General features: G+C 43.3%; 57 protein-coding genes and 2 tRNA genes (1 of these 59 running past the window's edge). 26 read left to right on the top strand and 33 right to left on the bottom strand.

Going from position 1 to position 57,508, the window contains the following annotated elements:
- The 4 genes from FGL37_RS21630 to FGL37_RS21615 form a co-directional block, all read left to right on the top strand.
- Nucleotides 1-1,014 carry the 3' portion of an aminotransferase class I/II-fold pyridoxal phosphate-dependent enzyme gene (locus FGL37_RS21630; protein ID WP_028070297.1) on the top strand. Its footprint begins 261 nt before the window's first position, so only the last 1,014 of its 1,275 coding nucleotides appear in the window; its start codon lies off the left edge, out of view; it ends in the stop codon at nt 1,012-1,014.
- Between the two features lie 85 nt (nt 1,015-1,099).
- Complete coding sequence (locus FGL37_RS21625; RefSeq protein WP_037533520.1) at nt 1,100-1,741, top strand: TetR/AcrR family transcriptional regulator; 642 nt, start codon at nt 1,100-1,102, stop codon at nt 1,739-1,741.
- A 381-nt stretch (nt 1,742-2,122) separates the two neighbouring features.
- Entirely contained in the window at nt 2,123-3,313 is a 1,191-nt protein-coding gene (locus tag FGL37_RS21620; protein ID WP_028070298.1) for a metallophosphoesterase, read from the top strand.
- A gap of 351 nt (nt 3,314-3,664) precedes the next feature.
- Nucleotides 3,665-4,246 (top strand): hypothetical protein, encoded by a 582-nt coding sequence (locus FGL37_RS21615; RefSeq protein ID WP_028070299.1) that lies wholly within the window; start codon nt 3,665-3,667, stop codon nt 4,244-4,246.
- 56 nt (nt 4,247-4,302) lie between these two features.
- Here the strand turns inward: FGL37_RS21615 and FGL37_RS21610 are convergent, their stop codons facing one another.
- Together FGL37_RS21610 and FGL37_RS21605 are read right to left on the bottom strand one after the other, a co-directional pair.
- A complete protein-coding gene (locus tag FGL37_RS21610; protein ID WP_028070300.1) occupies nt 4,303-4,884 on the bottom strand; it encodes a hypothetical protein in 582 nt (193 codons plus the stop codon).
- 230 nt (nt 4,885-5,114) lie between these two features.
- Entirely contained in the window at nt 5,115-5,540 is a 426-nt protein-coding gene (locus FGL37_RS21605; protein WP_028070301.1) for a MarR family winged helix-turn-helix transcriptional regulator, read from the bottom strand.
- 71 nt (nt 5,541-5,611) lie between these two features.
- Here FGL37_RS21605 and FGL37_RS21600 point away from each other — a divergent pair, with 71 nt between their 5' ends.
- The 4 genes from FGL37_RS21600 to FGL37_RS21585 all read left to right on the top strand — a co-directional run bounded on the left by FGL37_RS21600 (nt 5,612) and on the right by FGL37_RS21585 (nt 11,561).
- On the top strand, nt 5,612-7,867 hold the full coding sequence (locus FGL37_RS21600) for an ATP-binding cassette domain-containing protein (RefSeq protein ID WP_028070302.1): 2,256 nt from the start codon (nt 5,612-5,614) through the stop codon (nt 7,865-7,867).
- Between the two features lie 139 nt (nt 7,868-8,006).
- On the top strand, nt 8,007-10,424 hold the full coding sequence (locus FGL37_RS21595; RefSeq protein ID WP_028070303.1) for a heavy metal translocating P-type ATPase: 2,418 nt from the start codon (nt 8,007-8,009) through the stop codon (nt 10,422-10,424).
- Between the two features lie 44 nt (nt 10,425-10,468).
- Nucleotides 10,469-10,690, top strand: coding sequence for a heavy-metal-associated domain-containing protein (locus FGL37_RS21590; protein ID WP_028070304.1), 222 nt, complete (start codon nt 10,469-10,471; stop codon nt 10,688-10,690).
- A gap of 307 nt (nt 10,691-10,997) precedes the next feature.
- Nucleotides 10,998-11,561: a TlpA family protein disulfide reductase gene (locus FGL37_RS21585; RefSeq protein ID WP_028070305.1), complete on the top strand. Its 564-nt coding sequence runs from the start codon at nt 10,998-11,000 to the stop codon at nt 11,559-11,561.
- Between the two features lie 70 nt (nt 11,562-11,631).
- Here FGL37_RS21585 and FGL37_RS21580 read toward each other — a convergent pair whose 3' ends face one another.
- Nucleotides 11,632-12,330 carry an alpha/beta fold hydrolase gene (locus FGL37_RS21580; RefSeq protein ID WP_232048758.1) on the bottom strand — a complete coding sequence of 233 codons (699 nt, stop codon included), beginning with the start codon at nt 12,328-12,330 and terminating at the stop codon, nt 11,632-11,634.
- Nucleotides 12,331-12,582: 252 nt separating this feature from the next.
- Here FGL37_RS21580 and FGL37_RS21575 point away from each other — a divergent pair, with 252 nt between their 5' ends.
- Nucleotides 12,583-13,170 (top strand): outer membrane beta-barrel protein, encoded by a 588-nt coding sequence (locus tag FGL37_RS21575; RefSeq protein WP_160169496.1) that lies wholly within the window; start codon nt 12,583-12,585, stop codon nt 13,168-13,170.
- A gap of 113 nt (nt 13,171-13,283) precedes the next feature.
- On the opposite strand, the gene FGL37_RS21570 is transcribed toward FGL37_RS21575, so the two are convergent.
- The 4 genes from FGL37_RS21570 to FGL37_RS21555 form a co-directional block, all read right to left on the bottom strand.
- On the bottom strand, nt 13,284-14,315 hold the full coding sequence (locus FGL37_RS21570) for a Gfo/Idh/MocA family protein (RefSeq protein WP_028070308.1): 1,032 nt from the start codon (nt 14,313-14,315) through the stop codon (nt 13,284-13,286).
- A gap of 324 nt (nt 14,316-14,639) precedes the next feature.
- Nucleotides 14,640-14,713: transfer RNA gene (locus tag FGL37_RS21565), tRNA-His, on the bottom strand.
- 248 nt (nt 14,714-14,961) lie between these two features.
- Entirely contained in the window at nt 14,962-16,851 is a 1,890-nt protein-coding gene (gene htpG, locus FGL37_RS21560) for a molecular chaperone HtpG (RefSeq protein WP_028070309.1), read from the bottom strand.
- Between the two features lie 177 nt (nt 16,852-17,028).
- The gene (locus tag FGL37_RS21555) at nt 17,029-17,592 is read right to left on the bottom strand and encodes a YqgE/AlgH family protein (protein ID WP_028070310.1); all 564 of its coding nucleotides are present in this window, start codon (nt 17,590-17,592) and stop codon (nt 17,029-17,031) included.
- 150 nt (nt 17,593-17,742) lie between these two features.
- On the opposite strand from FGL37_RS21555, the gene pdxH reads away from it, so the two are divergent.
- The 5 genes from pdxH to ruvB all read left to right on the top strand — a co-directional run bounded on the left by pdxH (nt 17,743) and on the right by ruvB (nt 22,208).
- The gene (pdxH, locus tag FGL37_RS21550; protein WP_028070311.1) at nt 17,743-18,396 is read left to right on the top strand and encodes a pyridoxamine 5'-phosphate oxidase; all 654 of its coding nucleotides are present in this window, start codon (nt 17,743-17,745) and stop codon (nt 18,394-18,396) included.
- Between the two features lies 1 nt (nt 18,397).
- Nucleotides 18,398-18,889 (top strand): NADH-quinone oxidoreductase subunit C, encoded by a 492-nt coding sequence (locus FGL37_RS21545; RefSeq protein WP_028070312.1) that lies wholly within the window; start codon nt 18,398-18,400, stop codon nt 18,887-18,889.
- A gap of 5 nt (nt 18,890-18,894) precedes the next feature.
- On the top strand, nt 18,895-20,091 hold the full coding sequence (locus tag FGL37_RS21540) for an NADH-quinone oxidoreductase subunit D (protein ID WP_028070313.1): 1,197 nt from the start codon (nt 18,895-18,897) through the stop codon (nt 20,089-20,091).
- 343 nt (nt 20,092-20,434) lie between these two features.
- Nucleotides 20,435-21,172 carry a polyprenol monophosphomannose synthase gene (locus FGL37_RS21535; RefSeq protein WP_028070314.1) on the top strand — a complete coding sequence of 246 codons (738 nt, stop codon included), beginning with the start codon at nt 20,435-20,437 and terminating at the stop codon, nt 21,170-21,172.
- A 13-nt stretch (nt 21,173-21,185) separates the two neighbouring features.
- A complete protein-coding gene (gene ruvB / locus FGL37_RS21530; protein WP_028070315.1) occupies nt 21,186-22,208 on the top strand; it encodes a Holliday junction branch migration DNA helicase RuvB in 1,023 nt (340 codons plus the stop codon).
- A gap of 16 nt (nt 22,209-22,224) precedes the next feature.
- Here ruvB and FGL37_RS21525 read toward each other — a convergent pair whose 3' ends face one another.
- The 3 genes from FGL37_RS21525 to FGL37_RS21515 all read right to left on the bottom strand — a co-directional run bounded on the left by FGL37_RS21525 (nt 22,225) and on the right by FGL37_RS21515 (nt 26,780).
- Entirely contained in the window at nt 22,225-22,770 is a 546-nt protein-coding gene (locus tag FGL37_RS21525; RefSeq protein ID WP_051606973.1) for a HEAT-like fold family protein, read from the bottom strand.
- A gap of 7 nt (nt 22,771-22,777) precedes the next feature.
- Nucleotides 22,778-25,270 (bottom strand): S9 family peptidase, encoded by a 2,493-nt coding sequence (locus FGL37_RS21520; RefSeq protein ID WP_028070316.1) that lies wholly within the window; start codon nt 25,268-25,270, stop codon nt 22,778-22,780.
- An 85-nt stretch (nt 25,271-25,355) separates the two neighbouring features.
- Nucleotides 25,356-26,780, bottom strand: a complete 1,425-nt coding sequence (locus FGL37_RS21515) for an ATP-dependent DNA helicase (protein WP_028070317.1) — start codon at nt 26,778-26,780, stop codon at nt 25,356-25,358.
- 85 nt (nt 26,781-26,865) lie between these two features.
- Here FGL37_RS21515 and FGL37_RS21510 point away from each other — a divergent pair, with 85 nt between their 5' ends.
- From FGL37_RS21510 to coaD, 3 genes are read left to right on the top strand one after another with little or no spacing between them, the layout of a single operon-like run.
- Entirely contained in the window at nt 26,866-27,660 is a 795-nt protein-coding gene (locus FGL37_RS21510) for a DUF3822 family protein (protein WP_028070318.1), read from the top strand.
- On the top strand, nt 27,651-28,190 hold the full coding sequence (gene rsmD, locus FGL37_RS21505; protein ID WP_028070319.1) for a 16S rRNA (guanine(966)-N(2))-methyltransferase RsmD: 540 nt from the start codon (nt 27,651-27,653) through the stop codon (nt 28,188-28,190). The genes FGL37_RS21510 and rsmD overlap by 10 nt, the downstream gene beginning before the upstream one ends.
- Before the next feature lies 1 nt (nt 28,191).
- On the top strand, nt 28,192-28,677 hold the full coding sequence (coaD, locus tag FGL37_RS21500; RefSeq protein ID WP_028070320.1) for a pantetheine-phosphate adenylyltransferase: 486 nt from the start codon (nt 28,192-28,194) through the stop codon (nt 28,675-28,677).
- Nucleotides 28,678-28,889: 212 nt separating this feature from the next.
- Here the strand turns inward: coaD and FGL37_RS21495 are convergent, their stop codons facing one another.
- A complete protein-coding gene (locus FGL37_RS21495) occupies nt 28,890-29,846 on the bottom strand; it encodes an aldo/keto reductase (RefSeq protein ID WP_028070321.1) in 957 nt (318 codons plus the stop codon).
- A gap of 181 nt (nt 29,847-30,027) precedes the next feature.
- Here FGL37_RS21495 and FGL37_RS21490 point away from each other — a divergent pair.
- Nucleotides 30,028-30,107, top strand: a tRNA-Leu gene (locus tag FGL37_RS21490).
- Nucleotides 30,108-30,217: 110 nt separating this feature from the next.
- Here FGL37_RS21490 and FGL37_RS21485 read toward each other — a convergent pair.
- From FGL37_RS21485 to FGL37_RS21440, 10 genes are all read right to left on the bottom strand, one after another.
- The gene (locus FGL37_RS21485) at nt 30,218-30,637 is read right to left on the bottom strand and encodes a c-type cytochrome (protein ID WP_028070322.1); all 420 of its coding nucleotides are present in this window, start codon (nt 30,635-30,637) and stop codon (nt 30,218-30,220) included.
- A gap of 97 nt (nt 30,638-30,734) precedes the next feature.
- Entirely contained in the window at nt 30,735-31,118 is a 384-nt protein-coding gene (locus FGL37_RS21480) for a hypothetical protein (RefSeq protein WP_138097020.1), read from the bottom strand.
- A 43-nt stretch (nt 31,119-31,161) separates the two neighbouring features.
- The gene (locus tag FGL37_RS21475; protein ID WP_028070324.1) at nt 31,162-31,818 is read right to left on the bottom strand and encodes a DUF1345 domain-containing protein; all 657 of its coding nucleotides are present in this window, start codon (nt 31,816-31,818) and stop codon (nt 31,162-31,164) included.
- A 10-nt stretch (nt 31,819-31,828) separates the two neighbouring features.
- Nucleotides 31,829-32,629 (bottom strand): hypothetical protein, encoded by an 801-nt coding sequence (locus FGL37_RS21470; protein ID WP_028070325.1) that lies wholly within the window; start codon nt 32,627-32,629, stop codon nt 31,829-31,831.
- Between the two features lie 127 nt (nt 32,630-32,756).
- Complete coding sequence (locus FGL37_RS21465) at nt 32,757-33,746, bottom strand: LLM class flavin-dependent oxidoreductase (RefSeq protein ID WP_028070326.1); 990 nt, start codon at nt 33,744-33,746, stop codon at nt 32,757-32,759.
- A 46-nt stretch (nt 33,747-33,792) separates the two neighbouring features.
- Nucleotides 33,793-34,980 (bottom strand): class I SAM-dependent methyltransferase, encoded by a 1,188-nt coding sequence (locus tag FGL37_RS21460; protein WP_028070327.1) that lies wholly within the window; start codon nt 34,978-34,980, stop codon nt 33,793-33,795.
- On the bottom strand, nt 34,981-36,240 hold the full coding sequence (locus tag FGL37_RS21455; protein WP_028070328.1) for an aspartate kinase: 1,260 nt from the start codon (nt 36,238-36,240) through the stop codon (nt 34,981-34,983).
- Nucleotides 36,241-36,263: 23 nt separating this feature from the next.
- Complete coding sequence (locus FGL37_RS21450) at nt 36,264-37,055, bottom strand: PdaC/RsiV family protein (protein WP_028070329.1); 792 nt, start codon at nt 37,053-37,055, stop codon at nt 36,264-36,266.
- Between the two features lie 21 nt (nt 37,056-37,076).
- Nucleotides 37,077-37,529 carry a GNAT family N-acetyltransferase gene (locus FGL37_RS21445; protein ID WP_028070330.1) on the bottom strand — a complete coding sequence of 151 codons (453 nt, stop codon included), beginning with the start codon at nt 37,527-37,529 and terminating at the stop codon, nt 37,077-37,079.
- A complete protein-coding gene (locus FGL37_RS21440; RefSeq protein ID WP_028070331.1) occupies nt 37,522-38,214 on the bottom strand; it encodes a YggS family pyridoxal phosphate-dependent enzyme in 693 nt (230 codons plus the stop codon). The genes FGL37_RS21445 and FGL37_RS21440 overlap by 8 nt, the downstream gene beginning before the upstream one ends.
- A 72-nt stretch (nt 38,215-38,286) precedes the next feature.
- Between FGL37_RS21440 and FGL37_RS21435 the strand changes: the two genes are divergently transcribed.
- From FGL37_RS21435 to FGL37_RS21425, 3 genes are all read left to right on the top strand, one after another.
- On the top strand, nt 38,287-39,063 hold the full coding sequence (locus tag FGL37_RS21435) for a DUF4296 domain-containing protein (protein ID WP_051606975.1): 777 nt from the start codon (nt 38,287-38,289) through the stop codon (nt 39,061-39,063).
- Between the two features lie 24 nt (nt 39,064-39,087).
- Nucleotides 39,088-41,463 (top strand): endonuclease MutS2, encoded by a 2,376-nt coding sequence (locus FGL37_RS21430; RefSeq protein ID WP_028070332.1) that lies wholly within the window; start codon nt 39,088-39,090, stop codon nt 41,461-41,463.
- An 80-nt stretch (nt 41,464-41,543) separates the two neighbouring features.
- Nucleotides 41,544-42,200, top strand: a complete 657-nt coding sequence (locus FGL37_RS21425; RefSeq protein WP_051606977.1) for an MgtC/SapB family protein — start codon at nt 41,544-41,546, stop codon at nt 42,198-42,200.
- Nucleotides 42,201-42,213: 13 nt separating this feature from the next.
- Here FGL37_RS21425 and FGL37_RS21420 read toward each other — a convergent pair whose 3' ends face one another.
- The 9 genes from FGL37_RS21420 to FGL37_RS21380 form a co-directional block, all read right to left on the bottom strand.
- Nucleotides 42,214-42,552, bottom strand: a complete 339-nt coding sequence (locus tag FGL37_RS21420; RefSeq protein ID WP_028070333.1) for a hypothetical protein — start codon at nt 42,550-42,552, stop codon at nt 42,214-42,216.
- Between the two features lie 10 nt (nt 42,553-42,562).
- Nucleotides 42,563-42,808 (bottom strand): hypothetical protein, encoded by a 246-nt coding sequence (locus FGL37_RS21415; RefSeq protein WP_028070334.1) that lies wholly within the window; start codon nt 42,806-42,808, stop codon nt 42,563-42,565.
- A 100-nt stretch (nt 42,809-42,908) separates the two neighbouring features.
- Nucleotides 42,909-44,240 (bottom strand): NADP-specific glutamate dehydrogenase, encoded by a 1,332-nt coding sequence (gene gdhA, locus FGL37_RS21410; protein ID WP_028070335.1) that lies wholly within the window; start codon nt 44,238-44,240, stop codon nt 42,909-42,911.
- A gap of 539 nt (nt 44,241-44,779) precedes the next feature.
- On the bottom strand, nt 44,780-46,024 hold the full coding sequence (locus FGL37_RS21405) for a sulfate adenylyltransferase subunit 1 (RefSeq protein WP_028070336.1): 1,245 nt from the start codon (nt 46,022-46,024) through the stop codon (nt 44,780-44,782).
- Nucleotides 46,025-46,039: 15 nt separating this feature from the next.
- A complete protein-coding gene (cysD, locus tag FGL37_RS21400; RefSeq protein ID WP_028070337.1) occupies nt 46,040-46,930 on the bottom strand; it encodes a sulfate adenylyltransferase subunit CysD in 891 nt (296 codons plus the stop codon).
- A 43-nt stretch (nt 46,931-46,973) separates the two neighbouring features.
- Nucleotides 46,974-47,681 carry a phosphoadenylyl-sulfate reductase gene (locus FGL37_RS21395; RefSeq protein ID WP_028070338.1) on the bottom strand — a complete coding sequence of 236 codons (708 nt, stop codon included), beginning with the start codon at nt 47,679-47,681 and terminating at the stop codon, nt 46,974-46,976.
- Nucleotides 47,671-48,249 (bottom strand): precorrin-2 dehydrogenase/sirohydrochlorin ferrochelatase family protein, encoded by a 579-nt coding sequence (locus tag FGL37_RS21390; protein ID WP_028070339.1) that lies wholly within the window; start codon nt 48,247-48,249, stop codon nt 47,671-47,673. The genes FGL37_RS21395 and FGL37_RS21390 overlap by 11 nt, the downstream gene beginning before the upstream one ends.
- 2 nt (nt 48,250-48,251) lie before the next feature.
- Entirely contained in the window at nt 48,252-49,010 is a 759-nt protein-coding gene (cobA, locus tag FGL37_RS21385; protein ID WP_028070340.1) for a uroporphyrinogen-III C-methyltransferase, read from the bottom strand.
- Between the two features lie 13 nt (nt 49,011-49,023).
- Nucleotides 49,024-51,129, bottom strand: a complete 2,106-nt coding sequence (locus tag FGL37_RS21380) for a ferredoxin-like domain-containing protein (RefSeq protein WP_028070341.1) — start codon at nt 51,127-51,129, stop codon at nt 49,024-49,026.
- 199 nt (nt 51,130-51,328) lie between these two features.
- Here FGL37_RS21380 and FGL37_RS21375 point away from each other — a divergent pair, with 199 nt between their 5' ends.
- The 5 genes from FGL37_RS21375 to FGL37_RS21355 are packed head-to-tail and all read left to right on the top strand — an operon-like array spanning nt 51,329 to nt 55,335.
- On the top strand, nt 51,329-52,246 hold the full coding sequence (locus tag FGL37_RS21375; protein WP_138097018.1) for a PstS family phosphate ABC transporter substrate-binding protein: 918 nt from the start codon (nt 51,329-51,331) through the stop codon (nt 52,244-52,246).
- Nucleotide 52,247: 1 nt separating this feature from the next.
- Complete coding sequence (gene pstC, locus FGL37_RS21370; protein ID WP_028070343.1) at nt 52,248-53,144, top strand: phosphate ABC transporter permease subunit PstC; 897 nt, start codon at nt 52,248-52,250, stop codon at nt 53,142-53,144.
- Nucleotides 53,137-53,985 (top strand): PstA family ABC transporter permease, encoded by an 849-nt coding sequence (locus FGL37_RS21365; RefSeq protein ID WP_028070344.1) that lies wholly within the window; start codon nt 53,137-53,139, stop codon nt 53,983-53,985. The genes pstC and FGL37_RS21365 overlap by 8 nt, the downstream gene beginning before the upstream one ends.
- Entirely contained in the window at nt 53,946-54,755 is an 810-nt protein-coding gene (locus FGL37_RS21360; protein WP_037533529.1) for a phosphate ABC transporter ATP-binding protein, read from the top strand. The genes FGL37_RS21365 and FGL37_RS21360 overlap by 40 nt, the downstream gene beginning before the upstream one ends.
- Before the next feature lie 55 nt (nt 54,756-54,810).
- A complete protein-coding gene (locus FGL37_RS21355) occupies nt 54,811-55,335 on the top strand; it encodes a hypothetical protein (RefSeq protein WP_028070346.1) in 525 nt (174 codons plus the stop codon).
- A gap of 80 nt (nt 55,336-55,415) precedes the next feature.
- Here FGL37_RS21355 and bshB1 read toward each other — a convergent pair whose 3' ends face one another.
- The 3 genes from bshB1 to FGL37_RS21340 all read right to left on the bottom strand — a co-directional run bounded on the left by bshB1 (nt 55,416) and on the right by FGL37_RS21340 (nt 57,493).
- A complete protein-coding gene (gene bshB1 / locus FGL37_RS21350) occupies nt 55,416-56,147 on the bottom strand; it encodes a bacillithiol biosynthesis deacetylase BshB1 (RefSeq protein ID WP_028070347.1) in 732 nt (243 codons plus the stop codon).
- Nucleotides 56,148-56,306: 159 nt separating this feature from the next.
- On the bottom strand, nt 56,307-56,798 hold the full coding sequence (locus tag FGL37_RS21345) for a glutathione peroxidase (protein ID WP_028070348.1): 492 nt from the start codon (nt 56,796-56,798) through the stop codon (nt 56,307-56,309).
- 62 nt (nt 56,799-56,860) lie between these two features.
- Nucleotides 56,861-57,493, bottom strand: coding sequence for a DUF4294 domain-containing protein (locus FGL37_RS21340; protein ID WP_028070349.1), 633 nt, complete (start codon nt 57,491-57,493; stop codon nt 56,861-56,863).
- Nucleotides 57,494-57,508 lie beyond the last annotated feature (15 nt).

Raw genomic sequence — 57,508 nt, 5'->3', positions numbered from 1 at the left:
GTAAAGGCTGCAGCTATAGCGGGGATTGAGCAGTATGGCACCGGAGCGGGGGCATCACCATTAATTGGAGGACATCATGCGTATCACGTTGCACTGGAACAAAAGCTCTGCAAGTTTTTCAATCGCCCCGAAGGTTCAAGTCTCGTTTTTACGACCGGTTATACAGCGAATAGCTCTAGTCTCCTAAGTTTATTGAAGCAGGAGGACTGCGCTATTGTGGACATGGAAGTACATGCTAGTGTATATGAGGGGCTTCTGAACACGAATGTTAAGCGGTTTCCCCATAATAGTATGATCCATTTGGAGCGTGCTCTAGCAGAGGCTAGTAATAAATTTAGAACGCGGCTAGTGATTATCGATGGTGTATACTCCCAAAATGGCGATATCGCACGTATGGATGAAATACATGAATTGACCCGCAAGTATGGCGCCTATCTAATGGTCGATGATGCTCATGGAATAGGTGTCGTGGGTGAAAACGGGCGTGGGGCCATTGAACTCTATAATCTGCTGGATAAAGTGGATATCATTGCGGGCACCCTGAGCAAGGCCTTTGGTCATATCGGCGGCTTTATCATTTCTACACCTGAAATCATTAATTATCTACGTTATCAGTCTCGACAGCAAGTGTTTTCCTCGACTTCTACGCCAGCCAGTTTTGGTCTCCTGAAAGCGATAGATCTGATTGATGAGGAACCTCATTGGCGAAAACAGCTTGCTGACAATGTGGCGTATTTTAAATCAGGGCTTTTGTCGTTGGGAGCAGATATCGGAACCTCAGATTCGCCGATAATACCTATTAAAATAGGAGATCCAATCCGCACTGCACAAGTGTCGCGGATGCTGCTGCAGAGCGGGGTATATGCAAATTGTATTGTCTATCCGGGAGTTGCAAAAAAAGATGCCCGTATACGGACAAGCCTGATGGCTACACATACAAGGGAACATTTGGATAAAGTTTTGAATGTGCTTGAGGATATAAGTAAGAAAGTGAGCTTGAAGAAGTCTCGCTAAACATATGATATAATCTTTATTATTTTATTATATTGGTCTGATTCCTTCGTCTTAGGAATCAGATCAGTCTATAAGCAATAAACACATGCGTAAAACTTATAAAGGAGAGAAGAACGACAAAGAACGCACCATGAACAAATTGATTTTGTCTGTCGGTGAAGTTCTGAAAGAAAAAGGATATACGGGTCTGACCATTGCCAATATTTCCAAGGTTGCCGGTGTTGACAGGAAGCTCATTTCACTTTATTTTGGGTCGGTTGATAACCTTGTCGAAACCTATATCCGAAGCAAAGATTATTGGGTGGCGGCGACTTTGGGTGCTGTGGAGTATTTTGGTTCGGCACCTACAGTTGGATCTAAAGGATTTCTCGAATCTTTGTTGTTGAATCAAATGGACAGCTTTTTAGAAAATCAGGAAATGCAAAAGGCCGTACTATGGCAGATCAGTGAAAAATCGGAAATTATGTCTCAGATCACAAGGGAACGTGAAAAGATGAGCGCATTATTTTTTGCTTTTGCTGACCGGGAATTAGAAGGTCGGGACGTTGACCTAAGGGCGATAAGCAGTATTTTGACAGCCGGAATTTACTATTTAGTGCTGCATTCGATTAATACAGACAGCACGTTCTGTGAAATTGAGCTCAATGCAGAGGGGCTCGACAGAATCCGTAAAGCAGTGAAAACCATTTTGTCATGGGCGTATGCAGAAAAATCGACGCAGGAATAAGTATACTTAGCTATGTCAGGGAGGGAGTAGTTTAGAGATTGGAGTGAATCCTGAAGGGCGATCGCTTATTGATGGAGCTTGGCCGGTGCGGGTTACAGGTCTCGATGCGCAACAGGTTGACATCGCCATGCTAGTTACTCCAGAAGGTTATAGCCGGATTGAACTTTCTGAATTTTTGCTTAATATTCATCATTTTACATCCGCATTGTCTGGTATTTTATGCCTATGATATGTGCCAAATTGTCAATTTCTTTTGCAGGCACTGGATATTAGCCACTGCATTGTCATATCAGAATCACTATATTGCCTGCGGTATCTTTTTAAGAAACCACTAATGTCTTTTGGCATCTCATTGGCCCGTGTTATCATAACGATTGTAGCATGGTAAAGAAATTATTTTTGATTCTGTTGGTGTTTATGCTTGGAGATATTTATTTTTTTCAGGCAGTGAGTACGGTTTTTCGTTCCCAAGTGATACATTCAATTTATTGGTGGGTGGATTTATTACTGGTTGGAGGCGTTTTTATAGTCATTTTTCTACGGCGTTCCGGCCATGATGTACAACATATGGCAGGTGTACTCATCAGTTCTTTTTTAACAGTATTTATCCCCAAGCTACTAGCGCTGCCGGTCCTACTGGCAGAGGATGCCGTGCGGGTTCTAAGAGGCTTTCCAATAAGAAATACCTATATCAGCGAGATGGCATTATTGTGGGCCATGCTGATATTAATACTTATTGTATTTGGTCTAACTAAAGGACGTCATTTCTATCGTGTTCGGCAGCAAATTTTATATTTCCCAGATCTACCGGAGGATTTTGATGGATTTAGAATAACTCAGCTTTCCGATATCCATTCTGGCAGTTTATCCAATGTGAAAGCCGTAAAGCGAGGAATTGATCTAGTAAATGCACAGCGAAGTGATCTCGTTTTGTTTACTGGCGACCTGGTAAACAACAAAGCGTCGGAAATGGAACCTTGGATATCGGATTTTGGGGTACTGCAAGCGCCGTTTGGCAAATTCTCTGTACTGGGTAACCATGATTATGGAGATTACGTCAGATGGGAGAATGCTGATAGTAAGGCCTTGAATCTCCTTCGATTAAAAGACATCCATCATGAGATGGGCTTTCGTTTGCTTACGAATGAGTCCATTACCATCCAGAAAGGCTCAGATAGTATTTCACTAATCGGAGTTGAAAATTGGGGTAAGGGAGGCTTCCATCAATACGGAGATCTCGACAAGGCGACCGCCAGACTCCCGAAAGATTCCTTTAAGATCTTGATGTCGCACGATCCTTCGCATTGGGAGCAGGTGACCTTAAATCACCACACTCATGTACATCTTACATTTGCTGGTCACACACACGGCATGCAATTCGGAATAGAATTATTTGGATTCAAATGGAGCCCTATCCAATATTTCTATGAACAGTGGGCCGGCTTATATCATAAGGACGGTAAATATCTCTATGTTAATCGAGGGTTCGGCTATCATGGATTAAAGGGAAGAATCGGCATATGGCCGGAAATCACAGTCATCACGCTTAAGAGGTCGGATCAACAACTGTAGACAGCATTCTTTTTCTCACTGCATAGTACATGTGCAAAAAGCAGGAGCTTAAATGATATCAAAAATCAGAATTATCCTGAACAAGTTGTCATCAACACAATAGCACATACCACTAGTAGTATAATTACGGTTGTTGTATATGGTGTCCTTCTCATAATGTTGTATTTTATTTCTTAATAGTTTACATGTATTTAAAGTACAAAAGTCATGCCTTGTGGCAAAAAATTTAGAGAGGTGTATAAAATTGTAGCGTGAAATCTACAGCCCAATGCTTGTCTGATAATACCTGCATAGCTATCATTTTGGTGCACTTTTTGTGTATAGCCTCGAGTAAATAGTAATTATATCAATATGAAATTTCCTTATTTAGGTGTAGGTCTATCAGTGGTTTTGGCCGTAGCAATGAGCAATGATATCGCCTTTGCAGGTCAGTTTTCAAATGTTTCTTATCAGCACGGGCAGGTAGCTTCTGATTCATTAAAGGTTGAAAATTTAGCGACAGCGCTTAAGAAGCTGAAACCTATAGTCCCCGAGGCTTTCAAAGCTAAGTTAAAAAAAGAAATCAATGGGTTTAAGCTAACCGAAGCTGAAGCGTTTGAAGATGCGGAGACAGGTTCATTTGCCAATGCGAATTATGTAAAGGGATCGCAAAATATTTATCTGATGATTACAGACGGCGCCGGACCAGGTTCAGAACAGGTAAAGGGCAACCTATTGAATTATCTGGCGCTTAAGGAGTTTGAGGAACCTGAAAACAAGTCCAAGATTAAGAACTATAAAGGCTGGCCCGTGTTATTTGACTGGAGCATGTTTGAAAACGATGGGCTCACAACTATTCAATATGTGGAGGGCGATCGTTACGCCGTAATATCATCGGCAAACAATGTTCCCATAGAAGAACTAGAGCAATTCTTGAACGGTTTTAGCTTATAAAGATCGAAAATGGAGGGCTGCCACAACGTTGTTGGCTAGCTTTCCATTTGTTGCTGCTAGGCTATAATAGAAAAATTTCCGATTAGATCAAAAGATGTGATATGGTAATCATCTCCAAAAAATAAGCCATTGATGTAATGTTGAATTGGATAGAAGAGGTCAATAGGAACATCATTATAGAACGTCTTAAAGTCATTCGGTACAGAATATAGGTGGCTATATTGTCCTTTTCCCAGGCTGATTCCCCCGATTCTTCGTAAGTAACCCGTAATCTTGTGGCGCACGGAATCCCCATATTTATCAGCTGTTTCCAGGAAATAATCTTCCACATAAAAGTTCCGGATATCCTGTAGCTTAATAGCGGTACCGCGTTGGGGCTTAATACGCCGGGAGTAGGATACATCAGCCAATATACAGATGACCTTTTTAACATTGGAAACATCAATAAAATAACCGGCATCAACTTTCAAATGTCTACTATCTTTATAGACACCAAGAATCATTTCGTTTATCTCCCGGTCGGAGTAATCCATGATATTCGAGGATCTCCCAAACTTTTCATATTCAAGGCCGCTATCGCTGGAATTTTTTCGTATCCTATTTAGCTCATACCGTTGAAAAGTTTTGATTTTTTCCATATATTATCTTCTTCTTGCCTTTGGAGGATTAAAGATAAACCTAAAACTTTGTTTTCAATCGCCCTCTTGCCAGATAAATGTAATTTGAATCGAATCTAATTTAACGGAGAAGCTAATTGCTTGTTTTGAAGCTTATTGGCAGTTACAGAGGATAGTAGTCCTAAGATAGGTGAGACATGTTGTCGTTCTGCAAAAGGGCAGATCGTCTATTATTCCCAATAGCTATCTTATTATTTGCTCTTCAATCCCGTCGTTATCTTGACAAGGAGAAGGTTGAACATTTTTAACTCGTCTTTGGTTAAGAAACCCGACACTTTTTTTGTGACGCCTTCTCTAAAATCTTCAGAATTGTTAATAATAAATTTGCCTGTTTCACTGACAATTAAATGAAAAGACCTGCGGTCGGTATCTGATTGTTGCTGTTTAATTAAACCTTTTTCTACAAGAAATTTAAGTTGTTTGGAAATCGCCGCCTGACTGACATTAAAGGCAGTAGCAAGCTGCTTTCCTGTCGCCGGCTGATTTCTATAAATGTACTCAATGATATTATAGTGCGTAGCTGTAACACCGTTGATGTTCCCTTTGTTCATATTAGCCAATATGTAACACTGGAGGTCAGTGAATGCCCGATAGAAATCTTTTTCAATTTTATTCATAAAACCATTAAACACTTAACTTTGTTAAGTATTATATTTAACTATGTTAATCATTTGTAAAGTTAGCTAAAATGGATTATATAACAATAGTCAATGCCCGGCAAAATAATCTGAAGAATATTTCTTTAAAAATTCCGAAGAAGAAGATTACTGTTTTTACAGGTGTATCCGGTTCTGGGAAGTCTTCTCTAGTATTCGAAACTATTGGCGCCGAAGCGCAGCGACAGTTTAACGAGACACAGCCCAGTTTTATCCGGACTCGCCTGCAACATGTGGGGATTGCTGATGTGGATAAGATAGACAACTTAAATGTTCCAGTTATCATTAACCAAAAAAGGTTGGGCGGCGGTGCGCGGTCTACGGTAGGTACAGCGACCGATATCTATAGTTCCCTGCGGCTTCTTTTCGCCCGGATAGGCAAACCCTTTGTTGGTTATTCGAATGTGTTTTCTTTTAACAATCCATTGGGTATGTGTTCATTATGTGAAGGGCTCGGTTTTGTCCAGACTGTTAATATCGACACCCTTCTGGACAAAGGACGGTCTTTAAACGAAGGTGCCATTACATTTCCAACGTTCCAACCCGGCGGCTGGCGTCTCACGCGTTATACGCTTTCGGGCTATTTTGACAATGATAAGAAGTTAAGAGATTATAGTGATGCCGAGTGGGAGCTGCTTTTAAATGCGCAAGAACACAAACCGAAGCATCCCCACAAAGAGTGGGGCAAGACGGTCAAATACGAAGGGCTAATTCCCCGGATCGAAAAAGCCTTTCTAAAGAAAGATTCCAAAGAGAATATTGTTCGTAAGGATGCTCTTAAAAACATCGTCATCAAAAAAGCCTGCCCTGCCTGCGCTGGGAAGCGCTTGAATGAGGAAGTGCTTTCGTGCAAGATAAATGGAAAAAATATTGCAGACTGTGCTGCTCTGTCAATCGATGAACTGCTGAAGTTCGTTCAGGAAATTGATGCTATTTCATATCATACACTGCTCGAAGAATTAAAAAGGAAACTGCAGCATATTGTCGATATTGGTCTACAGTACCTGAGCTTGGACCGGCGGACAGATACGCTCTCAGGAGGTGAATCGCAACGGATTAAGATGGTTAGAAACCTGGGAAGCAGTCTTACGGAGATGCTTTATATTTTTGATGAACCAAGTATCGGTCTACATCCCCGGGATATACAGAATATCGTGTCTATCATCAGGCAGATTCGAGATAAAGGTAATACTGTGCTCATTGTTGAGCATGATCCCGATTTAATTAAGATCGCAGACTGGATCATTGATATGGGCCCTGGGTCTGGAAAACATGGTGGAAGTATCATTTATCAAGGAAAATTCTCAGAACTTAAGGGGGCAGAAGGGAAAACAGCGACCTATTTTAGTAAACGTGCTGTGATCAATTCTTTACCGAGAAAAGGTGATGGCTACCTGACTATTTCGCATGCAAGGTTACATAATCTTAAAGATATCCGCGTACATATTCCCCAAAAAGTAATGACCGTGGTCACAGGTGTCGCCGGCTCGGGAAAAAGCACTTTGATCAACAAGTTGCTGCCGGTATTCTATCCACAGACCAAGGTTATCGATCAGTCATCTATCGTTGCTGGGCCGCGGTCAAATTTGTTGACTTACCTCAATTTATCCGATCTCTTGCGAAAGCTTTTTGCACGAACAAATAAGGTATCCGAAAAATTGTTTAGCCGCAATAGCGAGGGTGCCTGCCCACAGTGCAAAGGGGCAGGAATTGAGAGGATTGATCTGGCTTTTATGGACGATATTGAGCAACCCTGTGAAGTCTGTGGTGGTTCAGGATTCTCGCCGAGCGTACTTGGCTATGTTTACAACAGCAAAAATATAGTCGACGTAATGAATATGACCGTCAGTGAAGCGCAGGATTTTTTTCCGACAGAGCCCTTCGCTTCTGCCTTTGGCCGACTATGTAACCTTGGTCTCGAATACCTTAGCTTAGGTCAGCGACTGGACAGTTTCTCGGGTGGAGAAAGGCAGCGCCTTAAGTTGGTCCGTGAAATCGACCGACATGACGGGATCATCGTCCTCGACGAACCGAGTGCGGGATTACACCCAGCTGATGTACAAAGACTTATGGTGTATATCGATATGTTGGTGAGCAACAAAAATACACTCATTGTAGTCGAGCACAACCTGGATATTATCGCCAATGCTGATTGGATTATAGATCTGGGGCCCGGTGCGGGTCAATATGGCGGAAAGCTCTTATATCAAGGCACCGTGATAGACCTGCTAAAATCCGGTTTCTCCATTACCGGTCAGTATTTACGGCAGCATTTGGATCAGGGCTGATGCCTTTAGTCGTGAACAATGCATCCGCATGCCATTCCTGTTGTATACTCCCATAATCTTACAAATCAATTCCTTAATTGTGTAAGGATGGAATGCTCATTTTTGGCCAACTTTGTATAGTAAATAAAATACTACGGATATGGCTACAAATATTTATAAAGACACTGTCTATATACCATTAGAGGATGTAGAAAGCGAACATTGCGCATTAATTGTCGAAAAGGGACTTGCTCATGTGCAGGGTGTGGAAAGCCAGAAAGTTGAGCTCAACAACCGGCGTGCAGCAATTACTGTCAACGACAGCGAAGCTGTGGCTAAGGCTGTAAGAGCGGTGAAGGATCTTGGTTATGGTGTTCCCACCGTGACGAAAACTTTTCCCGTACTCGGGATGACCTGCGCCTCCTGCGCAAGCAGTGCTGAAAGTATGGTTAAGTACGAACCCGGCGTGCTGAATGCTGCGGTCAATTTTGCCACAGGTAACCTAACGGTAGAATATTTGCCGACTATCACAGACAGTATCAAGATTCAGAAAGCCGTGCAAGGAGGAGGTTATGACCTTCTGCTCGAAGACGAGTCAACTCAGCAGGAAACGCTGGAGTCGATCCATGCTGCTAAATTCAAAACACTCAAAACCAAAACGATCTGGGCAGTTATTCTGGCTCTTCCAGTTGTCATTATCGGTATGTTTTTTATGGATATGCCATATGCTAATCTGATCATGTGGCTGTTTTCGACGCCAGTTATCCTGTTACTGGGCAAGGATTTCTTTATCAATGCCTGGAAGCAGGCCAGACACCGATCCGCGAATATGGACACCCTAGTTGCTTTGAGCACAGGTATTGCGTACGTGTTCAGTGTTTTTAATATGCTTTTTGCAGATTTCTGGCACCAGAGAGGTTTGCATGCCCATGTTTATTTTGAAGCTGCAGCTGTCGTTATTGCCTTTATATTGCTTGGTAAATTGCTGGAAGAAAAAGCAAAGGGCAATACGTCTTCCGCTATAAAAAAGCTGATGGGGCTTCAACCCAAAACGGTCGTTATCATAGACGCTGATGGTACTGAACGACAGGTGCCCATTGAAACGGTGAATGCTGGCGACATTATACAAGTCAAGCCGGGCGAAAAAATTGCAGTTGACGGCATGGTGATAGCGGGCAGTTCTTATGTGGACGAAAGCATGCTGAGCGGCGAACCTGTTCCTGTATTGAAAGTGGAAAACGAAAAGGTGTTTGCAGGTACGATCAATCAAAAAGGTAGTTTTCGATTCAAGGCTGTGAAAGTTGGGAAGGAAACCATGTTGGCGCAGATCATCAAGATGGTGCAGGATGCACAGGGCAGTAAGGCTCCAGTACAAAAATTGGTGGATAAAATAGCGGGTATTTTCGTTCCGGTCGTGATCGGTATCGCATTATTTACCTTTGCACTGTGGTTGATATTAGGTGGGCAGAACGGCGTTGTGCAAGGACTTCTCGCCGCTGTTACGGTGTTGGTGATCGCGTGCCCTTGTGCACTTGGGCTGGCGACGCCAACGGCTATTATGGTCGGAGTAGGCAAAGGGGCGGAAAATGGTATTTTGATCAAAGATGCCGAAAGCCTGGAACTTGCCAAACGCGTCAATGCTGTTGTACTGGATAAGACAGGCACAATCACTGAAGGTAGGCCGCAAGTTACAGGCATTCAATGGCTAGACAATAGTGATGCCGCCAAAAATATTTTACTGAGCATAGAAAAGCAATCTGAGCATCCATTAGCAGAGGCCGTAGTCAACCATTTTAGTGCCGCCGATACTGTTGCTGTCAATCAGTTTGAAAGTATTACAGGGCAAGGAGCCAAGGCCTCTTTTGACGGAGAATATTATTATGTCGGTAACGGAAAGCTCCTTGCTGAATACAAAATTCATATTGCAAAGCAATTGGCTCAACAGGCAGAGTTGTGGGGTGCAGAATCAAAAACAGTCATCTGGTTTGCTAACAGTCGGGAGGCGCTGGCAGTCATTGCCATCTCTGACACGATAAAGAAGAGTTCTGTTCGGGCGATTCAGGAAATGCAGTCCATGGGTATAGAACTATACATGCTGACGGGGGACAATGAAACAACAGCCCGAGCAATTGCAGAACAAACCGGTATGAAACATTATAAAGCGGAGGTGATGCCACAGCATAAAGCTGCGTTTGTCCGCGAACTTCAGCAACAAGGAAAGGTAGTCGCCATGGTGGGAGATGGTATTAATGACAGTACAGCCTTGGCTACTGCCGACGTAAGCATTGCGATGGGAAAGGGAAGCGATATTGCTATGGATGTGGCCAAGATGACCATTATTTCTTCGGATCTAACCAAAATTCCACAAGCCATCCGTTTGTCGAAACAAACAGTGGCTACGATCAAGCAAAATTTGTTCTGGGCCTTTATCTACAACGTGATCGGTATTCCTGTAGCAGCCGGTATTCTTTATCCAATCAACGGATTTTTATTGAATCCGATGATTGCCGGAGCAGCGATGGCTTTAAGTAGTGTAAGTGTCGTAAGCAACAGTTTACGTTTGAAATGGAAAAAGTAGTAATTTATAAAAGATAATACATTAATAACATTAAAATTCAAAACATGGAAAACAAAAATATTCAATTTAGAACAAACCTCAATTGCAGTGGATGTGTATCGAAAGTAAGTGCCGATCTTGATCAAGCAGACGGCATTTGCGAATGGAACGTAGATACAGCAAGCAACGAGAAAATACTTACGGTGAAATCCAATGGTATAACAGAAAATGAGGTCATTGCCATTATCAAAAAGAAAGGCTTTAATGCAGAAGTGGTCTCTAAGTAGTCCACAATAGTAGAAAGTGGCGGGCAGACACGAGCTTATGCAATAGTTCAGTATCTGCCTGTATTTTTTGTACAGATTCGTACGGGTGTTTTATCAATGACAACTTGCAGGCAAACGTAAATAACCTTATTTTAGCAGAATAGGGGCTGTGACATCCCGAGATATTTGGTCATGTACTAACTTTGCTGATGAGTATAGGGGGCAGCTAAACATTGCTCTCATGTTTATCGAAAGAACATTGGGAAGTATCAAGTCGATAAATTAGCAGGGCAGCCGTCACAGTCTGTAAACATTATCATTGTTCACTATGCAAATAAAATTTAACCAGTTAGCAACACAGTTAGGTGCGCTGATCATTGCAGCCAGTAGCTTGGCTGCTTGTGAAAATCGGCAAAAAGCCGGCGAGACGAAAGTGCCGGAGCAGCAAGAGATTGCCACAGAGACAACGGTGGCAGAAACGGGCAAAGTTGCGTTCAGAGACCAGAAAGGACAGGTTGTGACATTGGACTCGCTGAAAGGTAAAGTGGTATTTATCAATTTCTGGGCAACTTGGTGTCCACCATGCATTCACGAAATGCCTTCTATTAACAGTCTGTGGAGTACTTTTAAAGGGAATCAACACATCGAATTTTTAATGGTAGACGTGGACAACGATATAGAAAAATCCGCTGCATTTTTTAAAGAAAATAGTTACGATCTGCCATTGTACACACCATCCGGCGATATTCCGCCAGAGTTTTTGGGCGCGTCCATTCCTACGACTGTGATATTGGATAAAAATGGGCAGATCGTTGAACGGCTCGAAGGTAGCAGAGATTATGCTGCACCGGAGATTACAAAGGCTTTAGAAGAGCTGATTAATGCGAATTGACCCTCAGAGATATCCTGCATCTCAGTCCAGATCTTTAGGATGGTGTTTCTATGGGAGGCAATCACCATGTTTAGGACAGTGCCGCCACCGCTTCCTTTATCAATGCTGTAATTTCGTCTGCATGTGAAACTAGGGACGCATGGCTGGCATCTAGATGGATAGTTTTTTTTGCCTGTATCCGCTCTGCCATTTCCTTTTGTGTCGCAGGAGGTATCATGCGGTCATTGTCAGAAACCTGATACCAGCTGGGCTTTGATTTCCAGGCTGGCTTGCCTGCTTTTGCCGCAAAGATGCTACCGTGAGTTGGTTTTTGTGCCAGAGCCATGACCAAGGCTTCGTCCTCATCTAGATCATGAGCAAAGCTTTCCCAGAATTTCTCGTAACTGATCCATTGAAATCCCTTTCTGTCCGGAATGATGTTAAAGAGGCCGGAAGGCTGTTTCCTGCGTGCCAGTAGATCCATCAGGCTTTCACCTTCGTCAGGTGCAAAAGCTGCGATATAGACTAATGCAGCAACTTTTTCATGATTTCCTGCAGCTGATATAACCGCTCCACCATAGGAATGTCCTACCAAAATGACAGGACCTTCCTGCATATTAATCAGGTCGCTTGTTTTTTGAATATCATCAACAATGGAAGTCAATGGATTTTGTACGCTTCGAACCTTGTATCCTTCATGATGTAACTTTTGGATGACATAACGCCAATGAGAACCATCTCCCCAAGCTCCGTGTACTAAAATAATTGTTGTAGCCTCATTACCCATCATATTAAAGTTTATTGACCAATTATATCGTTAAGTTACCATAAAAAATGTAAGTGCTGCAAATAATTTTCAGTAATATGCCAAAAAGTTAAATGGATTCGTCTATGAAATGTCAATGTTCGTATAAAAGTAATAAATCATCGGTTTAATTGCTGTATCTTTAGTCAGATCGTTACTTTTTAATAATAGATGCTATGTGATCAGTCTTTCCAGTTTGTGATACAGAGACTGATAAGAGAAAATACAGTACTTTTTATGCCAGTGAATAAAAAAATAAAAACAATTTTAGCTTGTGGCGTTGCGTCAGCAACGTTATTTCCAAACAATACAATGGCTCAAGTGGGCTTAGGTGTGAGGGCAGGGGGGAATCTGTCCAGTACCAATGGAACAGGATTTTATTCCAGTAAACGAATTGGCTATCAGCTAGGCGGTCATGTAAATTATCATTTTAACAAGAATCTGGCATTACAGGCCGAGCCTGCCTATAATTTGGTTCGGATCCGCAACAATGAGACGACCGCCCAACGCGAGCATGGTATTGGTGCTGGTACAAGAAAGCTTGAGTATATAAACGTGCCACTGTATCTAAAAATAAGTTTTACGAGTACGGTTGCGATCATGGGAGGACTCGATTTTAACTTTCTACTCAATGACGACCGTTACCAATTGAATAATGGAGCGAATGCGTTTCGTAGCAAACCCAGAACAGGGTATAGCCTGGGCGCAGAAATAGGGGGTGTGTACTTTCGGTATCGAAAGTTTAACCGGACAAATAACATTGTTGATAATTGGACCGCAGATATTGAGCAATACCAGCTTGGGTACAAGTTTGATCTATTTTAGTTCAGACTGCGTTAAGCCGCATGTATACTGCTGCCATCCATGATTTTGAACTAAAAATGATGTAACAGTTATGACAAGAGAGTGCCATCCCTTGGAGTTGGGATGGCTTTAATCTATAAGCTGTCTTCGGCTTGGAGCATTTCTATCTGCCACCGGATATGCTCTGCTTTAATTGGAAAAGGCACGTCAGCATAAAGGTTATCATAAATCGCTTCAAACAGGAGATTATAATCTCCTTTAGGCGATTGGGGATAAGAGATCTTTCTCTCGTTGTTACTGTCTACCACAACAAGCTTTCCTTCACTACCTTTCGGTTCTCTACCATATAACGCTGTGTCAGGGAGCATACCGTCCATCAGCTGTTGTTCTTGTACATCAGCCATCGTTTTAATGAAACTTCCTTTGGTGCCATGGAGTACAAACGCTGGTAAGGGTTCGGCAACAGCGAGGCTTCCCGTGAGAAAAACATTGAGATTATTTGGATAACGTAGATGGTAATGAAAATAATCGGCCACCTGCGAGCCAGGTCTATTGACAGTAGTGGTTTTACTGAACTTCAGCGGGCGGCCGAATAGAGAAATTGCTTGGTCTATAAGATGTGGACCTAGGTCATAGGTAAGACCACTTGAAAGATACTGATTATTTTCCTTGAAATATTTTTGTCCCAGTTCGATTTTATAACGGTCAAACCGAAAATGTACTTCAGTCAATTTACCGAGGTCACCGCGCTCCACGACATTTTTGACTTCCAGAAAATGACTGTCAAAGCGTCTGTTCTGATAAAAGAAAACCCGCTTCCCGGTATCTTTACTAACTGCCATAAGTTTTTCGAACTGTAACAGGTCTTCTACTGCGGGCTTTTCAAGCAGGACATGCTTGCCTGCGTGAAGGGCTGCGGTGGCATACTCAAAATGTGTATGGTTTGGCGTGTTTACAATTACGAGTTCAATAGAGTCATCAGCCAGTAGCTCCATAACAGTATCATAGCTTTTTATTGCCGGATAAAGCTGATGAGCTGCTTTTGTAGATCGCTCAACTACAGCAACAAGATTAAAATGCGGATTAATGTGGATAAAGGGCGCGTGGAAGACTCTCCCCGACATGCCAAAGCTTAAGATTCCTGTGTTGATTGTTTTATTGCTCATTGTCATGATAAGTTTAAAATAGCATCAAACATCATAGTACGCTATGCTGAACCATGCTTCTGTCAGCTAAATCATAATGTTGATTCCTGTAAATATAAGATATCTGATTAAAATACCAAGACCATATATAACTGTTTGGTCAATATGTCAATATAGATATTGGGTGATTTCTTTTTCACATCATGTCGTGTACCGCAGCTATTGTTGTAAGTGCTAAAAATTGAGTCAGTGGACGCTGATGGAAGGAAGGCACTCATTGGCTGAACATGAGGCACATCCAGCTCTGAAAAAACAAAAGGCAAACCAATTTTGGTCTGCCTTTTGGGTAAGTAATCGGGCTCGAACCGACGACCCCTAGAACCACAATCTAGTGCTCTAACCAACTGAGCTATACCTACCGTGATTTTGATGATACAAAAGTACGATTAAACCTGTTTCTATCCAAATTTTTGAATCAAAAAAGAGTCTTTACCCGCCAACTAAGTGAAGATTAGTTTATTAAAATTTAATAAAAAACCGCAGTTGAAACACTTGGTTCCAACTAAAAGTGGGGGCAAAACCACGAGGTAACTCGGGGTATGGTGCAAACGAAAAAGGTGAATATCCACACAGATATCCACCTTTTTCGTTTGCACCATACTGGGTGTTAAATCATTTCGACACTTCGTTTAACGAAGGAAGTTAAATCCGCTCCGGAAAGAAGTCCTCTAGATAATAGAGCCAGATCGAATGCTTGTTTTGCCAGTTTAGATCCCTCTTCCTCAGAAGCAGAAAGAATCCGCTTAATCAACGGGTGGTTTCCATTGACTGTAACTTTGTAATTGTCAGGTAGCGTACCGTAAAAGTTCATGCCACCACCAGTTTTTGCCATATCTTTCATACGGCGCATAAATTCATCGATCGTGACGGATACAGGTAAGTCCGTTTCATGGAGTGCGCCGACTTCCACCTTCATATCCTGACGCGAAATGGCTTTCTCGAAAACTTCAAGTGCCTTTTTTGATTCATCTTCGGACAGTGACAGCTCTACCTTGTCATCCTTTTGGATAAGTTTATCGATGACGTCGGCGTCAACACGTTTCAATTGCACTTTTTCACCACCTTTCTGCTCCAAATAGGAAGCAAAGTGGGTGTCAAGCGGTCCGTCAAGTACCAGTACATCGTAGCCCTTGTTCAGAGCAGTCTGGATAAAACCATCTTGCTGTGCAGGATCGTGGGTGTACAGGTAAACGATATTACCATCTTTATCTGATTGAATATCTTTTACTTTTTCGTAGTATTCTTTGATGGTATAACTTTGGCCGGCCGTGCTTTTGAGTAAGCAGAAGTCATTTGCTTTTTCAGCAAATTTCTCGTCGCTCAACATGCCATATTTAATAAATAAGCCTATATCTGTCCATTTTTCCTCAAAGCCTGGACGATCAGATTTGAAAATTTCATTTAATTTGTCCGCGACTTTCTTTGTGATATAGCTGTTGATTTTCTTCACGTTGCTGTCCGCTTGCAGAAACGAGCGGGATACGTTCAACGGAATATCCGGGGAGTCGATGACGCCGTGAAGTAACATCAGGAATTCAGGCACGATATCTTTTACCTCATCCGTAATGAATACCTGCCTTGAATACAATTTGATCTTGTTCCGCTGAATTTCAAGCTCGTTTTTTACTTTAGGGAAGTAAAGGATCCCTGTCAGATTAAAAGGATAATCAACATTCAGGTGAATCCAGAATAATGGCTCATCCATCGAATAAGGATACAATTCACGGTAGAAGGCTAAGTAATCCTCATCTTTCAGTTCAGAAGGTGATTTTGTCCAAGCTGGATTGGTGTTGTTGATGATGTTGTCAACTTCAACAGATTTGTATTTGGGTTTACCTTCTTCATCTTCTCCATCGGGCTCAGAAGTTGTTTTTGTACCGAATCTGATGGGGATAGGGAGGAATTTGGCGTACTTGTCCAAAATATCCTGCAGACGGGACTGATTTAAAAATTCGGTTGACTCGTCGTTGATATGCAAAATGACATCTGTACCGCGGGTGGTGCGTGTTCCTGTTGATATCTCATATGAGGTACTTCCATCACAGGTCCAATGCGCAGGTTCGGCGCCATCCTGATAAGAAAGTGATTGGATTTCTACGGTATCCGCTACCATAAATGCTGAATAGAATCCTAAACCAAAGCGGCCGATAATTTCATTGGCATCGTTGGCTTCTTTGAATTTTTCCATAAATTCAGTAGCTCCGGAAAATGCGATCTGATTGATATACTTTTTGATCTCTTCAGCCGTCATACCTATACCGTTATCCGATATGGTAATCGTTTTGGCTGCTTCATCAAATTTGACATCAACGATCAGCTCTCCAGTTTCACCACTGTATTGGCCAAGAGACGCTAGACGTTTTATTTTCTGTGATGCATCGACAGCGTTGGATACCAGCTCACGCAAGAAAATTTCATTATCAGAGTACAAGAATTTTTTGATGACGGGAAATATGTTCTCCGTATGGATTGAAATACTACCTTTTTCTGGATTCATAATTTGTATATCGAATTTTTAATTTTTAATATTTTGGTAGTACCTGCACAATCGTTGTTCCAAACGGCTTGGATAGGACAGGATGGCAGAACAGGTGTTCATTTTGTCATAGTTATGTAAGCGAGCTGACTTCGCTGCAATTATTAACTGTCATTAGCTCGCCCATTGATTCTGCCCTTAGTTCAACTCAGGGCTTTTCGGAAAATTAGCAACATGGGCATATTTGGGGCCCAACCCAATAACGGCGTCTTTCCAAAGGAGTTCACCATCTCCCTCAAAGATAATCTCCTGACGATATTTGTTTTGCACAGCCCAGCTATTTTCCTGAAGTTCACGAGCCAGCTGGCCAGAAGCCCAGCCCGAGTAGCCTATAAAAAATTTGAGTTCACTATGCTGAATGCTATGAGACCGCAGGGCATCGATCAGTTTATCCTCATCGCCACCAAAATAAATTCCGGGCGCGACTTCTTCGCCGCTGAGTAAAAGGTCAAAACGACTGTGTACAAAAAATAAGCTCTCTTGGGCTACAGGGCCCCCGAGATAGATCGGGAAATCGCAGTCGGGTACCGTTGTCAGCAGTTGACCGATACGTACATTGGTTTTAGTATTTAAGACAAAGCCCAGACATCCTTCGTCGTTGTAGTCGCAGAGTAAAATGACTGACCGTAGGAAACGCGGATCAAGCATAAATGGTTCGGAGATCAGTAAGCTGCCTTTTTGTGGATCTAATTCGTTAAACATATGGTCAAGATTTAGTTTTTTATATAAATTACTTCTACTACTTATGATATGCGAGATCTATGCCAAAAAAAAGCTTTTCGTCAATTTCTACTAGGTTTATAGAGAAAAAGCAATGATTTTAGTAAGTTTGTAGGAAAAAAAGAGATTTCTATGTCCATTCAACATAAAGATATTGCTGCGATCCGACAGGATTATGTATTGGGTAATCTTTCGGAGTCTGATGTGGACCACGACCCAGTCCGACAGTTTAAAAGATGGTTTGATGAGGCGGTTCACAGTGAAGTAATCGAACCAAACGCCATGGTATTATCCACAGTGTCTGCTCATCATATGCCCTCATCGCGTGTTGTTCTAATGAAAGACATTGTCGATGAAGGTCTGGTTTTTTTTACCAATTACGAGAGCCGAAAAGGCGAAGAGATGCGGGCCAACCCACATGCGTCCCTACTATTCTTTTGGCCTGAACTGCAACGACAGGTACGAATAGAAGGTGTGATTGACTTTGTTAACGAGTCTGACTCAGAGGAGTACTTTCAGTCTCGCCCCAAGGGTAGTCGTCTTGGTGCAATTGCGTCGCCGCAAAGCCAGGAAATTCCCAACCGGCATTATTTGGAAGTGAAGGTCGAGGAGCTTGCGCGACAGTATGAGGATAGCGATTTTGTTCCCAGGCCTATACACTGGGGTGGCTACCTACTGAAGCCGATCTATTTTGAGTTTTGGCAAGGGCGCGCAAGCCGCTTGCACGATCGCATTGTTTATAAAAAAATAGCAGATTCTTGGAAAATCACACGCTTAGCACCCTAACATGACTTTTGACGAAATAAAATCCAAGCTTGTTGCAGCGTTCGGGCCTGCAGTAGTGCTTCGGGAAGAGACCTCAGGCTTGCAACCCGCTTTGTTCATTAGTTGTGAACATCTGGTTGATATCTGTCACTTCTTGCGGGACACGGAAGGCCTATATTTTGATTTTTTGAGTAACCTTTCCGCTGTAGATTATATAGACCATTTCACTGTTGTATATCATCTCAACTCGCTACCCTATCGGCATACGCTCGTGCTGAAAGTCGAATTGCTTGCTGCAAATCGTTCGTTAGACGAGCTACCGGAAATCCCCTCGGTAACGTCAGTATGGCGTACAGCAGACTGGCATGAACGGGAAGCCTTTGATCTCATGGGCATCTATTTCGATGGACATCCTGATCTGAGGAGAATACTTATGCCAGATGATTGGGAAGGGCATCCCTTACGTAAAGATTATAAGGATGCTGAAAAATATCATGGAATTAACATTAATTAAAGCGAATGGCTAATCCAAAATATAGAACGGCATTGGACCGTTACGAAAAGCATCTGACCGATATTTCAAGCCAGGAAATGGTCTTAAACATGGGGCCTCAACATCCATCTACGCATGGCGTATTGCGGTTGCAGTTGATTACTGATGGCGAGGTGGTGAAGGAGGTCGTGCCCCATCTCGGATACCTGCATCGCTGTTTTGATAAACATGCAGAGTCTTTAAACTACGGAAAGACGATTCCTTTTACCGATCGGCTGGACTATCTGGCTTCGATGAATAATAGCCATGCTTTTGTGATGGGTGTAGAACGCATGCTGGGACTGGACAGCAAAATTCCGAAGCGAATTGAGTATATACGGGTACTGGTCTGCGAACTTAATCGAATCGCATCACACCTTATTGCAATAGGGACTTACGGCATCGATATAGGAGCCACGACACCTTTTCTTTGGTGTTTTAGGGATAGGGAACATATTATGAATATGCTGGAGTGGGCGTCAGGCTCGCGGATGCTATACAATTATATCTGGGTAGGTGGCCTGTTTTATGACCTGCCTGTGGGCTTTGAAAACAGGTGTATGGAGTTTGTCCGTTACTTTAAGCCTAAATTGGTGGAGCTGGACGAAATACTCACTTCAAATCAGATTTTTATATCCCGAACGGCAAATATTGGCGTTCTCCCACCAGAGGTAGCCATTAATTACGGGGTGTCAGGTCCTATGCTACGCGCGTCAGGTATCAAATGGGATTTGAGACGTATCGATGCTTACTCTGTCTATCCGGAGATAGAATTTGACATTCCGATCGGTAAGGGGGAGATGGGGACTATAGGAGACTGTTGGGATCGGTATAAAGTCCGTGTGGATGAAGTCAAAGAATCGGTCCGAATTGTGGAGCAATGCTTAGAACGTCTGCAAAAAGAATATGCGCGCACTCCCGATTTTGATCCTCGGGCGCTGGTTCCTAAAAAAGTCAATCTGAAGGCACAGGACTATTACATACGTGCGGAAAACCCCAAGGGTGAACTTGGCTTCTATTTCGTGACAAAAGAGAAATCGGATATCCCTTTGCGGGTAAAATCCCGGGGACCGAGTTTCAATAACCTGTCTGTCATTTCTGAACTCGGCAAAGGGGTTTTAATTGCGGATTTGATTGCTATCTTAGGATCGATTGATATCGTGTTGGGGGAGGTGGACCGTTAATTTTTGCGGATGTGTGCATGGTTTACAAACGTTTTAGCAAAATTAGATATTAATTGTATTGAAAATGTTGCATTAAAACGCAGAAAAACTTGCATATGTAAGCAATATTCACCATATTTGCAGTCTCATAATTTAAGTTTATAATTGGTTAATGAAAGCTCGTTACTCCCATAGTAGCGGGCTTTTCTTTTCTGCAGCAGTCATTTCGCATTCATTCATTGTATTGGCTACTTTTGGTACTGGGCGATGACGGGGGATCAGCCGTGAAGTCATAATTTTCGTGTTAAGTACTGCGCTGAATTAGGTGTAAATTGTTACCTTTACTGGTCTTAAATAAAATAAAGTGACTGACAGTTTAGTTATCATTCCAACATATAATGAAAAGGAGAACATTGAGAAAATCATCCGTAAAGTTTTTTCCTTGTCACAAGCATTTGATATATTGATCGTTGACGACGGTTCGCCTGACGGGACAGCAGATATCGTTAAACGGTTACAGCGCGACGAATTTTCTGCCCGTTTGTTTATGGAGGAGCGGCGCGGTAAACTGGGGCTGGGTACGGCTTACATCCATGGTTTTAAATGGGGGCTTGCACGTGAGCACTATGCGTATATTTTTGAAATGGATGCTGACTTTAGCCATAATCCCGAGGATCTTCTGCGTTTGCGGCAGGCATGTGTCGATGGTGCCGATATGAGCATAGGTTCCCGATATATCAAAGGGGTAAATGTTGTTAATTGGCCGATGAGCCGGGTATTGATGTCTTACTTTGCCTCCGTGTATGTACGGCTTATTACTGGCATCAACATTCAGGATGCGACAGCAGGCTTCGTATGTTTTAGGAGAGAGGTGCTTGAGACGATACCCTTAGATAAAATTAAATTCGTCGGATATGCTTTTCAGATTGAAATGAAATTTACAGCCATTCAATATGGTTTCCATGTCGTGGAGGTGCCGATCATATTTACCGATCGGACGGAAGGTACCTCCAAAATGAGTACAAGTATTTTTAAGGAAGCTTTTTTCGGTGTGATCCAGCTAAAGTTGGGTAGCATAGGAAAGCGATACAAGAGAAATTAACAGGTTTAGGGCAATGAACGAAAATTTAGATCCAAATCCGGAGCGTTTGAGCAATACTGACCGGGACATTGAGCGGGCACTCAGGCCGCAGGCTTTCGAAGACTTTACTGGGCAGGCGAAAATATTGGAAAATCTGAGCATTTTTGTGAAAGCCGCCAGACTCAGGGGCGAAGCATTGGACCATGTCCTTCTGCATGGGCCGCCGGGGCTTGGTAAAACAACGTTGTCTCATATCATCGCCAATGAAATGGGGGTAGGCATCAAGATCACATCCGGACCGGTCCTCGACAAGCCCGGTGATCTCGCGGGACTATTGACAAATTTGGAAGAAGGTGATGTCTTATTTATTGATGAGATCCATCGTCTAAGTCCCTTGGTGGAAGAGTATCTATATTCCGCAATGGAAGACTTTAAAATCGATATTATGCTCGAAACGGGCCCCAATGCCCGTTCCGTTCAGATTTCTCTGAATCCCTTCACTTTGATCGGTGCTACGACCAGATCGGGCTTGCTGACAGCACCCTTGCGTGCGCGCTTTGGAATCAACTCACGTCTTCAATATTATGACGCGAAGTTGCTGACTACCATTGTACTTCGTTCTGCACATATTCTCAATACGCCCATTTCAGAAGAGGGTGCTTACGAGATAGCGCGTCGGAGCAGGGGCACACCTAGGATCGCGAATGCGCTGTTGCGCCGCACACGGGACTTTGCACAGATAAAAGGTAATGGGAGTATAGACCGGGAAATTGCCAGATATGCTTTGAACGCGCTGAATGTTGACGAAAATGGATTAGATGAAATGGATAACAAAATCCTGTCTACCATTATTGATAAATTTAAGGGTGGCCCTGTTGGCTTAAAAACAGTAGCAACAGCGGTAGGGGAAGATGAGGGCACCATAGAAGAAGTCTATGAACCATTTCTTATTCAGGAAGGTTACATTATGCGGACATCACGGGGACGTGAATGTACTGAGGCGGCTTATAGGCATCTAGGCCGGGTGCATCATTCTAAAGGAAACACATTGTTTTAGCTCTTTCAAAGCAGGCTTAGCCCGTTGCTTTTTTTAAGATCCTATTGGTTCTGCTTAGTAGAGCCGGACTTGGCTTCATCTGTTGAAAATAATGTATTTGAGCAAGAAGCTCTTCTTTGATCCAAGAATGCTTCTTGCTCAAATTGTTCAAAATATCTAGACAGTTTACGAGCACTGCGACCGGACACTTTGGGTCGATCATCCATTGAAATGCATATTCGATCAACTCTTCTTCAATATCTTGGGATAGCGGGTAAACGTTGTTTTTGTCAGCTGTCAGATACATCAGGATTTTACTGTAGCTGCGTAAGCAACTCCAGTTCTTTTGCATTCTGATGTTGCCAAAAAATTGCGGCAATAGTCCCTCTAACAACCTGCTGTCTTTTAAGACTATCGTTTCAAATACCCATGCGGCCCGGAAAGAAACGACTTTGTCCTTCTCCAATGAGATATCAAGCAGATCTCCAAGGCTTATGCCCTGAAGAATATCTAGGGAAAAGTCCGCTACCTCAAACGATCTTAAGGTAACGGACAAAAAGTTTATTTTTTCACTGTAGGTCATTCACCTGTTATTTTTGCGGTTTTTCCCGATTGATTTCAGTAATATCTACTTCATTCATTTTGGAGTCGCCGAGTAAATATTGGCTAAAATAATCCCCCATTTTCCAGAAGAAGTATTCCGTCATGTCACCAAAGCCATGTCTTTGTCCCGGCAATAAGAGAAAATCGAACCGCTTGTTTGCTTTGATCAACGCGTCGACCATCCGTATGGAATTGGCGGGGTGAACATTATTGTCGATATCGCCAGTAGCAATCAATAGCCGGCCTTTTAGGTTTTTGGCGAGCTCGGTATTTTTATTGATATGATAGACAAAAGTTGTGTCACCCTTTGCGGAAACTTTTTCGTTGACTCCGTGATGCCGTTCACTCCACCAGCGGTTATAGATCTGATTTTCATGGTTTCCTGCACCCGATACAGCAACTTTGAAAAAATCAGGATAAACCAGCATGGCAGCTGTTGACATAAAACCGCCACCAGAATGTCCCGTGATTCCGACCCGGTTAATGTCTATAAATTTATGGCGGTCAGCAAGCTGTTCGGCCGTCACCTTTTTATCTTCGAGTCCATAATCGCGGAGGTTGCCATAACCGTAGGTGTGATACCATTGTGAACGGGAGGGATGGCCGCCGCGGTTGCCCACAGTGACAACGACAAAGCCAAACTGTGCCAGGCGGTCTATTCTATCCATGCTACGGCCAAAGGACTTGTTTACAGCCTCAGTCTGCGGGCCTGGGTAGACATATTCAACGAGCGGGTAGGTTCGGGTACTGTCAAAATCAAAAGGCTTGTACATCACGCCATACAGGTCAGTGGTGCCATCGCCCGCTTTCACCTTGAAGGGTTCAGGAAATTTGTATCCCGCTGCGAATAGCAAGGATAGATCTGCCTTTTCCAGCGTCATAATTTTCTTGCCACTGCTCGAATAAAGTGCAGATTCGGGTACGGTGTTGACCCTGGAAAAGTTATCTACAAAATAGTTTGACGACTCACTCATTTCGACTTGGTGATCAAAATTGCCCGGAGTCAGCAGCTTGATTCCGCTACCATTAAGATGGATGCTATATTGATGGAAATAATAGGGGTCTTCATTTTTTTCTTTCCCTGAAGCGGTAAAGAAGAGGGTCTGGCCTGCGGGATCGAATCCAAGGACCTCTTCACAATGAAAGCTGCCTTGGGTGATCTGGTTGAGAAGTTTGCCGTTATTATCATAACGATAATAATGCCCCCATCCGTCTCTTTCCGACCAATGCACTAATTGCTTTCCATTTTCGATAAGTACGGGTTTTTGGACATCCAGGTAGACATTGGAACGTTCCTCAATAACGGGGGTTACCGTACCATTGATATGAACTTTTAGAAGATCTATTCTTTTGAGGTCGCGGCTTGAACGCGAAATATAAAACTCTTGATTATCGCCTAGCCAGTAATTGACGAAGTAGTCTTCTTTGTAAGAGTTCTTATCTGGAGTTTTGCTCCAGTTGGAGATCGTCTGGTTTTTGAACGCAGCTATATTTAGCCTGCGGGGAACTTTTGTGGCTGCATCAAAAATATAAAATTCGGTTTCAGTGGAGTCTACTTCACCGGGCATCTGGTATTTGTAGGTTTCCAATGTGGGGCGAGAGGAACCTACATTGTTGATGACCCATAGCGATTTTAAGGCCCTATTGTCTTTTCTGGTCAATGTAAAATAACGTCCGTCTGGTGACCAGTTTATCCATACACGCTTGCGCTTGGATGCCTCATCTCCATCTTTATCCTTTTCATCGCCGGTTGTGGTACTGTATTCATCACCACCCCAGGCGTAGTATTGCACCCCGTCTTTGGTAATTTGATGCTCGATGATTGTGCTATCTTTCTCATTCTTTACAGCCTTTTGATAGTTCATCTTATCCATCCAGTACAGATTGTAATTTTTTGCGAAAAACACGGTATTAGTGTCCGGCGAAAAAGTTGCCCAAGCGAGTGGTGGCTTTACTTTTGTGGAGTCACTAATTTCAGTAACTGTCTTTGAAGCGAGGTCGTACTCCAGATAAAAGAGTTTTTTCTTTAAGGTATCGGATTTGTTTTTAAGTTTTTCAATTTCCTCTTTAGACTTTACCGTGTCCTTTGTGCTTTGTACCTGAAAACGTATTTTTCTCTCGTCTTTTGTAAATTTTAGTCCCTGTAGTTCGAGATGTTGTGCATCAACAGGGTTTTTCACAATCTTCGTGATCTGTGCTGCCAGCTGCACGTTGTCAAATAGGGACTCTTTTTTCTGGAGAGCAGGAGTGACGATGTACCAATTTTTTCCCTGCGGACCTGCATACTCGTACCAGAAACGGTCTGAAAAATTTATCCAGTTAGGTTTAACAGTTGTTGAAAAGATCATTTTTTTCAGCTTCTCCGGAGAGAATTTGGCAGCTAATTGGTAGTTGGATTTTGCTGCCGGTTCCTGTACCTGCTGTGCATGACCAATGTAAGGCAATAAACTGGCTGCAACAATAAAATAAAACTTATGCATTAAATTAATATAAATAGATAATTTGGGTTTTGGCCATAAAAATATCCATTCTGAAGTCGCTCAACGAATAATTCGTGTAATAATACTATGATGGATAAAAATTTTCACTAAAATTGACCAAAAAAAGTTCCTGTGTAGCCCGTGTGACAGCTGTATACAGCCATCGCAGGAATTCGAGGTCCAACATTTCATCGTTCACATAGCCCTGGTCTACAAAAACAATGGGCCATTGTCCGCCCTGTGCTTTATGACAAGTGACAGCAAAGGCAAATTTGATTTGCAGCGCATTGTAATATGGGTCTTTTTTTATGGCTTCCAGCCGGTCTTTTTTGTCAGGGATATCTGCATAATCCAAGGCGATCTCCTCATAAAGGTTCTTTTGATCATCGTAGGAAAGGCTGGGGCCGTCGGCATAAAGGCTGTCGAGGATCACTCTACAGGTAATGGGTTCTATTTCATCCAAGTCTATGAATTCTAGGGTTACATCGGCGAAGCGATAACCATGTTGGTCGTGTATATTACTGACTTTTCGCACTTTGGCCATATCACCGTTGGCAATAAAACCTTCGCCCATATTATTCTCCTGCAGCCAGTAATAATTGTTTTTGACGACCATAATATAATCCCCACCTGTCAGTTCTTCATCGCGAAACAAGATCCTATTCCGGATATTCTGATTATAAAGGTTGGCGGACCGGTTTGACCGGCAGATGATCATTGTGTTTTCAATGCCGTACTTGTCATAAGCATAATTGATACCTTCAATCAGTCGTTCACCCGTCATACGATAAAGGTCTTTAAATCCTTTTGTTATGAATTTGGGGAAAGGAAATTCATATTGTTCCTGTGTGCTCGAAGTGATCTGCTCACGTATTTTTGTAGCGTTGTATAAAATGCCTGAGTCTTTGGATTGCCTGACCACTGTGGTCAATTCAAGGGGATACACACAGAGTTGAAACTCATTCTCCAGGTAGCTGGGGCTCAGTGCGGGACTATCCGACAGACCTACAGGCGGTAACTGTGCTGTATCGCCGACAAAGAGCAGTGTGCAGTTTTTGCCCGACTGTACATAACGGATCAGATCGTGAAGTAAGCTCTTGGAAAAGACGTTCGCCGGTTCGTTGGATATCATGGAAGCTTCGTCAATGATGAACAATGTGTCCTCATGCAGATTCTCACCGAGCATAAAATCCATTTGAAAGGAAACTGCGGATTTCTTGCGGTAAATTTTTTTATGAATCGTCAGCGCTTTTCTTCCGGAATAATAGCTCATGACCTTGGCAGCCCTGCCTGTAGGGGCCAACAGAACAGCTCTTTTTTTTAAGGCAGGTAACACCTTCACCAATGCGGCAATCAGCGTAGTTTTTCCGGTGCCGGCATATCCACGGAGCACAAAACAGGACTGTCTGTCAAAGGATAATAAGAACTCTTCCAATAATTCGAACGCATCCAGCTGTTGTGCGGTCGGCTGCCAGGGGAATTGCTGTATGAATAGATTTTTGATGAACACATCCAAAGTTATTCAAAAGGTTTGTCTTATCCTCAGAAAAAGCTACTTTTGCTTTAACAAGTTTTTATTTTTTACAACTCAGCGGATGAATTATATCTCAAAACAGTTCAACATGCATTATCTCCCAGAGTACAATCTTTTAGTCAAGGCAGGTTTTAAAAAAGATGTACTGACCGTGGTCGACAAGAATTCTGTAGTACCGATATTAATTGAGTATCCTTCCGAAGAACCTATTTTGGACGCAACACGGATAATGAGCTTACCTTTCCGTTTTGTTCGGGTTGTCATCCCTCATCAGAGTTTTACGTTTATACCTAGAGAGTTTTTTGAGAAAGATCATCTCGAACAGTATCTGGAGTTTTTAGATACTCCGGTCAAAGATGATACGTTTATTTATTATTTAGATAATCTTAATTTAGTCGCTCTATATCAGTTTGATAAACTTCTGTTAAATCGTTGGGTTAGATTGTTTCCAGACGCTGTGCTGCTCCCCGAATTCGCCGTAGTTCTGGACCGTGCGCAGGAGCGGGTCTCGTTGCGGGGAAGTGTGCTGGGCTTGCATTTTGTCGGTAGTAATGCAGTCGACTTTTATCTGTTCAAAAATGGTATTTTCCAACTTTACAACAGTTTTGAGATTTTTAGTGCTGATGATATCAGCTATTATATCGTTAATATTATAACCCAGTTTAGTCTGGGGGCTACGATCAATAAGATCCTTCTTTCAGGTGACTTTACCGAGAACTATTACAACCGCATAGCATCCTATACAGGTACGGTTGAGGTGCTGGAGATTAAAACTAAAGTTAGGCTGGCTGACGAAAATATCCCGGCTGATCTGACTGCTTATAATGTGTTATTTGATTCTATATTATGCGAATAATAGGAGGTCGTCTGGGTGGTCTGCGCTTAAATCCACCCGCCAATCTGCCTGTAAGGCCAACTACCGATATCGCCAAGGAAGCGTTATTCAATATATTGCACAACCGATTGGAATTTGAAGGTCTAGGCTGTCTTGACCTGTTTGCAGGTACAGGTAATATCAGTTTTGAACTTGCTTCACGGGGCGCTAAAGCGATAGATGCCGTTGATCTCCATATTAGATGCGTGCAGTATATTGCTGAGACGGCCAAGAAGATGGAGGTTCAGCAAATCAATGCAAAAAAAGCAGATGTATTTAAGTTTATTTCAAGCTGCAAAAGCAGCTATGACCTAATTTTTGCGGACCCGCCATATGATATTCCAAAACTTCCGAAACTGCCAGCCCTAATTTTTGAACGACAATTGCTAAACGCGGGCGGCCTGCTGATTGTTGAGCATCCGTCAACGCGGCAGATGGAAGCACATCCCAATTTTCTGGAAACTCGTAAATACGGGTACTCGTCTTTTTCCTTTTACGTTAATCCATTGTAATATGAAAATAGCAGTTTTCCCCGGATCATTTGATCCTTTCACTTTAGCTCATCAAGATCTCGTGGAGCGGGCCTTACCGTTATTCGACAAAATTATCATTGCCGTAGGTTACAATGCCAATAAAAAAGGAATGCTCGACCATGATGAGCGGGTTCAAGCCATTAGGGGAGTTTTTGCCGATATCAAGGCTGTTGAAGTTCAGAAATATGACGGCCTTACTGTTGATTTTTGTGACCAGGTCGGTGCCAGGTTTATTTTACGCGGACTTCGCAATACCAATGATTTTGAATTTGAAAATGCGATCGCGCAAAACAATCTTTTGCTCAACCATAAGGTAGAGAGCTACTTTTTAATGAGCCGGTCGGGCACTGCTCACATTTCGTCAACGATTGTGCGAGATGTGTGGTATAATGGTGGTGATATTCGTGCAATGGTGCCCTTTAATATCATCGATCTTTTAAATAAGAAACGCGTAGTTCGTAAATAAGCTGAGGTAGTACTTTTTTTTCGACAGAATAATATTTTGCAATCATTTATTTGTATCTATATATCAGTACATTAGCTTTGTTCATATAAACTTTTTTGTGAAATGATTTTCTGGTCGGAAGTGCTGTTATTCTATTTGACGCAAAATAAAATTCTGAATATAAATGTCTAATATTATATAGGATTGTATATCAGTGTCTTATTATTGCTGTGTTAACGGTGAGAGCTAGCCGCGTCAAGAATCCGCATTTCCTCTTCAGACAGCTCAATCTGTATTGCTAGGGCCAGTTCTTCCAACTGCTGGATGGAAGTTGCGCTTACGATGGGCGCTGTAACGCATGGTTTATGGAGTAACCAAGCGAGGGCTATGGCAGACATGGGGGCCTGCTGATTATGGCTTACCTCAGCCAGGGCATCCAGAATGCGTAGTCCACGTGGATTGAATCGATCTTTTAATGCCACGATGCGCTTGGCTTCTTTGATATCATCCAGATTACGGTATTTACCCGATAGAAACCCGCTCGCGAGCGAGTAGTAGGTGATCACCCCCAAATGATTATCGGCTGCGAGCTGCGCATATTGTTGCTCAAATTTATCACGGTCATACAGATTATATTCCGGTTGGATTGCCACATAGGCCGGTAGGTTATGTCTATGCGCTATCTCCAGAGAATCCTTGATGCGTTCGACACTTAGGTTGGACGCACCAATCCACTTCACCTTGCCAGACTGTATGAGCTGTTGATAAGCTTCTAGTGTCTCATCTATGGGTGTTGAGAGGTCATCGTGATGCGACTGGTAAAGATCTATAGTTTCAACCTGCAGCCGTCGGAGCGACTCTTCTGCACACTTGATGATGTAATCTTTTTTCAGGTTGGGCTTGTCATTGTCTACACGGCGCCCGCCTACCTTTGTAGCGATCTGCACGCTGTTGCGGATATCTCTTTTGCTTATCCATCGACCAATGATCGTTTCCGATTCTGACCCACTATGGCCGGGCACCCAATGCGAATAGTTGTTCGAAGTATCAATAAAGCTAAATCCCATATCAACAAATGCATCAAGCAAAGCGAATGACCGCTGTTCATCTACGGTCCAGCCAAACACATTAGCACCAAATACCATCGGCTTAAATTCGATCTCACTATTTCCTAGTTTTGCTTTCTTCATGCTGTGATACGGATTGTTTCTTCTAAATTAACAAAAAAACGTATCTGATAGTCAGAAATCAGGGTTTAAAATAGAATAATAAAAATTTCTTATTCATTTTCAGTCAGTTTAAAAAAACGCCTGTAGTATAATTTGGAATAATAAAAACTTTGCGTACTTTTGCATCATCCCAAACGGATATGCCCGGATGGCGGAATTGGTAGACGCGCTGGTCTCAAACACCAGTGGGAAACCGTGCCGGTTCGACTCCGGCTCCGGGTACGCAAAAAAAGGCTTCTCATGATGAGAGGCCTTTTTTGTTCCCCGACACAAAATGTGAAAAAAAACACCACAAGGATAACCTTATGGTGTTACATGAATATAGTGTTTGATTAGTTTTTAGCGAGCACCATTTCGGGAGTTTCCTTGCCTCCATGGCAGGTTTTGCATGAAATCGCTTTGGCCGGTGCATTGTCCCAACTTCGGTTAAAGTATTTCTTATTAATCTTTTGCGTCATTTTGATCATCGCCCTGCCAATTTCTTTTTTAGGATTTTCGTCACTTGCAAAATCCAGCTTTTTGGGGTCTTCTTTGGATGGGGCATGACAGAAACCGCATTTGACTCCTAGTGCCACATTAAACTCCTTCATTGTGGCTATGAGTTCGTCATGTGATATATTTTTAGGGAGCACTTTGAGGTTGGTCGGCTTAGGATCTTGCTGAGACTTCTCCTGCTGAGAATTAAATGCGCTTAACGCGAGGGCAATAGCAAATACCGACGCTATCGCGCCTATCTTTTTTAGGTGTTTCATTTCTCTTTTCTTATGCTTTAGCTAAATATAAGCATAAGAAAAGCAATATACAAACGAAAATGAAATTATTATGACATTTCTTTTCAGCAGTGTTGTGTTATCGTCGTACCGCGTCCACTTTCCAGCTCTGACCGTTGAGTTGGTAGTCGATTTCCAGGGAAGATCCCTCAACCTTAACTAATTGGGTCTCTGTGTTGTCGTTGGATGTCCAGGTACTATCGTTCGTTTGTTCAAATACAATACCCGTGATATTTGGAATTCCTGTATAGAATTCTATCCTAAAGGTTGAATTATTCTCCCGCAGTATGCGTATCAATCGGTTTTCCCTGTCAACATCCAGGGCATTCCCCTGAAACCGGACACGGCCTATAAAACTACCCGTGACCGCCGGGGCATCACCTGTCGTGCTCTCGTTCTTTTTACATGAAATATTGGTAATAAAAAACAAAAAGAATAGAACGAATATCTGTGATAATTTCATGCCGCTAAATTTTGGACTAAAATAAGCTTTTTTCATTAGAAACTCAATTGATCAAGCCCGAAATGATATTAATCGTCAATGCAACTACAAACGTATTCAAGGCAAAAGATAACAGACCATGGAACAGTGTTACCCTTCGTATTTTTTTAGAGGAGACGCTTACATCGGAGACCTGAAAGGTGCAGCCCATGACAAATGCGAAATAAGCGAAGTCGAGATAATCGGGTTTTCCGTCGCCCGGAAATTCCAATCCGCTTCCTGCGCCATCGTATTCATAGTACAACCACGCGTAATGGAATGTGTAGATGGTGTGGACCAAAGGCCACGATGCCAACATAGCTGACATGCAGGTGATGATAATCACCATTTCATCGAACTGGCTATCTTTGCTCGAGATGATGATACTCAACACCGATACAAAACAGCACAGCGTTACTAAAATAATAGAGAAAGAGACGAATAGCCGGCTTCCATCTTCTTGCTGGGCTTTTTTTGCAATAGTCGCAATAGGCATCGTATAGAAGACGTACCAAGACAAGAAGATATAACATAGACAAAAGCCCAGCCAGCTCAGAATAAGGTTTAATAACATCAAAGACTTAATGGGCGATAAGAAAAAAATCAGTATAAAAACAATAGCTGCTGCCGAAGCGCGATGGATCGACTGCATATGGTGCAAATACTCCTTAACCTTATTCATGACTATTCAATTAACAATCGAATTGTTCGTCAGCCTCGTAGATCTTCGGGTTGCCGTGATTGGAAAGCAGCAGTAGAATAGACTCTTCTTCGTAGTTACCTGGATTAGAAAAGACAAAATCTAGCTGTCCATCAGCATCGATATCGCCCGCAAACAATGTTGTCATAAATACACCGTCAAACTGTTCCTTTCGGAAAATTACCATTTCCTTTTGCTGTCCTTGCAGCTGATAGCCCAGTTGATAGTTTGCGACTTCGTGAAATAGTTTTTCGTGTTCATTTTCATCGCTCTGCACCTGTGTGGATTTGATATCTCCTGAAGCTTTAAGTGTGATTAGCTGGTTGCGGAAACGGTACTCCACGGATTCCTTTGGCCATATTTCTGCATGGCGTATTGCGACGTGTTCCACAATACCGGGTTTCAACCCATTAATTTTGAGGAACAAAAGCGAATTTCGTTTCGATTCTACATTCTTAGTAGCCACCTGTGCACATTCATCGAAGCCATCCCGAAGCACATAGTCGACCTTATCTAGAAAGTACTTCCCATCTTGTTCATAAAGATCGAACCAGTCTTTATTCAGTACTGCTGTCGGGTCTCCTTCCCAAATGCGGTAACTACGGACGAGAAAGATCTGTCCGGCGGAAGTGTCCGCTTTAACAGGCGCACGGACTGATCTGTTGACATTTGGAGGGAGACTGTCTAGGGAGTCTGACTTGGATGTAGCGACTGCCTTCCGCTCCGTAGTGGATGTATTACAGGCTTGCAGCACCAAAAACGCCCATATCATGGAAGCAAAATATCTAATCATATACCGCTAATTTTATTTAAACTTAGATAAATTGCTTATGATATGCAAGAACAGCGGGCAGTCGTCGAACAATTTATTCATAGACTAGTCAACGGATAGACATAAAACTCGCGGTAGGAATGCTATCTTAAGAAAGTGCTTCCCTGAGCAGTGAAAAGGATTTCAGGCACTTGTCATCATCGAAAATGTAGGAAGTGGCCATAATTTCGTTCACTTTATGGTCGGCAGCAAATTTCTCTATTTCTGGACCAATTTTATTTTTGTCACCTACAAATGCGCAGGACGCCATTCCTTGAACTGCCTGTTCGATCGCTGGGATACCTTTGTAAATCACTTGCTCAGTGGGTGGGGATAATGGTTTTCTACTATTGGTAACAATACCCGCAAATAAATTGTAAAAGCTGGTCGATAAGTGTTCAGCTTCCTCAGTCGTATCCGCAGCAACAACGTTGACACATGAAATGAAGTACGGTTTTTCCAGCGCTTCAGACGGTACGAAGTTTTGGTGATAAATCATGCTCGCCGAGGCAAATTGCGCTGGAGCAAAATGGGTTGCAAATGCATAAGGTAGACCTAGGCTTGCTGCCAAGTATGCGCTATCTGTACTCGACCCCAGTATATAGAGCGGTATGTCCAATCCCTCACCGGGAAAAGCACGTACTTTGGCGTCATAATTTGCTTCATTAAAGTATCGCTGCAGGTCCTTCACGTCCTGTGGGAACTGGAATGCTGTATTCAAGTTGTTCCTGCGTAATGCCATGGCAGTCAATTGGTCCGTGCCCGGAGCCCGGCCCAGGCCGAGGTCTATACGTCCCGGAAATAACGTCTCTAAGGTGCCAAATTGTTCCGCGATGACGAGAGGTGCGTGGTTTGGCAACATGATGCCACCTGAGCCGACCCGGATCCGGTTAGTTTTTGAAGCAATATGTTGTATCAATAGGGAGGTGGCCGAACTGGCAATATACTCCATATTGTGGTGCTCTGCGTACCAGACTCTTTGAAAATCCAATGATTCTATATGCTGTGCGATTTTTACACTACGCGCGATGGCGCCTGCCGCATTTTCACCTTTTTTGACCGGAGCTAAATCCAATGTTGATAGTACTATTTTATCCATGACCTAAAATTACGGAGAAGTACTTCGACAATTGTAATGAAAATGTCTATTCTGAGATCCGATTCGTATGTATGACAGTAAGCTGATCATTTACAGTTGTGGTAAAAAATACAAAGGAGTGACCGCCATCCCGAACCTTAAATTTCTTTTTGATTTCCTCAGTTTTCAATGGAAAATTTCGCGCGCTGATGTCCGCGATCAGTCCGTTTTTGTTCTTTTTGAAATCTGTAAACGATTCTACTTGCTCAACCGAAAATATTTTTCCGGGAAAATCAGAGATTTTTTGAGAAGAGGTATACAGGTGACTGTGTTTATGTAGCTTTTTGATATCATATCGTCGGGCAAGTGTTTTGAAAGCGCCGGCCTTGGTCAGTGCAACATCAGGTTCATAAAGATAGGATAACGGCTCGCTGTATTCAGCGATTGCCAAACGTTCTTCTTCGTATGTAAACGAGAAGGTCTGTGGCAATTGTTTTAAAAGGCGTACTGCATGGATCGTCGGCATATCTTCATAACCTTTTTCCTGTACGAAGAGCAGTTCTTTACATTCGTTGTGCACGGATACAATATAAACATCCTTCACGCTCATTAACCTATTCAACGCTGATGATATGTCGAGTAGCGGGGCTAGTTTACTTATCACTACAGCCGAACGTGCCAACAATCCCTTTTGAAGGGTTACCAGATCAGGTTCACACTCTTCCAGCAGGAAGACCTTTCTAGTTTGCACCCTTCTGGATGGATCCAGATAAATATAATCAACGTGATCCGTCGTTTGTTTTAGTATGTAATCTACGCCATCCGTGTGTTCAACCAGGATGTTGTCAGCTCCCAATACCGAGGCGTTGTGGGCAGATATGGCCGCAAGCTCTGCGTCCCGCTCGCAAGATACGACCCGTCCAGCTCTCGTTGCAAAATAAAAGCTATCCACCCCGAATCCACTTGTCAGATCAATTAAATGAGCTCCTTCTTTTATCAGCGAACTTTTGAAACGGGCTGTCAGTTCGGACGAACACTGTTCCATATTTAATTTGGGCGGATAGTAAACGCCGGCGGTACGGGACCAGTGTGGCATTTTAGTACGTGCACGCTGCTTGCCATCTAGTTGAGTAGCTAGTTCTGACGAGGATATACCCTCAAAAGGTGTTTTTTTTAATGCTATTTTTGCCGGAGATGCATCCAGATTGCTTTCCAAAAATTGCTGGACCTCCTTTTGAAGGATCAATGTATTCATCTATATTTTTTTAACAAGGAGCTGACAGGTATAGGTATCTTTTAATTCGCTGATCACTTCTTTATCCACCAATACACGATTGATGGTTTCTTGGTTGTAATAACGTATTGTGATCAATTCAAGTCCCGATTCATGGGTAACTTTAAAGCGTTGTTCGAGTTCGGCAATGAGGTCCGTCAGGTTCTGCCCAGTATCATCCACAGACACCGCAAAGTTGATTGCAGTATTGCGCATCATGTTGATCTTGATCCGGTGCTGGTGAAACAGATTGAAAATATCCCGGAGATTGTCCTCCACGATAAATGAAAAGTCCCGTGGTGATATCGATATAAAGATCTGATTTACCTTAAAAATAAAAGACGGTACCGGCAAGGTTTGATTGGTACTTTTGATGACTGTTCCCGGAGATTCTGGGTCAACAAAAGATCGTACGTTCAACGCAATTTTTTTGTTTTGCAAAGGCTTGATCGTTTTGGGGTGGATGACGGTTGCTCCATAATACGTGAGTTCTATAGCATCGGTGTACGAAAGTTCAGGAATCAGTTCAGTCTTTTCAAACCATTTCGGATCGGCGTTGAGGACACCTGGTACATCCTTCCAGATGGTCACATTTTCGGCGTTTAGACAGGCTGCAAAAATGGCTGCAGAATAATCGGATCCTTCCCGTCCCAATGTAGTTGTAAAGTTTTCTGATGTACCGCCAAGGAAGCCCTGCGTAATGACAATATAGCTATCTAAAATTGAGGGTAGCTCAGCACGTATCTTTTCCTCTGTTTTGCTCCAGTCTACAATGGCCTCGCGGTACGTATTGTCCGTTAAGATATAATCCCTTGCGTCCAGCCATTTGACTTTTTCACCGGTAGATGCTAAATATGCCGCCACGATCTTCGTAGAGATCAGTTCTCCCATCGATACAATCTGATCGAATAAGTAATCGTATGAATCTTGTGGATCTTCTTCCAGAATCCATTCTATCTCGACAAAGCAATTGGCGATTTCGTCAAATATAGTTCCTCCTGTGGGGAATAATTCCTGTAGTATATGGAAATGAAAAGCCTTGGCTTCCTCTAGGGTCTGAAACTGTAAACCTGTATTATTGTAGTATTCTTTGGTCAGCTTCTCCAGAAGGTTTGTCGTTTTTCCCATGGCGGAGATGACAACCAGTAAGGCTTCACCTTTATACTTCGAGATTATCCGGGCTGAATTTCTGACACTTTCGGCATCTTTTACTGATGCACCTCCAAATTTAAAAACCTGCATTTATTGTATTGTTAAGTTGACTGCTAATGGATACTATGGATATATTCTAACCCTTTTTCGGAAATCAGATGCTTAAATTTAGAATAGGGAATACGTAATTCGGTATTACCCTCGGCATAGGATTTGATTTCGTAAATGTTATAATAGAAGAGAATATGATCTTTTTCGAAAGTGAAGTTATCTGCCAAAGCAAACTTGCCGTCGTCAAAAAAATATTTTCCGCTTAAGGAATCGTCTTTGCCGAGACCTTCCTGTTTACGGAAATGCTGTTCAGCTATCTTCAAAAATTCACTTTTGTTTTCCTCCTGAATGATATCGTTTATGGTGATGGGACGCACTGTGCGCCTGTCAAAGTTGGAATATAAGGTAAAGTGGTCTCCGTGAGCGCCGCCGGTATATTCCTCTTGTTTAGTGCGCAGGCTCAATAAAGAGGCTGTGTTGGCTACAACATCTATCCGCAGGTCTCGGTTCCAGGTAGCGGTCGAGATGCCGTGGTTGTCATCGACATATTCGTTATAAGAGCTAATAAAGCGGCGAGCAGCGTCTTCCATGCTGGTGTCACCTTCCAAATGAACCACAGCAGACACAAGCTTATTGATGCTGCTGTCTTTAAAAACAGGGTAACTTGCTCTGAAATATGTTGTATCCAGATGATCTTCTTCCTTTAAAAAATACTTGCTATGCTCATCGATGACTTTGTTGCTATACACTAGAGTGTCCGCCTGTTCCGTACGAGGTAATGTCGCACTCTGGTTGTTGCAAGAATACAGCAGGCCACTGATGAATATTATTTTAAAAAGAAGGTAAAATCGCATTCAGTTGATTGTTTTTGCTTTCTAATATGTAATTGAGACATTAATCCACTCCGCATCAAAATCGGCCTTATACTTCTCATAGAATTTGATAGCAGGCTCATTCCACTCGAGCACCTGCCACACCATACCGTGGTAGCCACACGCTTTACCATAAGCCAGTGTCTGATCAAAAAGTAGCTTTCCAAGTCCTAGACCACGCATTTTTTCAGTGACGATCAAATCTTCCAGATAGAGCCGGCGGCCTTTCCAGGTAGAGTATCTGACATAATATAACGAAATTCCAACAATTGCGCCATCCACTTCTGCGACGAAAGCTCCCCAGACCGGGTGTTTGCCGAATCCTGCATCTTCAAACGCCTCTAGTGAGACGGTCACTTCATCAGGCGCCTTCTCATAAATAGCCAATTCTCTGATCAGCTCCAGCATCTGTGGGCAATCTGACTTTATTGCTTCACGAATTATCGGTTTAATCATTGTTTTTATAATGTTTGATGACCCTTTTGCCAAAGATCGTGCTACCAATACGAACCATGTTTGATCCTTCCTGAATGGCTATCTTATAGTCGGATGACATCCCCATGGAAAGAATTTTAAAATAATCCCCTTTACGGAAGAAGCTCGCTTTGATACCATCAAATAGCATCTTTAACTCGTAAAATTCGGCTTTGATCACTTTTTCATTATCCGTATTCGAGGCAATGCCCATCAGCCCGCAAATGCGTACATTCTTCAATGCGATAAACTCCTCATCTCGGAGCAGTTCAATTAGTTCAGCATGATCGAAGCCGAATTTAGTATCCTCTTCCGCTATATATACCTGTAACAGGCAGTCTATCACCCTGCCAGACTTTAGAGCATGCTTGTTGATCTCCTTCAAGAGCTTTAATGAATCTACCGAAGCAATCAAATTAATGAAGGGAGCAATATATTTCACTTTGTTGGTCTGCAGATGTCCGATCATATGCCATTGGATATCTTTGGGTAAAGCCTCAGCTTTCTCCACTAATTCTTGAACATGATTTTCGCCAAAAACACGTTGTCCCGCCGCATAGGCTTCCATGATCTCCGAATTGGATTTAGTCTTTGACACTGCTACAAGCTGAACGCCCACAGCTTCGGTCTCCAATTTTAATGCTTCTAAATTACTGGCAATACTCATTTACGCTATAGTTTGATGATCTAAAAAGCACCAAATATCGGTGCTTTTTGTAAATTTGTACAAAACTACGAAATGCTACGATTAATACTGAATCTACTTGCAGTGATTTTTTTATTTGGTTCTTGTGTCAGGCCGGAGGATAAAGATATTATCTCCCAAAGCAAATTTGTGAAAGCGCTGACAGAAATCCAGCTGATAGATTCCTATCTGAATATTCTGCCTATCGACAGTGCCCGCAAAGTGATGGTGCCTTTGTATCAGGTTACTTTCGATAAGTATGGCTTGGACTCTCTTACCTTCAGGAAAAATCTGAACTATTACGGCAGGGATGCAGAGGTCATGGCAGCAATTTATAAGAAAGTGGAGGATAATCTGACCAAAGAAAACAAGTTTTATACAGACATCGAACGTAAAAAGCAGGATTCGATCCGGACCAGAGATTCCATTCTGAATGCGCGGATTCAGGATAGCACAAATCGTGTGATGCGCCTGCAGCAGCAGTATCAGGAACGCATAGCGGCCCTTATCCACTATCAGCCAAGTAAAGAGAAATTCAGTTTTAAAGAAGCCTCATCATTGTTTAACCGGACCTTCCAGGTCAAAACCGGACTTCGGCTGGAAAGTTTTCTGATGAATCAGCTGTTCGTTAGTGGCTCAGCTGGCGCAGCGGCAGGTCCTGCTTCGACTGGCAATGCCGTTTCTCCGGCAGCAACAACCGGCGCAGCAGGTAGGGATTCATCCGCCAAGCCTGTAGAAACACCGCTACGACCCGAAAGGAGACCGTTGAAAGTAGAGCGGTCACCTGTATTTTCAACGCCGCAGGAAATCAAGCCTCCGGCAAAACTTTAACCATCAAAGAAGATTATTAGATCTATGGTATATCCATTAAATGCAATTGATAAACTCGGGTTTTCCGAGATCAAAGATAAAATAAAGCAAAAATGCCTGAGTGAATCGGGCCGGGAGCTGGTAGAAAAGATCCAGCCACAGACACGTTTTGATCAGATTGACCGCTTTTTAAGACAGACCAGTGAGTTTAAGGAGCTACTCGTAAATGATGGCGCTTTTCCTGTGGAGAATTTTTTTCCACTAAAAGCCATTGTTGAGAAAGCTAGAGTTGAGGGTACGTTTTTACTTGAAGAGGAGTTTTTTCGTGTCCTATTGTCGTTAAAGACTGTGTATGCGATAATACGTTATTTTAACGAAAGGGAAGGACTTTACCCCAACCTTGAGCTGCTGTTTGAGCACCTGCCTATTGAAAAAGGAATTATCCGCGATATTGAATCGGTCATCGACGAGCGTGGTAAACTCAAAAATAATGCCTCTAGGTTATTACTTGAAATCACCCAGCAGATACAGCGGGCGGAGCAAGAAGCGCTTAAACGAATGAATAGCATCTTCAAAAGCGCGCAAGATAGCGGGTGGACCGCCGACGGTAATCTGACGGTGCGTGATGGACGTTTGTGTATTCCTATTCTAGCCGAAAATAAACGTAAGCTGAAAGGTTTAATTCATGATGAGTCTGCGACAGGTCAAACTGCTTATATAGAGCCAGAAGAAGTGTTTCACCTCAATAATAAGATAAGGGATCTTGAATTTGAGCGTAGGCGGGAAGTGATCCGTATTCTTGTCGAGCTGACTGATAAAGTACGTCCACATATTCCTCTGCTTCTGTCTTATCATGGCTTACTGACCAAAGTCGACTTTGTGAGGGCCAAAGCGCTCTTCGCATTGGACATTGAAGCCGAGATGCCTGAACTGTCAAAGGAAGCCGAGATTCATTTGGTCAATGGTCGCCATCCGTTGTTGTTGCTTAATGCACAACATCAGCATCAGACAGTAGTACCATTAAATATACAGATCGGCCAGACACAGCGTATTATTGTTGTCTCCGGGCCGAATGCCGGTGGTAAGTCTGTCTGTATGAAAACCGTGGGATTGCTACAGATTATGGTGCAATCGGGGCTGTTGATTCCGGCTGAGCCGACGACCAAGGTGGGTATTTTCAAGCAGCTATTTGCTGATATCGGCGACGATCAGTCTATCGAAAGCGATTTAAGTACCTATAGCGCGCATCTCTCAAAAATGAAATATTTTACGGAGTTTGCGAATGGTCGCACATTGGTGTTGATTGATGAATTTGGAACTGGCACTGACCCTTTGTTTGGTGGTCCGATAGCCGAAGCCGTATTGGAATCTCTCAACAAAAAGCAGATTAGGGGCGTGATTACCACTCACTATTCCAATTTAAAAGTATTTGCGAGCAACACCGACGGTCTGGAAAATGCATCCATGTTATTTGACAATCGTGAGATGAAGCCCATGTACATCCTTCAGATTGGTAAGCCCGGAAGTTCCTATGCATTTGAAATCGCTCAAAAGATAGGATTGGGTAAAGACATTCTGGAATCTGCCAAAAACAAGATCGGGGTACAGCAGAAGAAAGTGGATACCTTATTGATAGATCTGGAACGCGAAAAGAAAGAGGTTTTTGATACGAAAGTGGCCATCAACAAACGCGAGAAAGAGCTCGAGACCATCAAATCGGAATATCTGGAATTACAGCAATACCTGGAGGAAAACAAGCGGGCTATTCTGAAGAAGGCAAAAGAAGAGGCACAGGATATTATCCGGAACTCAAACAAGCTGATCGAGAATACCGTGGCCCAGATCAAATCGGCGAAAGCAGACAAGGAAAAAACACGTGAACTACGGAATAACTTGGATCAGGCACTGAAAGCTGTTCTGCCAAAAGAACAGAAAACGAAACCTTTGGTTAAGGAGAAGGTGGGGGAGTCTACCGAACTCAATATAGGGGACTGGGTGCAAATTTTGGACAACGGTGCCGAGGCACAGGTCGTTGAAATTGCGAAAAATAACTTAATTCTCGCCATGGGCGAACTAAGGACTGTTCAAAAACGGAAAAACGTTATTAAATTGGAGGGTCGCGAAAATAAAAAGTCAGCGAAGAGCCTATCCAAGACGCTTTCAGCTAGCACGGTTGCTGATTTTAGTCCAGAGTTGGACCTAAGGGGCATGCGTACCGAAGATGCGCTGCAAAAACTGGAAAGAGTGCTTGATAGGGCGGTCATGATCGGTTACCCTTCACTGAAGATTGTCCATGGCAAAGGCGACGGGATCTTAAGGAAGTTTATACGCGATTATTTACGTAAGTATAGCCATGTCACGCGTTTTGAAGACGAACATCCAGATCGCGGCGGTGATGGCATCACCTACGCCTATCTATAACGAGAGCATTCGATAGAACCCACATCGATAACCGGGTTCTATCGAATTAATATACCCATAAAAGTTTAACCGTGTGGATTATGGAGAGTATCACCAATTTTTTGATCAGCGAGCCCTTATTGAATGCCCTTACCTCCATTTTGTGCGGCAGTTTAATAGGTTTCGAGCGGGAGTATAGGAACAAATCGGCTGGTTTTCGTACCGTGGTACTGATTTGTTTTGGCTCGGCGATGTTTACCATCGTGTCCTGCCTATTTACTGGAAGCAGCAGTGATAGGGTAGCAGCCAACATTGTTACAGGCATAGGCTTTATAGGCGCCGGAGTGATTTTCAAAGGAAAACTGTCCGTGAGTGGACTCACCACAGCCGCCGTAATATGGGCTACAGCAGGGATCGGCATGTTTGCTGGGCTCGGTAAGCTGCAATATGCGATATCTTTTTCCATATTCATGGTCCTTATCCTTGCCCTTTTCCAGCGTATAGAAATGCTGCTGGCACGTTATTATCTGGTGCGCTCACTCCATATCAAATTCGGTTCAAACGAATTTTACCATTTGCACGAGTTTGAACAGATGGCGCTGGATTTTAAAATTAGAGCTACCCGACGTGTTATTGAGAAAGTTGAGGGTAAGCTTGAGGTTATGTATGATATCTCCGGCAAAATGGTCGACCTCGACCGCTTTAACCAGCAACTGGCGGCTTCGGCAGTGATTGATGAATTTTATTATAATAAATAAACTACTGGTTTGATTATACAGCCTGATCTTTACCACCAAATGTAATCATAACCATGCCTGCGATGATGACAAACATACCAACCACCTGTTGCCAGCTTAGCGGACTCTTGAAGTAGAGTGCCATCGCAAGCTGCACGGTCAGAAATGTTCCGCCCGAGCACACCGCTATGACGATAGGCTGAGATACATTTTTGAATAGCTGAACGAGAAACCAGCTGGCGGAGAGCAGAATAATATTTCCAACGACCAATGTCAGCCACTTGTATTTAGGGTGAATCCCACCAAGCTTAAATAGGATGGAGGAGATAATCTGGCAAGCCCAGAAAGCCGCGAAGTATAGGTAATTTAACATACACGTAACATTATTCGTATCTACTGTAAGCACTGTTAAAAGATTGACGCATCATTGCAAACTGCGCTATGACAGCATTCAGAAATTCTTCATCCAGCAGTTCGAATACACCGTTTACACCACCGATGATATCGACCTCAGCAATTTTATAGGATTGTTCGAGGTTTCCCTGTTCAAATTTGATGATAAACTTTTGATTCATCCCAAAAATAGAAATTTTGCAATCGGGATGGGGGAGTTCGGCTATTAATCTCATGAATGTCTTGTTGTTTAAATTACTGTAAAAGTATAAAAAAACGCCCAAATGCAATACATTTGAGCGTCCAGGATTATGATATGATTAGAAAAAGGCAGGATTATACAATTCCCTGTGCTTTCATCGCATTGGCGACTTTAATAAAGCCACCGATGTTAGCACCTTTTAAGTAATTGACAAAGTCACTTTCTTTACCATATTTCAGGCAGGTTTCATGAATACTTTCCATGATCGTCTTCAGGCGGTTGTCCACTTCTTCCGTGCACCATTGCGTACGGATTGAGTTTTGAGACATTTCTAGACCGCTGACGGCAACTCCACCGGCATTCGCCGCTTTTCCGGGCGCGAAGCTGATTTTAGCATCCAAGAAGACTTTGATGGCTTCTGCAGTCGATGGCATGTTTGCGCCTTCAGCGACACACACACAACCATTTGAGACAAGTGTCTTGGCATCCGATTCATCCAGTTCATTTTGCGTTGCACATGGAAGAGCAATATCGCATTTAAACTGCCAGGGCTTTTGTCCCGGCAAGAATTGAGCATTTGGATAACGAGACGGATATTGATCCAAATTACGACCCAAGGTCGCGCCAAACGCCATTTTTTCAGCATCAAAACCATCCGGATCATACAATGTTCCAGAGCTGTTTGATACCGTTATTACTTTTGCGCCGAGCTGTGTTGCTTTTTCAACCGCGTAAAATGCGACGTTTCCGGCCCCCGAGACAGTGGCTACTTTACCCTGTAAAGATTGGCCTTTGTGCTTAAATATGCAGTCTACGAAGTAGAGTAGGCCGTAACCCGTTGCTTCCGGACGGATATAAGAGCCACCCCACAATTCGCCCTTACCGGTCAATACCCCTGTAAAATTGTTCTGAAGACGTTTGAACTGACCAAATAAAAATCCAATCTCCCGTCCGCCGACACCAATATCTCCCGCAGGCACATCTGTGTCTGCACCGATATGACGATAAAGTTCAGTCATGAAGCTTTGACAAAAACGCATAATCTCGTTGTCCGATTTGCCCTTCGGATCAAAATCAGATCCACCTTTACCACCGCCGATAGGCAAACCAGTTAAGCTATTTTTAAAAACCTGTTCGAAGGCAAGAAATTTTAGAATGCTTTGATTTACAGAAGGAGCGAAGCGAAGTCCACCTTTATACGGGCCGATGGAACTATTCATCTGCACACGATAACCCCGGTTTACCTGAACTTCATGATTGTCATCTAACCATGTTACTCGAAATGATATGATACGTTCAGGCTCTGTCAGGCGTTCAAGAATTTTTTGATCGAAAAATTCAGGATGATTCTCTGTGATATAAGGAAATAAATCCTCGGTAACCTCTTTTACAGCTTGTAAGAATTCTGGTTCATTGGGATTACGTTTCTCAACGTTAGCAATGAACTCGTTAAAATTTTTTGACATGTTTTAATTAGTAAAATTTCCCTTTGGCTGGCACTAATTTATATATTTTCTAATAAAAAACCAATTTTTGTTGATTTTTTATAAATTTTATTCTGTTCTGATGAAATTTCATATTTTTTCATAATGCTGCCATTTGTGTCCGTTTATATGGTCAAACCGCTCAATTAGCGGATTTTGTTCGATTTAAACTGTCGTAAAGAGAATCATTGTCGATTTAATGATTTTTAGTTGTAGCTGTAATGATAGCTCGGTTATTCTGTTATGAAGTATTACAGGCTATGGAAAGCCTAGTTATATTTAACATAATATAAATTATACAACTCATATTATTGGATCAGATGAAACAGGTTCACACAAGCTGCCTTATGGTAAATCCATTTGCGCTAGTAGCTAACAAATACGATTACCATGTCTATGATAAAGCGTCTTCAATTTGCCGCATATTAAAGCGAAAGATTCCAATAACCGCATAAAAAAGAACTCAGCTATTAAGCTGAGTTCCGAAATAAATATTTAGGTTGAATATTTAAAATTTAATTTTAGTCAACAGCTTGAATCATCAATGCGCCAACAGTGAGATTGGTACGCGGATCGATGACAATCGCTTGAGAATTTGCAGCATTTTCATCTTGAAGATCAAATACGAGATTCTCTGCCGACTTGATCGCAATGCGGCCAATGTCGTTCAGCTTTATCGCTTCATCATAAACTTTTTCCTGTGTATTGATATCAAACTTGTAAAGCACGTCGACAACTTTAATTTTTGTCAGTTTGCTGTGGCTTTGGATCAGGTAAATTTGATCTGTATCCAACGGTTTGTTGTCAAACCAACAGATATTTCCCTGGATGTTCCGTTCAAATTTTGGCGGAGCTTCGACATTCGCTATTGTGTCGCCGCGGCTGATATCGACATCATCAGACAGGTGAACGATCACCGATTGTCCATTTTCGGCGCGTTCAAGATTCTGGCCATTAAATTCAATGGCTTTAATTGTGCTGTAGGTTTCTGCGGGATAGATGATGACGGGCGAGCCTACCGTCAACCCCTCTCCTAACACACGACCTGCATATCCCCTATAGTCGTGTAAATCATCCGTTTGTGGCCTGACGACCCATTGCACCGGAAATCTCCAGTTTGCGGACTCACTTTCATGAATTTCCACATGCTCAAGGTAATCCAGCAAGGATTCGCCTGAATACCAAGGCATACGGCTGGATTTATGAACAATGTTGTCGCCTTTTAAGGCGGATACCGGAATGAAGTCTACTTCCTTGAGTCCTAATCTCGCTGCTAGCTGTAGGTAATCGGCCTTGATCTGCTCGAATACTGAGGCACTATAGTCGACCATGTCCATCTTATTGACGCATACCAGTACCTGTTTCATAGCCAATAGTTTGGCAATAAACGAATGACGTTTTGTCTGTTCAATCACACCCTTACGGGCGTCAATCAAAATGATGATCAGATCGGAGTTGGACGCTCCGGTTACCATGTTTCGGGTATATTGAATATGCCCGGGAGCATCCGCTATGATGTACTTTCTTTGGTCTGTCTGAAAATACTTGTAGGCGACGTCGATAGTGATGCCCTGCTCCCGTTCCGCCTTTAGTCCGTCTGTCAATATGGCCAGATCGACGGTGCCGTCGTCGTTTTTTCGGTTTGCACGCTGTATCGCTTCCAGCTGGTCATCCAAGATAGAATTCGTATCGTAAAGCAAGCGGCCTATCAAGGTACTTTTTCCATCGTCGACAGAACCGGCTGTTATAAATTTCAATATATTCATTGTTGTCAATATCTATTAAAAATACCCCTGTTTCTTACGTTCTTCCATTGCCGCCTCCGATACTTTGTCATCCATGCGCGCTCCGCGTTCGCTGACGGTAGAGGCTTTTATTTCAGCAATAATATCATCCAGCGCTGTTGCCGTGGAGTCCACTGCAGCTGTACAGGTCATGTCGCCAACTGTTCTAAAGCGGACAGATTTGCGTTCTATGACGTCCTCTTCATCGATATTCAGAAACGGCGCCGCAGCCATCAATTGGCCGTTTCGTGTGATCACATCACGTTCATGACTAAAATAAATCGACGGCAAGGCGATCTCCTCACGTTTGATGTAATTCCAGACATCAAGCTCCGTCCAGTTGGAGATCGGAAATACACGTACGTTTTCGCCCTTATTGATTTTGCCGTTGAAAATACTCCATAATTCAGGACGCTGGCGCTTGGGGTCCCATTGTCCAAATTCGTCACGTACCGAGAATATGCGTTCCTTGGCACGTGCTTTCTCTTCATCCCGTCGTGCACCTCCGATACAGGCATCAAAACCGTATTTTGAAATTGTATCCAAGAGGGTAACTGTCTGTAGTGCATTACGACTGGCATTTTTGCCTTTCTGTTCAACTACTTTGCCCTGATCAATACTGTCCTGTACGTATCCAACGATTAGTTTTTCACCTATCTCCGCAATAAGCTGATCGCGAAAAGCAATTGTTTCCGGAAAATTGTGCCCCGTATCGATATGAACTAACGGAAAAGGAAACTTACCTGGTCTGAAGGCTTTTTTTGCCAGATGGACCAGCGTGATTGAATCTTTGCCGCCCGAGAACAGGAGCGCTGGTTTTTCAAATTGTCCCGCGACCTCTCTCAAAATATATATAGCTTCCGCTTCTAAATGATCTAAATAGTCCATTTTTTGAAATGATAATAGTTGATGTAATGAATTTTGGCTTTATTTATTCATGGGACTTTACCGCATGTAGCCCACATTCCTTTTTACTCTGGTCTTCCCACCACCACCTGCCGGCGCGGAAGTCCTCTCCTTCCTGTACGGCTCTCGTGCAGGGCTGGCAGCCAATACTTGGGAATCCCTTGTCGTGCAGTACATTGTATGGGATATGTTGCTCTCTACAGTATTGTTTTACCTCTTCAAACGTCCAGTCAAACAAAGGATGGATTTTAATGATCTCGTTGATTTCATCATATTCGACAAAATCCATGTCGTGTCTGTTTGCAGACTGTTCGGCACGTATACCTGTGACCCAGATTTTCTTACCTTTAATCGCACGTTGCAGTGGCTCTATTTTTCGGATTCTGCAGCATTCTTTTCGGTTCTCCACCGATTCATAAAATGAATTGGGGCCTTTTCTGCTGATAAACTCTTCCAACAACGCGGTGTCCGGAGTATAGGTGCGAATCGGCAATTGATAGCGTTCCAATGTGCGGCTCCAGAGGGAGTATGTTTCTTTAAACAGCCTGCCGGTGTCCAAGGTAAATATTTCGATATCTATATTGTTCTTGCCAATCCACTCGGTTATAATCTGGTCCTCAATACCAAATGATGTCGAAAATACCACTTCCGAAGGATATAGTGCAGCGATAGTCTGTAGCAGAGCCACATCTTTTTTATCGCCTAATATTTCTTTAATTTCCTCAACGTTCATGACGTAAAATATTTTTGGTATGTTCATTCAGCTGTTTCACCTTCGATTCGAAATCCCCTTTGAGCTGATCTCGGTAGGCGCTCATCAAGGATAGCGTCTCATCGATTTCTTCGGGCAGCAGATCATTTAACAGTTCCTTCACCCGCTTTGCGATCGTCGGCGATTTGCCGTTGGTTGAAATGGCAATTTTGAGGTCGCCCTTTTTGACGATGGACCCCAGGTAAAAATCACATAGCGCCGGTTTGTCTGCCGCGTTAAACAGGATATTGTGCTGTTCGGTCAGTTTGCGCAACTGTTCATTCAGTTCCATATTATTGGTCGCAGCAATGACCAGCCGTTTATGTGCTATGTCAGTAGGCTCAAAAGGCCTTAAGTGCAGTCTGATATGTGGGTATTCTTTGAGCAACGTTTCAAATTCAGGAATGATCTCCCTGGCGACGATGGTCAGATTGAGGGACTCATCATTCGTTATCAGGGCCTGAAATTTTTCCAGTGCTACCTTTCCGCCCCCTACCAATAAGGTTTGGATCTGATCAAGTTTGACGAATATAGGAAATAGCTGATTCATGCTTATAAAGCTAATGCTTTTTCTTTAATCTGCTGGAACGCCCGGTGTTTGGCGACGACCTCTCCGATAATAATGATCGCCGGTACCCCGATTCTCTTCTCCGTGGATTCATCCAATATATTTTCTATCGTGCCCAGCACCACTTTTTCATTTGGTAAAGAACCATTCTGGATCAATGCGATCGGCAAGTTGTGCAAGTTTCGTTCACGGTAAATGGATACGATTTCAGCCAGTTTTCCGTATCCCATCAACACCACAACGGTCGCATTGGAAGTAGCAGCCAGGTGCAGATCTTTAGAAAGTGACCCGTCCGATTTTGAGCCCGTTATGACCCAGAAGCTCTCACTGATCCCACGGTATGTCAAGGGGATCTGCTGTAGTCCCGTAAGGCCTATTGCCGACGAAATACCCGGAACAACCGCGGTCTCAATGCCATATTGGGCAACATAATCGATCTCTTCACCACCCCGGCCAAACACAAAAGGATCACCACCTTTTAAGCGGACTACATGGCCATAGTTCAACGCGTAATCGACCAATAAGCGATTGATCTCGTCCTGCGAAGTAGATAGCTGTTCGGCACGCTTTCCAACATAGATCTTCACGCAATCAGCTTTCGCATAGCCGAGTAATTCATCATTGACAAGTGCGTCATACAAAATGACATCCGCCTGCTCGATTGCTCTGATCCCTTTAAGACTGATCAGTTCTGGATCACCGGGTCCGGCTCCAACCAGAGTTACTTTAGCTTTTATCGACATTCTCTTTCCTCCTCTATGCCAGTGCTGGCGTTAAATTTTTACGTTGATAAACCTCATTTATAAACTTTGTCGCTTCCTGTAGGTAGCTCGTTGCAAAGTCAGCTGACGGTTCATTTTTGCTAATCTGCAGTACAAGTTCCGTAAACGGACGGTCAAAACTGTATTCACCGGACTCAACAAAGTGTGTCTGAAACTCGTTGATCACTGTATTTTGTGTGCTGGCGCTGATTCCTTTATCCAGTAATAAGGCTTTGGCTGCCTGTACAAATGCATTGTACGCATGATAGATGGCATCCGCAAATTTTGATTCCCGGTAAGTTTCGTTTGCCCATTGCAGTTTTTCCTCAGCTTCATAGATCAGGGTAGCGACCAGGTCAATCACGACGCCAGCACACTCTCCTACGCCGATAGCTGTCTGGAAAGTGCCCTCATGTCCCCAGTCGACAAACTCGTCCTCAGACAGGTTGGTCAGGTCGGACAGCGGTTTCAATAGGGTGTAAAAATAATTCTTGCCCTGTCTATCATAGTAAGCATGGAAGTTTTCTGTAGCTTCCGCATTCTTTTTATAATCGCTGAGGATCAGGTCCACGACATGGAGTACACGTTTGGTTGGCACTTTGATGACCCGCTCCGCCACACGGCCTTCACCGTTGCCGATCGTTCCGCCGCCCAACATCACCTGAGCAGCAGGCACGATTTTGCCTTCCGCTTTGACCGAACTGCCATGGAAACCGATATGAGCGAGCCCATGCTGTCCACATGAATTCATACAGCCCGAGATCTTAATTTTCAAATCCCGGTTAAATACAAAGTCCTGATAAAATTCAGCAATATACGACTCGATCACCCGTGCCATTTCCGTACTATTGGAGATCCCCAGATTACAGGTGTCTGTCCCTGGACAGGTAGTTACATCTGCTGTACTGTTATACCCTACCTGAGCAAGATCTAATGAACGAAGTACTTCATAGATATGTGGTAGTGATTTTTCCGTGGCATATTTCAGCAGCAGACTTTGGTTTTGTGTAATTCGGATATCATCCGCAACAAGCCCCTGTAGTCCAGCGACCAAGGCTCTCGCTTTGTCTGTGCCGATATCACCTGTTGAGACCCGGACATAAACACCGTAGTAACCTTGCTGCTTCTGTGCAAATGTATTGGTACTCTTCCATACCTGGTAGGCCAGGTCAGTTTCAAGGTCTAAAGCTTCAAGCTTGTTGTCGTCCGGTGGTAGCGGCTGCTCGATGCGTGTGCGGTCAATCGGAAAAGTCTTAACTTTCGTCGCGATCTTTTCGGCCTCAATCAAACGCAAGACTTCATCCAGGCCGAGTTTTTGGATTAGGTACTTGAAACGGGCCTTATTGCGGTTGCTGCGCTCACCGTAACGGTCAAATACCCGTAATGTGGCTTCTATATAAGGAATCAGATCATCCTCCGGAAGGAATTCATTTGTTGCTGCGGCCAAAAACGGCTGGGAGCCGAGTCCACCACCCAACATCACTTTAAATCCACGCGTCTCTATCCCATTGACAATTTTTACTTTGGGTATAAAACCGAGGTCATGAATATATGAAAAGGCGGTGTCTTCATCGCTCGCCGAAAAAGACATTTTGAATTTACGGCCCATATCCGCACAGACCGGATTGCGCAGGCAATATTCGAAGGTAGCCTGTGCATAAGGAGATACATCAAAAGGTTCGTTGGGATCAATGCCGGCTGTCGGCGAAGCCGTCACATTGCGGACTGTATTACCACAGGCTTCCCTCAATGTTATGTCATCTTCGGCCAATTTTGACCAAAGTTCAGGAGTGCGATCCAGGCTGACATAATGGATCTGAATATCCTGACGTGTCGTCAGATGGAGATTATGACTGGCATATTCATCCGATATTGCCGCTATTTTGAGCAGTTGTTTAAAGGTAACCTTGCCAAACGGAAGTTTGATACGCACCATCTGAACTCCGGGCTGCCTTTGTCCATATACTCCCCTCGCCAAGCGCAATGATCTAAATTTCTCATCTGCGATCTTTCCTTCGTGGAATAACCGAATCTTTTTTTCAAGTTCAATAATTTCCCTTTCCACGACCGGATTTTCTAATTCTGTACGGAAGCTTTGCATAAAACAAATAAAATCTATTGATTTAGTATTCTTTTCTCGAGGTCAAATGTAAAAATATTTTTTTAATATTCTATAATATCTACCAAATTAATATATATTTGCCGTATAAATTTTAATAGACTTAACCTGTAGACTAATGGGTGTAACGATAAAAAGGTGTCTTATAGCGTTGATTTTTAGTGCCGCAATCATTTCAAAGATGAGCTCCTGTGCACCTAAAGTCAAGAATGGCTATAGTAAAGAGCGGGGATTTGAAGGTAATATTTCTCTTTCAGGTGCTTTTGCCTTGTATCCTTTGGTCGTGATCTGGAGTGAAGACTTTAAGAAGGATCATCCAAATGTTCGTTTTAATATCTCTGCGGGTGGTGCGGGCAAAGGCATAGCCGATGTGCTTACCGGTATGGTCGATATTGGGCTGGTATCGCGGGACCTCCATCCGCAGGAGATTAAGAAGGGCGCTGTCCCCATTATCGTTGCTAAGGACGCTGTTATATGTACACTAAATCCGGACAATCCGAATTACGATGCACTGCTCAAAAGAGGCTTGACCAAGGACGAACTGGCTGGCATTTTTATCGATCGCCGTTATAAAACATGGAAACAGATCGATCCCCGGTTTACAGCCGACCCGATCAATGTGTATGTCCGTTCGGATGCTGCTGGTGCGGCAGAGACTTGGGCCAAATTTTTCGACCATAAACAGGAAGACCTGCAGGGCGTAGGGATCTTTGGCGATCCCGGTATTGCGCAAGCCATCAAAGACGACAAATACGGCATTGGATTCAACAATATCAATTACGTGTACAATTTAAAATCAGACAAAGTATTTGACCGAATTGATGTATTGCCACTTGACCTGAATAAAAATGGGCAGGTTGACCCTGATGAGCAATTTTATGGCACTTTGTCCGCACTGACAGAAGCCGTGGCAACGGGAAAGTATCCTGCTCCCCCGGCAAGGGACCTGACTTTTGTCACCCACAATAAGACAGAATCATTGCTGCTCAAAGAGTTTATAACCTATGTGCTGCAGCCCCAGGCTCAGTCCAAGCTCCTGGAGAATGGGTATGTGCCTTTGAGCCAAACCTTGATAAAAGAAGAATTAAATAAATTATAGCATGTTAAATATACGTCTGGTTAAAGATTCTCTAGTCAAACGATCCACATTAGTGCTGCTGTTGGTTTCTTTGTCGGTCGTGCTTGTCATCGCCGTTGGGCTGACCGTCAAGTCGATCCCTTTATTCGAGTACAGCAACATTTTCCAGCTGCTGACAGAAAAAGTCTGGTCGCCGATGAAGGGATCATTCGGCTTTTTGCCTTTTATTGCCGGTACGCTTGCTGTGACCTTAATCTCTCTTGTTATTGCTATTCCGTTATGTATATTGACAGCTGTGTACTTGACCGAATACGCATCGGACGCCCTAAAGAATATGATGCTCCCGCTTGTCAACGTGTTGGCAGCTATTCCACCGGTACTTTACGGTGTCTGGGGAGTGCTGTTTATCGTACCATTGATACAGCTTTATATCGCACCTCTTTTTGGCGTCGTTACGTCTGGTTATTCTGTGCTCGCGGGTGGCATCGTGCTTGCCGTCATGATATTTCCGATTATGATATCCATCATGGTAGAGGTATTGCAGACCATCCCCTATGATTTAAAGGCCGCTTCCCTTTCCTTGGGAGCCACCAAATGGGATACAATCCGGCACGTTATACTCAAAAAGGCTCGGCCGGGCATCGTTGCCGCTGTCGTCCTTTCTACGTCGCGGGCCTTTGGCGAAACTATTGCAGTGCTCATGGTTTGTGGCAATGTGCCCAAAGTGCCCACCTCGGTATTTGATGCGGGGTACCCGATTCCGGCACTGATTGCCAACAACTTTGGCGAAATGATGTCTATTCCCCTGTACGAATCGGCGTTGATGTTTTCAGCGCTTCTGCTATTTGTTATCATATTTATTTTCAATTTAATATCGCGTCTGATCCTGCGGCGTTTGGAGGGAGGTCAACATGGATAATACCAAAAGAAGATTGTTGAACGAGAAGATTGCAAAGGGATTTATGCATCTATCGGGCATTACCGTAACGGCTTCGTTGTTTTTTATCGTAGGTACAATATTGTACAAAGGCCTGCCATACCTCAACTGGGATATGGTCAGCCAGCTGCCTAAGGGCGGATTTTATATCGGGAAAGAAGGCGGGATTCTAAATGCCATTTTAGGTTCCCTTTATCTGGCGGGCGTCGCTACCGGACTCTCTGCACTGATTGGCATTCCCATATCCCTATACCTTAATGTATACCTTGGCGGTAAATCGAGAATAACACAGTTTTCCAAACTGTTGTTTGACGTTTTATATGGTGTACCTTCCATTGTTTACGGTGCGGTGGGTTTTGGTATCATGGTCTATTTTGGTATCCGCGCATCGCTTTTGGGAGGTATTATTACGGTTACGTTATTGACTGTTCCGATTGTCGTCCGGACTGTCGATGAGTTGATCAAAACCATTCCACAAGATTTAAAAAATGTCACCCTTTCCCTTGGTACTACGCGCTGGGAACTGGCCAAGGTTATGCTCCGCAGCATCCGTGCCGGTCTATTGACTGCCGTATTACTGGCTTTTGGGCGTGCTATCGGTGATGTGGCCGGTGTGTTGCTGACCACAGGTTTCAGTGACAACCTGCCCAAATATATCGATGAGCCTGCAGCAACACTACCGCTGGCGATATTCTTCCAGTTAAGCAGCCCCATTCCTGAAGTACAGGGCCGTGCCTATGCCTCGGCTCTGGTTTTAACAATCATTATTTTAATTATTGTCGTATGCACTCATATCCTTCAATCGAAACAAAAGAATCGTTGATACAGCATCCGTTGTCCGAACCGCACATTGAAATCAAGGATCTCAATGTCCATATTGACGGCCGGCATATCCTGAAGAATATCAACCTTGCACTGCCCAATAATAGCGTAACATCTATCATCGGGCCTTCGGGCTGCGGCAAAACGACGCTTTTGAAAACGCTCAATAGGCTTGTCGATGATACCAAAGGTGTTGAAATTACAGGTTCAGTACTAGTGAATGGCGAAGATATCTATGGTAGAAGTGCCGAAGTAACGCATATCCGGAAGAAAATGGGGCTCCTGTCCCAAAAGCCTTATCCCCTGCCCATGTCCATTTACGACAATGTGGCGTATGGTCCCCGGATACATGGAACAAAAAGTAAAAAAGAACTGGATAAGATTGTTGAGACGCAGCTGCGCAACGTGGCCCTATGGGACGAGGTTAAAGACCGTCTAGGTCATTCTGCCAGTGGGCTGTCCATTGGACAGCAGCAAAGGCTCTGTCTGGCCAGGGGACTCGCTGTCGAGCCTGAAATCATTCTTGGGGACGAATCGACATCAGCATTGGATCCCTTGTCCACGGCGAAAATTGAAGAACTGCTCATTGAACTCAAAAAGGATTATACTATCGTCCTGGTCACCCACATTTTAAGGCAAGCCAGACGGGTTTCTGATTATATTTTATTCGTATATGGGGGTGAAATCCTCGAATTTGGCCCTACAGAACAAGTTTTATTAAATCCGCAGCACGAGATCACCAAGCAATACGTAAAGGGATTTATTTCCTAAGCTGTAGCGGGCGCGTTAGCTAACTCGTTATGGTTAGGATTGAAATAACTTAATTATGAGAGCTAGCTATTTTATTGCCTTATTAACGGCATTCTTCAGTCTTTTTATTTCTTGTAAAGACTTTGAGTATTCTTCTGCATTCGACGAGAGCTATGAAGCTTTTCAGAAGTATAAAAAGGATAACAATAATTCGTATGAATACATTGTTACCAGCTCGTCTTGGACAGGGAGTAGTAGTATCACAGCGATTACCGTACTTAACGGCCAAGTTGCATATAGGTCTTACGAAGCTAAAGCGGTACTGGACGATGGTCAGGAGAAAATTTTTGCGAAATGGCATGAGAATACGAGTGAATTAAGCACACATGCTGAAGGTTATGAGGCGGTTACATTGGATCGCGTCTATGAGCGGGCAAAGAGTGAGTGGTTAAAAAAGAGGGATGGTGTAAAAGTGTATTTTGAAGCCGAAAACAATGGGTTAATTTCTTCTGCTGGCTATGTTCCTGATAATTGCCAGGACGACTGTTTTGTTGGTATACATATAACTGATATTAGAATTCCTAAATCCCTGAATAAATAATGAAGCAATTGCAGGATTATCTGCCCATATCAGGGGTAAATAATCCTGCATCTGTTTTTACGCAAAAATAGGGATTGATGTTACCTAAGGTCAAATAGGTTTTCCACACCAAGGATTTTCTGGGAAGTGAAACCTTCCGCATATTTTGCCTGGATATAACGCCCGAATTCTCTCGCCCGGGCAGCAGTAGATGCAATAAAGTCGGGATTCGAAATATAGGTCTGTGGTTCGTCCGGATTTACATTTTCCCCGGTATAGAATTGCGTTTTATAAGCTAATATTGATTTTTCCTTTGTCGCATAGTAGTCCGTAATGTCGATGACGATATCCGGTCTGATGTAATGATCCTGTACAAACTGCAGTACCAGTCTCGGACGGAATGCCTCCTGAGGCTTATTGTCAGTATCGCTGGTTTCCACTTTTCTTAGGCCTGCCAGAAAACAGGCCTCATTGACCAGCTGTCCTGCCCTGCCATGGTCCGGATGACGGTCGGTAATTGCGTTGGTGATGACGATTTCCGGCTGGTATTTCCGTATCGCTGTAATGATTGCTAGTTTTTCTTTTTCGGCATTCTCAAAAAAGCCATCTCTTAAACCGAGATTCTCCCGGGCTGCAAGGCCCAGTATGGCGGCAGCATCTTTTGCTTCCTGCGCTCTGGTTGCGGCGGTACCCCTTGTGCCCAGTTCACCCTGTGTGAGGTCCACGACTCCGACCTTTTTTCCTTCAGCAACATATTTTGCCATCACGCCCCCTGCTCCTAATTCGGCATCGTCAGGATGTACGGCAATGACAAGTAAATCTAATTTTACCATATTTTTCTATTCCTCTCTTATATTTGGTAGCTATATTCTCTGTCAGGTTATCAAATGACAGGTAATGCGCATGCTCCTTCTTGCTCCGGTGCCTTGGATCACATTCCACGACGAGCTGCTGTTGCGCTTAAGCTGGGCCAAAGGTAGGAAGTTTGTCGATCACTCCTGCAATAGCCGTTCAATATTACGGCAAATTTTACCTGACAATGGCGAAGTGATGGGATAGAAAAAGTCAACGACTTCCCCTTGTCTATTAATCAGGTATTTGTGGAAGTTCCAGGAAGGCTTGCTGTTTATCCGTCCGTTTTCAGACTTGTTGGACAAGAAATTATACAAGGGCGTCGTATATTCACCGATCACGTGACTCCGTTTAAATATCGAGAAACTGACCTGCTGGTTGATTCTGCAAAAAGTCTCCAGCGTACTTCCTGTCAGTGGCTCTTGGTTCCGAAAGTTATTGGAGGGAAATGCTAAGATCTCAAATCCCCTTTCCTTATACTTTTGGTACAACTTTTCTAGAGATTTAAACTGTCTCGTAAAGAGACACTGGCTTGCGGTATTGACGATGAGCAATACCTTTCCTTCAAAATCAGCAAGCGACTTCTTTTTGCCGTTAAACTGCAGAGCATCGAAGTTGTAGATCGTTTTCATATGGGCTTATAAAGTAAATTAATTTAGTTTGCGCATAGACGTCTATAGCCTGCTAGCGCCAGTTACATGACCGGCTTAGGTCTTGAGCGTTCAAATTCCCGGATGATATTCTCAATCTCAAAATCCTCTTTAGGATCATAAGTCGACTTCAGATTATGTCCAAAAATTTTGGCCACCCCCTGATAAAAGAATGCCGAGATACCGCCTTTCATCTCCTTGACCATTTCATAGCCGGTATGTCCGGTATAGCGATCGATCAGCTTGATCAGAATTTTGCCCTGAGAAATCGTCATGTTCTTGATCTCGCGGTCAAACATCTGTTTGACGTCGGTCTCACATTTATCCACCAGCGCCTTTTGTTGTTTTTTATCAGAGGTCATTGCCAGTTCCCGGTCGAGTTGATCGTATCTTTTCTGTGCATATATCGCATAAGGAAGCACCTTGAGCACATTTCTACGGAAGCGTAAATACGCTCGCCGTGCCTCCTCGCTGGACCACACCCGTTTTCGGACGATCACCACTTCGGGGATCGGAAACCAGGGCAGTACTTCGCCGGATGGCAAGGTCGTTGTCATATAATCACTTACGGTCTCCTGCGCCCCCTCGCCATAAAGCGGCATGACCAAGGGTTGGGACTGCGCCACAGCCGACAAAGACCCCAGGAGAAAAAGCAAGCCAAAAACAATTGTCTTCATCCGAATGACTATATA

The organism is Sphingobacterium thalpophilum, assembly GCF_901482695.1.
Lineage (GTDB): Bacteria > Bacteroidota > Bacteroidia > Sphingobacteriales > Sphingobacteriaceae > Sphingobacterium > Sphingobacterium thalpophilum.
Note: the sequence above shows the minus strand (reverse complement) of the source record. Positions and strands in the feature narration are given on the sequence as shown.

Excerpts from the sequence above, each read along its gene's own strand:
- FGL37_RS21475 (WP_028070324.1), bottom strand. The coding sequence starts at position 31,818 with ATGAATAAGGTTAAGGAGTATTTGCACCATATGCAGTCGATCCATCGC.
- FGL37_RS21570 (WP_028070308.1), bottom strand. The coding sequence starts at position 14,315 with ATGAGCAATAAAACAATCAACACAGGAATCTTAAGCTTTGGCATGTCG.
- FGL37_RS21510 (WP_028070318.1), top strand. The coding sequence starts at position 26,866 with ATGAATTATATCTCAAAACAGTTCAACATGCATTATCTCCCAGAGTAC.
- bshB1 (WP_028070347.1), bottom strand. The coding sequence starts at position 56,147 with ATGGTAAAATTAGATTTACTTGTCATTGCCGTACATCCTGACGATGCC.
- FGL37_RS21580 (WP_232048758.1), bottom strand. The coding sequence starts at position 12,330 with ATGATGGGTAATGAGGCTACAACAATTATTTTAGTACACGGAGCTTGG.
- htpG (WP_028070309.1), bottom strand. The coding sequence starts at position 16,851 with ATGAATCCAGAAAAAGGTAGTATTTCAATCCATACGGAGAACATATTT.
- FGL37_RS21600 (WP_028070302.1), top strand. The coding sequence starts at position 5,612 with ATGGATTATATAACAATAGTCAATGCCCGGCAAAATAATCTGAAGAAT.
- FGL37_RS21405 (WP_028070336.1), bottom strand. The coding sequence starts at position 46,024 with ATGAATATATTGAAATTTATAACAGCCGGTTCTGTCGACGATGGAAAA.
- FGL37_RS21465 (WP_028070326.1), bottom strand. The coding sequence starts at position 33,746 with ATGGATAAAATAGTACTATCAACATTGGATTTAGCTCCGGTCAAAAAA.
- rsmD (WP_028070319.1), top strand. The coding sequence starts at position 27,651 with ATGCGAATAATAGGAGGTCGTCTGGGTGGTCTGCGCTTAAATCCACCC.
- FGL37_RS21460 (WP_028070327.1), bottom strand. The coding sequence starts at position 34,980 with ATGAATACATTGATCCTTCAAAAGGAGGTCCAGCAATTTTTGGAAAGC.
- FGL37_RS21340 (WP_028070349.1), bottom strand. The coding sequence starts at position 57,493 with ATGAAGACAATTGTTTTTGGCTTGCTTTTTCTCCTGGGGTCTTTGTCG.
- FGL37_RS21445 (WP_028070330.1), bottom strand. The coding sequence starts at position 37,529 with ATGATTAAACCGATAATTCGTGAAGCAATAAAGTCAGATTGCCCACAG.
- FGL37_RS21620 (WP_028070298.1), top strand. The coding sequence starts at position 2,123 with ATGGTAAAGAAATTATTTTTGATTCTGTTGGTGTTTATGCTTGGAGAT.
- FGL37_RS21425 (WP_051606977.1), top strand. The coding sequence starts at position 41,544 with ATGGAGAGTATCACCAATTTTTTGATCAGCGAGCCCTTATTGAATGCC.
- FGL37_RS21610 (WP_028070300.1), bottom strand. The coding sequence starts at position 4,884 with ATGGAAAAAATCAAAACTTTTCAACGGTATGAGCTAAATAGGATACGA.
- cobA (WP_028070340.1), bottom strand. The coding sequence starts at position 49,010 with ATGTCGATAAAAGCTAAAGTAACTCTGGTTGGAGCCGGACCCGGTGAT.
- FGL37_RS21485 (WP_028070322.1), bottom strand. The coding sequence starts at position 30,637 with ATGAAACACCTAAAAAAGATAGGCGCGATAGCGTCGGTATTTGCTATT.
- FGL37_RS21365 (WP_028070344.1), top strand. The coding sequence starts at position 53,137 with ATGGATAATACCAAAAGAAGATTGTTGAACGAGAAGATTGCAAAGGGA.
- FGL37_RS21415 (WP_028070334.1), bottom strand. The coding sequence starts at position 42,808 with ATGAGATTAATAGCCGAACTCCCCCATCCCGATTGCAAAATTTCTATT.
- FGL37_RS21395 (WP_028070338.1), bottom strand. The coding sequence starts at position 47,681 with ATGAACGTTGAGGAAATTAAAGAAATATTAGGCGATAAAAAAGATGTG.
- FGL37_RS21595 (WP_028070303.1), top strand. The coding sequence starts at position 8,007 with ATGGCTACAAATATTTATAAAGACACTGTCTATATACCATTAGAGGAT.
- FGL37_RS21495 (WP_028070321.1), bottom strand. The coding sequence starts at position 29,846 with ATGAAGAAAGCAAAACTAGGAAATAGTGAGATCGAATTTAAGCCGATG.
- FGL37_RS21435 (WP_051606975.1), top strand. The coding sequence starts at position 38,287 with ATGCTACGATTAATACTGAATCTACTTGCAGTGATTTTTTTATTTGGT.
- gdhA (WP_028070335.1), bottom strand. The coding sequence starts at position 44,240 with ATGTCAAAAAATTTTAACGAGTTCATTGCTAACGTTGAGAAACGTAAT.
- FGL37_RS21430 (WP_028070332.1), top strand. The coding sequence starts at position 39,088 with ATGGTATATCCATTAAATGCAATTGATAAACTCGGGTTTTCCGAGATC.
- FGL37_RS21540 (WP_028070313.1), top strand. The coding sequence starts at position 18,895 with ATGGCTAATCCAAAATATAGAACGGCATTGGACCGTTACGAAAAGCAT.
- FGL37_RS21605 (WP_028070301.1), bottom strand. The coding sequence starts at position 5,540 with ATGAATAAAATTGAAAAAGATTTCTATCGGGCATTCACTGACCTCCAG.
- FGL37_RS21450 (WP_028070329.1), bottom strand. The coding sequence starts at position 37,055 with ATGCGATTTTACCTTCTTTTTAAAATAATATTCATCAGTGGCCTGCTG.
- FGL37_RS21355 (WP_028070346.1), top strand. The coding sequence starts at position 54,811 with ATGAGAGCTAGCTATTTTATTGCCTTATTAACGGCATTCTTCAGTCTT.
- pstC (WP_028070343.1), top strand. The coding sequence starts at position 52,248 with ATGTTAAATATACGTCTGGTTAAAGATTCTCTAGTCAAACGATCCACA.
- FGL37_RS21420 (WP_028070333.1), bottom strand. The coding sequence starts at position 42,552 with ATGTTAAATTACCTATACTTCGCGGCTTTCTGGGCTTGCCAGATTATC.
- coaD (WP_028070320.1), top strand. The coding sequence starts at position 28,192 with ATGAAAATAGCAGTTTTCCCCGGATCATTTGATCCTTTCACTTTAGCT.
- FGL37_RS21555 (WP_028070310.1), bottom strand. The coding sequence starts at position 17,592 with ATGTTTAACGAATTAGATCCACAAAAAGGCAGCTTACTGATCTCCGAA.
- FGL37_RS21480 (WP_138097020.1), bottom strand. The coding sequence starts at position 31,118 with ATGAAATTATCACAGATATTCGTTCTATTCTTTTTGTTTTTTATTACC.
- FGL37_RS21520 (WP_028070316.1), bottom strand. The coding sequence starts at position 25,270 with ATGCATAAGTTTTATTTTATTGTTGCAGCCAGTTTATTGCCTTACATT.
- FGL37_RS21615 (WP_028070299.1), top strand. The coding sequence starts at position 3,665 with ATGAAATTTCCTTATTTAGGTGTAGGTCTATCAGTGGTTTTGGCCGTA.
- FGL37_RS21585 (WP_028070305.1), top strand. The coding sequence starts at position 10,998 with ATGCAAATAAAATTTAACCAGTTAGCAACACAGTTAGGTGCGCTGATC.
- FGL37_RS21470 (WP_028070325.1), bottom strand. The coding sequence starts at position 32,629 with ATGATTAGATATTTTGCTTCCATGATATGGGCGTTTTTGGTGCTGCAA.
- FGL37_RS21345 (WP_028070348.1), bottom strand. The coding sequence starts at position 56,798 with ATGAAAACGATCTACAACTTCGATGCTCTGCAGTTTAACGGCAAAAAG.
- FGL37_RS21440 (WP_028070331.1), bottom strand. The coding sequence starts at position 38,214 with ATGAGTATTGCCAGTAATTTAGAAGCATTAAAATTGGAGACCGAAGCT.
- FGL37_RS21380 (WP_028070341.1), bottom strand. The coding sequence starts at position 51,129 with ATGCAAAGCTTCCGTACAGAATTAGAAAATCCGGTCGTGGAAAGGGAA.
- FGL37_RS21360 (WP_037533529.1), top strand. The coding sequence starts at position 53,946 with ATGCACTCATATCCTTCAATCGAAACAAAAGAATCGTTGATACAGCAT.
- ruvB (WP_028070315.1), top strand. The coding sequence starts at position 21,186 with ATGAACGAAAATTTAGATCCAAATCCGGAGCGTTTGAGCAATACTGAC.
- cysD (WP_028070337.1), bottom strand. The coding sequence starts at position 46,930 with ATGGACTATTTAGATCATTTAGAAGCGGAAGCTATATATATTTTGAGA.
- FGL37_RS21390 (WP_028070339.1), bottom strand. The coding sequence starts at position 48,249 with ATGAATCAGCTATTTCCTATATTCGTCAAACTTGATCAGATCCAAACC.
- FGL37_RS21525 (WP_051606973.1), bottom strand. The coding sequence starts at position 22,770 with ATGACCTACAGTGAAAAAATAAACTTTTTGTCCGTTACCTTAAGATCG.
- FGL37_RS21455 (WP_028070328.1), bottom strand. The coding sequence starts at position 36,240 with ATGCAGGTTTTTAAATTTGGAGGTGCATCAGTAAAAGATGCCGAAAGT.
- FGL37_RS21375 (WP_138097018.1), top strand. The coding sequence starts at position 51,329 with ATGAGCTCCTGTGCACCTAAAGTCAAGAATGGCTATAGTAAAGAGCGG.
- FGL37_RS21590 (WP_028070304.1), top strand. The coding sequence starts at position 10,469 with ATGGAAAACAAAAATATTCAATTTAGAACAAACCTCAATTGCAGTGGA.
- FGL37_RS21545 (WP_028070312.1), top strand. The coding sequence starts at position 18,398 with ATGACTTTTGACGAAATAAAATCCAAGCTTGTTGCAGCGTTCGGGCCT.
- FGL37_RS21625 (WP_037533520.1), top strand. The coding sequence starts at position 1,100 with ATGCGTAAAACTTATAAAGGAGAGAAGAACGACAAAGAACGCACCATG.
- FGL37_RS21575 (WP_160169496.1), top strand. The coding sequence starts at position 12,583 with ATGCCAGTGAATAAAAAAATAAAAACAATTTTAGCTTGTGGCGTTGCG.
- pdxH (WP_028070311.1), top strand. The coding sequence starts at position 17,743 with ATGTCCATTCAACATAAAGATATTGCTGCGATCCGACAGGATTATGTA.